This is a genomic window from Longimicrobiaceae bacterium, from assembly GCA_036375715.1.
Classification (GTDB): Bacteria; Gemmatimonadota; Gemmatimonadetes; order Longimicrobiales; family Longimicrobiaceae; genus DASVBS01.
On sequence record DASVBS010000026.1, the window covers coordinates 1 to 55040 of the forward strand.

Below are 55040 nucleotides of genomic sequence, written 5' to 3' on the forward strand. Positions count from 1 at the left end.
CGCGAGCCGCTTTCACTCGTTCACGGGCGCGACATTCTCCGCGCGGGGCCCCTTGGGATCCTGGACCAGGTCGAATTCCACCCTCTGCCCCTTCGAGAGCGACTTGAAGCCCGTTCCCTGAATTGCCGAGTGGTGGACGAAGACGTCCTTCCCGCCGCTGTCGGGTTTGATGAAGCCAAACCCCTTGTCGTCCATGAACCGCTCTACGGTGCCGGTCTCGCGTGCCATGCTGCGCCTCGCCTGTTCGTCGGAAAGAATGAAGCCTACCGGGCAAAGCCTGCGAGCGCGCAAGGATCGTGCGAATGCTGAAGACCCCCAACCCCTGACCCGACATGCTCAACCGACGCTCCTTCCTCCGTTCCGCGGTTCTACAATTTTGGGTCGTTATAGTCACGGTCGCTCCGATTTCGGTCGTCGACCTCGGTGCGCAGGTGCCCACGGAAGTGGGGCACTGGGTGGCAACGTGGGGAACGGCGCAGGAGCTGTATCGGCATGAGGACGCCAATCAGCCTCGGCGAGACGGGCGGCCGCAGCTCACGATCTCGAACCAGACGGTCCGGATGGTCGTGAAAACGAGCATCGGAGGAGATCGTGTCCGTTTACGAGTCGCCAACGCCTTCGGTGCTCCCACCGTGGTGATCGGTGCCGCCACGGTCGCGCGCCGCGCCTCCGGCTCCGCCATCGTCCCGGGAAGCGCGAAGGAGGTGACCTTCGGCGGCGAGCGATCGCTGGTCCTGCACCCGGGGGTGGTCGCGTACAGTGATCCGGTGGATTTCGAGGCCGCTCCGCTGGAGGACCTGGTGGTCAGCCTCTACCTCCAGGGAGACGCTGGGCGGCCCACCACGCATCCGCTCGGGCTCCACACCACCTATATCTCGGGTCCGGGTGATTTCACCGCCGCGACCGACTTCCCGGCCGACACCACCACCCAGTCCTACTACTGGCTGGCGGGTATCGACGTGTTTGCGCCCGAGGATGCCTTCGCGATCGTCGCGCTCGGCAACTCGATCACAGACGGAGCCCTTTCCACCCCCGATGCCGACCGATCCTGGCCGTCGCGGCTCGCCGCCCGGTTGGCGGCCAACGAGGACACCCGCAACATCGGCGTTGTCAACGCGGGGATCTCCGGGAACCGCGTTCTCAGCGACGGTGCGGGCGTGAGCGTGCTGGCCCGCCTCGAGAACGACGCTCTCAGCTACTCCGGGGTGAAATGGATCGTGTTGTTGGAGGGGATCAACGACATCGGAGCGATCGCCCGGGGCCCCACGAACCCGGCCGTCACCGCGGAGCGGTTGATCTGGGCGTATCGCCAGGTCATCGAACGGGCGCACGCGCGGGGAGTGCGCGTGGCCGGCGCGACGCTGACGCCGTACGAGGGCGCGGGGTACTTCTCCAAAGAGGGCGAAGAGATCCGGGCCGCCGTGAACGACTGGATCCGCAATTCCGGCGAGTTTGACGCGGTCATCGACTTCGACGCGGCCACGCGCAACCCCGAGAGCCCGACCTGGTTCCTGCCGGCCTACGACCCCGGCGACCACCTACACCCCAACGATGCCGGATACCAGCGCATGGCGGATGAGGTGGATATTTCCATCTTTGCGCCTGCCGGCGTGGGGCAGTGAGGTAGGGCGCTGCGCGGGCCTACGACCCGGCTGTTCAGCCCGCCGCAGGCATGGTCAGCCCACCGCGGGTGTCACCCCCCGGAAATCGCCCCGATCACGATAAACGGCTCCCTCCCGGCGACGATCGCCTCCGGGAGGGGCTGGTCGGGGTCGTCGTGGGAAATGTCCTCTCCGTCGGCGAAGTAGCGCAGGTACGCTCGGCGCCGTCGCAAGCCGTGTTCGCGAATGGTCCCCTGCAACATCGGGTAGATTCCCTCCAGAGCATCCAGCACCGAATTCGGAGTGGGCCTCCCCTCCACCTGCACGGTGACCTCTTCGCCGACGCCGGCGAGGCGGCGAAGGTGCGGCGGGAGCGACACGCGGATCGCGGTCACGGCAGCGTCTGCACTTCGACCGAGAGGACCGGGGGCAGGTGTTCGGCGATCGCCTGCCAGCTGTCGCCCGCGTCGGCGGAGGCGTACACCTGTCCCCCGGTCGTGCCGAAGTAGATCCCGCACTGCTCGAGCGAGTCGACGTCCATAGCGTCGCGCAGGATGTTCACGTACACGTCCTTCTGAGGGAGCCCACGCGTGAGCGGCTCCCATTCGTTCCCGCCCGTCCGGCTGCGGTAGACCCGAAGCTTTCCCTCCGGCGGGTAGTGCTCGTAGTCGCTCTTGATGGGCACCACGTAGATCGTCTCCGGCTCGTGGGCGTGTACCGCGATGGGGAAGCCGAAGTCGCTGGGCAGATTGCCGCTCACCTCCCGCCAGCTTTCCCCCGCATCGTCGCTGCGGCACACGTCCCAGTGTTTCTGCATGAACAGCGTTTCCGGTCGCGACGGATGCATTGCCAGCCGATGGACGCAGTGGCCGATCTCCGCCTCGGGATTCGGCAGGAAATCCGAGCGCAGCCCACTGGTGGCGATCTTCCAGCTCTTTCCGCCATCATCGGTGCGGAAGGCGCCCGCCGCGGAGATCGCCACGTACATCCGTTGGTCGTTCGCCGGATCGATGAGGATCGTGTGCAGGCACATCCCGCCCGCGCCCGGCGCCCAGTCGTTGCCGCGCGCATGCGTCCGCAACGCCGGAAGCTCCGCCCAGGTGCGTCCGCCGTCGGCGGAGCGGAAGAGGCCGGCGTCCTCCACACCGGCGTAGACCACCTCCGCATCGGTCGGCGAGGGCTCGAAATGCCAGACCCGCTTGAAATCCCACGGGTGCGGAGTGCCGTCGTACCACTGGTGGGTGCCCGGGTCGCCCTGGTAGGCGAAGGCGTTGCCGACCGCCTCCCAGGTTTTTCCGCCATCGTCGGAGCGCTGGACGACCTGCCCATGCCAGTCCGTCCACTGCGAGGCATAGATCCGGTCGGGGTTGAGCGGAGAGCCCTTGACGTGCATCACCTCCCACCCGCCGAAATGCGGTCCATCCACCTTCCAGTCGCGCCGGGTGCCGTCCGCGCTGATCACGAACGCACCCTTTCGCGTACCCACCAGCACACGCACACTCGCCATTCGTCACCTCGCCTTCACCAGGAGAAATCCCTGTCAAGCGGACTCCCGCCAACCTACCGGCGGCTCGTGCGCCGTCAAGGTTCTTGTAATTACAGCTTTCTTCCCGGAGGCCCGATTGCAGTTCTCCGCCTCGCGCCCGGTGGTCGTGAAACCGTGCCCGGCTCGCCGCGTAGTCCGGAGGAGCCACCTGAAGATGGCCAGGTGGGCCGGCCCAGCATACTATGCGTGAGGAGCAGGACCGATGATGAGGAAGGCGGCACTCAGATGGGCGGTCCCAGGCAAGGCAGGCCCGCCCTTCCCAAGCACGTGGGGCGACGTGCCAGGCGCGGACGGACGGAGGCAATCACGTGAGCACACGCCGCTTCTTGACGCAGCAGCAGGTTCGGGATCTGGCGCTGTCGCTGCCGGAGGCCTATGCGGATTCACACATGGGGCGACCGGACCTGAGGGTGCGGAAGAAGATCTTCGCCACCCTGCCGGAGGACGGCCTGACCGTGAACCTGAAAACGACTCCGATTGCCTTGGACATGCTGCTGCGTGACGACCCGGAGGCATTCCGCGATGTCTGGGGTGGCCGATGGGTCGGCGTGACTCTGGCTCGCGTTCCATCCGACGAGGTCGAAGCGCTGCTGATCGAAGCATACTGTCTGGCTGCGTCCCGCTCACTAGCTGCGCTGGCGCGGGAGAGGATCCCTTCGCCCTCTGAAGGATCCTGAGCCATCCTCGGCGCACGCCACACCCGCCCCCGGAGGTTGCACCATGGAGCCGAGGCTCACCGGGATGGTTCCTCTGCTGCTCGTACGCGACATGAAGGTGTCGGTCGACTTCTACAATCGCGCGCTCGGCTTCACCGTTGTGTCCGCCTCGGGTCCCGAGTACGCGCCTGGCTGGGCGCTGCTCGCGCGGGGAGGCATCGAGCTGATGCTGAACGGAGCATACGATCAGAGGAGCATTCCGCCCAGGCAGTCTGCCCGGACCGCCGGCCACGCCGACACCGCTCTCTACTTCGGCTGCTCCGACCTGGACTCCGCCTTTATCCATCTGCAAAATCAAGGGTTCGAACTCGCCCCGCCGGCGGTTACCGGTTACGGGTTCCGCAGCCTGGAGCTGCGTGATCCCGACGGCTATAGCCTGGTACTGCACTGGCCGGAGACGGAGGAGGCGAAGCGCGATTGGAGGGCCCGCTACGGCGTGCCGTTTCCGGAGCTCCCGGCCTGAGGGACACCCCACGAGAAAGCCGGTCGCGTCCGCGTTGCTCGGCACCGGCTGGCATTGTTCGTGTGACACACCGCACGTACTTTCCTCCTGCTCTGCGTCGATAGCGGCGTCCCACCCCTGATGTGACTTCCATGTCCACTTCGACTGCGCGCAGATCCAGCGCGAACCACCTCCGCTTGGCTCCGCTCGTGGTGTCGCTCTCTGCCGTCATGCTGGTCCCGGGTGCTTCCGCGCAGACGGGGGTCGAGCGGCAGCGGCTGATCGACGATGCGGCGAGGGCAAGGATCGACAGCACGCTCTCCCGGTTCGTGGACGAGGGGCTGGTGGCAGGTGTTTCCGCGCTGGTCTACGAGAGGGGCGAGGAGGTGTACTTCGGCGCGTTCGGAATGGCGGACCGGGAGGCCGGCGTGCCGATGGAGCGGAACACCATCGTGCAGATCTTCTCCATGACAAAGCCGGTCACCGGCGTGGCGCTCATGCAGTTGCACGAGGGCGGTCTGTTCGACCTGGACGATCCGCTCTCGCGCTACGCTCCTGAGTTCGCGAACGTACGCGTCTACGCCGGGCGCGACAGTGCCGGCCAGCCGGTTCTGGAGCCGCCGCGCCGCGAGATCACCATCCGCGACCTCACGCGACATACGGCCGGGTTCGCCGGCGGGGCAGATACTTCCTACGTCGGGAGACTCTACGCGCAGGCTGATCCCTTCGACCGCGAAAACACGCTGGCGGACATGGCTCGGGCCCTCGCCAGCGTCCCGCTCGTTTTCCATCCTGGCGAGCAATGGGGCTACGGTCCCTCGGTAGACGTGCAGGCCTATCTGGTTGAGAAGATGGCGGGGATCCCGTTCGCCGAGTACCTGCGGGAGCGAATCTTCCAACCGCTGGGAATGAACGAGACCCGGTACTTCGTGCCCGCGACGGATAGCGCGCGCTTCGCGGCCATGTATCGGAGAGGGCCGGACGGAGAGCTGACAAAGGCGCCGCGTGAGGAATCCCATGCCTTCAACACGCGTGAGTGGCCGCTGACGCCGGGAGGGTGGGGCCTGACCTCGACCATCGACGACTACATGCGCTTTGCGCTGATGCTTCAGAACGAGGGAGAACTGGACGGCGCGCGCATCCTGCAGCCGGAGACGGTCAGGCTGATGACCACCAATCAGCTCTCCGACTCGGTGACGGAGCGTTCCTTTCTGCCGAGCAAGGGCCAGGTAGGCTTCGGCATTGACTTCGCCGTCCGGACCCGGCCCCCGGCTTCCCCCGACGAGAATCCGGGCGAGGTCGGCGAGTTCTTCTGGGATGGCCTCGCCAGTACCCTCTTCTGGGTCGATCCCCGTAACGACCTCACCGCCGTCCTCTTCGTCCAGTTGGTACCTTTCGACCCCATCGGTCTGCACCGCAGCTTCCGCCGCGCGGTGTACGGGCCGTGATGCGCCGCCGGACGTCCCGCGGTGGACGGTCCGCTAACCTGGCCGGTCTTTGACATGTAAGAAGGCCACCCTCTCCCCGCGCGGAGAGGGTGGCCCATTCGTGATAGCTGAGCGGAGTACGGTCCTGCGTCAGTCCTGCGTCACCTTGAAATCGGTGACGATGGCGTCGGTGTTGTGGGCGAAGCGGATGCCGTACACACCGTCGGTCGACTTCAGGCGCCCAGCGGTCACCACGTCGGATTTCGGGTAGCTTCCCACGACCGTGCCGTTGATCGCACATTCCACCCTGTCGTCCTTCACGGACAGGGCGATCTGCTGCGCGACCGGCTGTCCCGGCCCGGCTGCCCGGTTCACCGCGTCGTGCGCCTCGCCGCGGCGGCCGTTCAGCTGGAAGGGCTCGGGACCGAAGCCGCGAACGATGAAGTTACCGTTTCCGTAAGCCGCGCAGTACAGGTAGCTCTGCTGGTCCGTCCCCATGTCGTTCCCGCCGATGAAGATGCCGTAGGGGTGCGGATGATCGTTGAGCGACATGTACTCGGGCTCGGTGAAGGTGGCGCTCACCGTGTAGTTCCCGCTGGCCACGTTCTCCGGGTTCCAGTATGCCACGGCCGGGCCCGTGGTGACGCGCATCCCGTCACCCTCGGGGGCCAGTTTGGCGTTCTCGAGGACCTGCCCCTGGGCCGCTTCCCTGGCGTCGATGCGGCCGGTCCAGCCGGGGACCGAGATTCCACCGTCGGTAACCGCCCGGGCAACTTCGTCCTGGCCCCGAGCGGTCCCGACCCCGGCCACGACCAGCGCGGCGACAGTGGTGACCGCGGTTCGGAATGCATGGCGCATGGTGTGTCCTCCACTGGGAAGAGTGTCTGCCCCTTGGTGATCTGCGCGCGAGCGGGCGACCTGGCTCGATCGCTCCCGCTGGCGCGCGCCGACTCTGCGTGATCCCACGTTATCCGTCACACCCAGGCCGAGCAATGATACTGATCGCGCCCGCGCTGAGGCTTAGCTCGCCGGTTTAACGCCCGTCGACGGGGCGTACTTCGACCCGCGGAGGGTCTGCAAAGTCGACCCAGAGCCGTTCCGCCCGTTCGGGTGTGATCTCGCCGTCGTAGACGAACAGCCGGTACTTCAGGTTGTACGTCTGTCCGGGCTCGAGCAGCCAGTCCTGTTCCTGGGCCGGGTTGAAGTTGATGAAGACGTTCTCGACGCCCCTGTTCTGGCCGGTCGGCCAGATGCGTAGCTGCTCAGGGTGGTTGTAGTTGCTGGGACTGGAGAGGAAAAGCACTCCGGATCGGCCTGCGGGGACGTCGGTCGCCCCGTTCACGTCGATCCAGCGCGCGCGCGTGGCGTTGCCGTTGCTCTTGTCCTTGCCCTCCGAAGTGAGCAGGCGCGAGTTGGCGTCGCCCCATTTCTCCGTGGCCCTCATGGAGAACCCCTGGTAGCGATAGGCGAGGATCTTCAGTGGCGAATTCGAAGCCGGGCTCAGGGTGGAGCTGAAATCGACGATCCACGCCTCCTGGTCGGGGCCTGGGTTCCACACCGTGACCTCCCAGATCTCCTTCAGCGCGACCTTTTCACCCTTTTCCTGGTTCCCCGCGACGTGGTCGTGCAGAGAGCGAAAGCTTCCGAAGACGTCGCCGGACTGGCGCGTCAGGACGCCGGCCGAGCGCACGCGTCCCTGGCGGCTCCCCAGGTTCCAGAAGTCCACCGTGTCTCCCTCGAACTCGGTGTGAGTCCAGGGATTCCAGATCCCGTAGTGGTGCCAGTGATCGGGCGCCTGAATACGCGTGAGCACCTCTCCCTGCGGGGAGTAGAGCGGGTGAATGAAGCCGCTGAGACTGAAGACCGGCCGTACGCCCTCCGGCACCGGCATCGGCGTGTACCGATAGGAGAGGACGGGTTTGCCACCCACCTCGATGTTCAGGTTGTTCCCGTCGTCGGCCACTGTCACCGCCGCGGACCTGTCGCTGCCGGCCGGCAGAGTGGTACGCAGCTCGAAAGTGCGGGAGGTGCCCGGCGCGGTGGTACCCGATAGAATCCAGGCAAGCTGGTCCGGGTTGCCCGGGCGGACCTGCGAGGGGACTTCGACCTCGCGGCCGCCGGTCGTTTCCACCAGGCGCAGGTCGCTGGTCGCCAGGTGCAGGGGGATGCCGGTGAGCGGGGCCGTGATCGGGGTGTTGACCCGCTCATGGTCTCCGGCGTGAACGGTGATTTCAGCCACCGTCGTGGACTGGGCTACGAGCAGCGCGGGCGCGAGCAGTGTCACGCAGGTCGCGAGCGCGGACAGAAGCCGGGAGCGTGGTTGCATGGGTGACCGAACAGGGAGAGAAGAGTTGCGAGCAGAGGGAGTACATTCGTCGCCCCTGTCGCGTTTGGCCTGAGGCGCGGACCCGAGGCCGGCACGGCGCGGGCTGCGGCTGGCACGATAGAGCCCGAGCCCGAGCCGATCAAGCCAGAGCACGTCCTCACTGCTTGCTGGGCTTCGCTGTGCCGACCGTACTCATGCCCCCACTTGCCGCCCGGCGCCGTTGACGGCAAGCTACGGGGCGATCGCGGGATCGCCGGCGCCTTACCGACGTCTGTGTCATCCGCCAGATAAATACGCCGCAGTACTGTCTCCCCTTCACCCCCTTTATGCTCGTGAGCCGATCTTACATCCTCGCCGAAACGACCTGGGGCGCCGTTCGGGAGTCCTCCTTCGACGTCGCCATTCTGCCCTGGGGAGCAACCGAGGCACACAACTACCACCTGCCCTACGCAACCGACACGATCCAGTGCGACTACATCGCGGCGGAGTCGGCTCGGAAGGCGACCGCGGCAGGCGCCCGCGTGATCGTGCTGCCCACCATCCCGTATGGGGTCCAGACGGGCCAGCTGGACATCCCCCTGTGTCTGAACATGGGGCCGAGCACCCAGGCTGCGGTGCTACGCGACCTCGCGGAATCGCTGGAGGTGCAGGGAATCCCCAAGCTGGTCGTACTGAACGGCCACGGAGGCAACGACTTCAGGCAGATGATCCGCGAGCTGCAAATGCGGCTGCGCATCTATCTGTGCCAGGTGAACTGGTACCGGATCGTGGACGGCTCGGACTACTTCACCGAGCCTGGTGACCATGCGGGGGAGATGGAAACGAGCCTGATGATGCACGCGGCTCCTGAGCTGGTACGCCCGCTCAGCGAAGCAGGGGATGGAGCGGAGCGGAAGCCTCGCCTGGCCGGCATGCGGGAGGGGTGGGCCTGGGCCCCGCGACCGTGGACGCGCATCTCGGCCGACACCGGCGTGGGTGACCCTCGTCGCGCGAGCGCCGAAGCGGGCGCGCGCTACGCTGATGCGGTCACCGACCGCATCGCCGAGTTTCTCGTCGAGCTCGCCCGCATCGATCCGGCAGAGATCTACGGAGAAGCAAACGGGTGACGTCGGCAGTGCCGGCGTTCCCGGCGACCCTCCTGCGCTCCGCAATCGAGGAAGTGTGGACATTACGTGGAGGGTGGGCGCGCGGCCCGGTGGCGGCCGCCCAGCTCGCGTGCAGGAGCGCCACGGGAGTGATGACGACAGGCGAGGAACGATCATGACCTCACCGGGGAGGGGCGATACCTTTGATGAACCGATTACGCCAGGCATTCCTACTACCGCTCGCCCTCCTGCTCGCCGCCTGTGCGGGAAGCGCCCCGCGCGGACCCATCGTGCCCGAACGCTGGGAGGCAGACCGCACCGAGATCCTCATGCGTCTCAGGGCCTCCTCCGACGCCTGGAACCAGGGTGACCTGGACGGCCACCTGGCGATCTATGTAGATACGGTGACGTTCATGACCGAAGAAGGGCCGCGGCCCGGTGTGGCGGGCGTACGCGAGGCGTTCTCCCGCACCTACTGGCGCGACGGCCGTCCGCTGCAGCGGCTCGACTTCGAGCAGATCGCGATTCGCCCGCTGGGCCCCGGCGCCGCCTTGCAGACGGGTCGGTTCATCCTATCCGGCGGCAATCGGCCGGAACAATCCGGATGGTTCACCCTGGTCTGGGTGCGTACGCAGGACGGTTGGCGCGCCGTGCACGACCACAGCGGCTGAGGAGAGCGGTCAGCGGCGGCCGGCCCTGGCGGCCTTGCCGCCCGAGTGCGACCAGAGCGCGCGCTCCACCCGCACCGCGTTCCAGTCGCCTCCCAACTCTTCCGCCCGGCGGCGGATGGCCTCCGCGTAGCGCAGGTAGTAAGGAAGCGTGAAGCCTACCTCCCCGAATCCCGGAATCTGCTCGGCGACCAGCTCGTCGAAGAAGGGGTAGGTCTCAGGCGCGGCGGCCGCGGCGACGGCGGAGGCGGTCGCCGGCCCCACCCCTTTCAGGCGCGCCAGCAGGTCAATGGGGCGGCGAGGGTCGGGGATGGCGGCCAACGCCTCCCGGCTGACCGCTACCACGACCTCCGGGTCGTTCCCTTCCACCAGCGTCAGGTTCCGGGCCCGCCACACGCCCCGAGCCATCTTCCAGCGAGTGACCCGCGCCAGCTCCTCCAGCGTGACGTGCGGCTCGGGACGGGAAGTGATCCGCGCGGGAAGCTCGAGCCGGACCCAGCGGTCGAGCTCCCCCAGCGCGGCCACACCCTGCCGATCGACCACCGCCTCGTAGCTGTCGAGCGCTTCTCTCCAGCGTGTCTCGGAGTCAGAGCGCCACAGCGGCAATCCGGAGTCGGTGTCGGTCGTCAATGATCAATCCCGCACGTAGAAGGGCGGTGGCTCGATCCCCAGGGCGCGGAGGTACACGTATCCCTGCCCCCGGTGATGGATCTCGTTGTCGATCACATACCACAGCAGGTCCCAGACCTGCGACGTGAACTGCCCGAAGATCGTCCGGGTTTCCTGGAAGACCTCGGCGGGGAGACGCGGCCACAACTCGTCGATGCGCCGGGAGTGCTCGTCCCAGAGACGGAGCAGCTCTGCTTTGTCCTGCACCTTGGGAGTTTCGTACTGCCGCGGCTGCTCGGAGGTGAGCTCCTCCAGCGTGGGCACGTCCATCGCGAGGAATTCCAGGACCAGCTCGCCGAAGGTACGCATGGGTGCCACGGCGTAAGAGAAGAGCTGATCCTCCGGGAAAGCCTCGATGACCCGGCGGGTGACCCGGCGGTGACCCTGCCAGTGGGCCAGCAGCTGCTCTGGCGTGATCACCGGTGCGGCATTGACGGCTGAATTCGACATCTTTGCCTCCCTGTCGAAGGTGATCCCCGATCTTCGGGATTTGTTCGGGGGAGGCGCAAGATAGGGGGTGGCCGGACCGGCATCAAGGGTCACGTTGGCGGTGCCACACATCTGTTTCGATCCCGGCGCGGCCGGGCTTCTGTGACGGGTTTTTTGGGGTTGGCCGGGGGGCAGGTTCGTCCACCAACGGCTCCGCCTCTGAACCGGTAGAACCGGTGGGATCCGACAGGTCAGTCGCGCGTGCTCGCCTCGTGCACTAACTTGCCCGTTGGAGGCTTCCGCCATGAGAGCAGCGGCGCTCGGTGCAATCGCGGTTTCCCTCGTCGCCAGCGGGGGACTCGCCCTGAAGTCGGCTTCGCAGTCCGGCCCCGCGGTGGATGGCAGGGCGATGGATGGGGTGTGGCTGTCTCCGGTCTCGGTGAGCGCTCCGGCGCCGGATCCGGATCCCTTCGCCGATTGGACGCGGCCGCCGGGGCCCGTGCGCATCGCACTGCAGGCGGGACACTGGCGAGCTTCGGAGGCGCCGCCCGAACAGGCGGGCCTGCGGGACAACGGCGCAAGGGTCAAGGGGATTGCGGAGTGGGAGGTGAATCTCGAGATCGCGCGCCGCACTGCGGCCCTGCTGCGCGACTCCGGGTACACCGTCGACATCCTTCCAACCACCATCCCGCCCGGATACTGGGCCGACCTGTTCATTGCGATCCACGCCGACGGTCATAACAGCTCGCGCATCTCGGGCTATCGGGCGGCCGCGCCGCGCCGCGACCGGACGGGTCAGGCGGCGACCTTCGCATCTCTGCTGGACCGCATCTACGGAGAGGAGACCGGGCTCGACTACTACGGGAGCGTGACCCGGCGGATGCGCGGCTATTATGCCTTCAACTCCCGGCGTTACCAGCACGCCCTCCATCCCATGACGGTGGGAGTGATTCTCGAGACCGGTTTCCTCACCAGCCCTCGGGACCGTAAGGTGCTGGTCGAGGCGCCGGATCGCGCGGCGCGGGGAATTGCCCGAGCAGTGATGGAGTTCGTCAGCCCGATTCCCCCCGTTCCATCTCCCACTGTGACCCGCTCGCTGAACGTCGGCCTTCAGAGTCTCGATTCCACTCGCTATGCCCACGAAACTCGATAAGACATTGAAGCGGGAGCTGGAGATCGACGGAGAGAGCTACACTCTCACGATCGATCCGCAGGGGCTGAAGCTCACGCGCAAGGGGAGGCGCAAGGGGCACGAGCTCACCTGGCGGGCGCTGGTCTCCGGAGAAGCCGCGCTCGCCACGGCGCTGAACGCGTCGCTGGAGGCCAATCGGTGAGGTCCGGCCAGCTGCGCGTACGGGAGCCGGTGCGCACCCTCGCACTCGTGCTGGTTGCCACGACTCTCTCCGCATGCGCGCCGGATCCGGAGCCCGAAGCCGAGCCTCGCGCAGCCGAGCCGGTGGTCGGTGCCCTACCTTCGCGCACGGAATTCGTCGACAATGGCCTGCTGTTCGTGCCAGAGGACCGGGCTTCGCTCCAGGTGCGGTTGGGTCCCCCGGACAGCGTCTCACAGAAGGTCATTGCGAACCGCCACGTGCCCGGCGTGAGGGATACCATCTTCATCTATCACTATCCGCAGATGACTGTCGGCTTCCATCACCCGGGCGGTGGTCGGGACTTGTTGTCGAGCGTGGAAGTGCGTTCGAACGATCACCTGCGCTATCCGTTGCTCGGGCTCACCAGGGACGCCATCGACGGTGCTTTTGGCGCCCCCGACGAGGCCTCGGACAGTTCGCTCACCTATTACTGTACGTCGTGTATCGCCGGCGACGATCCGGTAGAGATCGTCTTCGTGAACGGCGAGGCGCGGCGAGTGAGGTTCTCCTATTATGTAGACTGACGAACCCGCCGGGAGACGGCCCCGCGCGGCACTTCGCAGATGACCCGCGGCGAGCGGTCGTCCTGCCCGGCGTCGTCGATCCCGTATGCTTCCCGGCTCCGCCGCACCTGCCCGCGGATCGCATCCTTCGACCTCGACCAACCCAGCACGGAGGGGAGATGAAGCTCTTCGGCATCGTATTCATCGCGCTCGGGCTCACCGCCTGTGCCGCCACCGGTCAGGAAGCACGCAGCCTCTTCGACGGCGAGAGCCTGGAGGGGTGGGAGCGAAAGGCAGTCCATGGCGGCAGGGGCGGCCTCTGGACCGTCGAGGACGGCGTCATTGTAGCCAACCAGGAGCCGGACCATACCGGCGGCCTTCTCGGGACCCTCGAGAGCTTCTCCGACGTGGAGGTCGAGCTCGAGTTCATGGCCGATGATCCCGTCGACACCGGTCTCTTCCTCCGCACGCGCGAGGATGGGATGGGCTACCAGGTGACGATCGATGTGCGTAGCGACGGCTACGTCGGGAGCCTGTACGCCCCCGCGGAGGGCGGCTTCCTGGTGCAGTACGAGAACTGGCGCGACCACTATCGGCCGGGAGAATGGAACCACCTCCGCGCCCGTATCGTCGGCCAGCCGGCGCACATCACCGCCTGGCTGAACGGGGTGCAGACCTTCGATTACCAGGACAGCGAGGAGCGCTATCCGCCAGAGGGGTACATCGGCTTGCAGGTCCACGGCGGAGAGGGCTCATGGGGTGCGGAGAATCGCGCCCGCTTCCGCAACATCCGGGTCCGGCCTGTCGAGGCTCCGTGACCGCATCCATTTCACCCATCCCCATCGAACCAGCATCATGAGCGACAAGAGAACGTCCCGGCGGCAGTTCATCCGGCGAGGTGGATCGCTCCTAGCCGGCGGTGCCGTCAGCAGCATGCTGGCGAGCGAAGCGGCGGCCGCCGGACGCGTCATCCCGATCGAGGTGCCGGAGCGAGAGGTGCGGCGTTACTCGAAGCAGGACACGATCCGGCTGGCGACCATCGGCGTGGGGATTCAGGGATCGGGGGACACCAACACCGCCCTGCGCGTCCCCGGCGTCGAGCTGGTGGCGGTCGCGGACGTCTACGACGGCCGCCTCGTGCGGGCGAAGGAGGTCTGGGGAAACCACCTGTTCACCACGCGGGACTACCGGGAGATCCTGGCGCGGGAGGACGTGGACGCGGTCATCATCGCCGTACCCGACCACTGGCATGCCCGCATAGCGATCGACGCCATGAACGCGGGCAAGGACGTCTACCTCGAGAAGCCTATGGTCCAGAAGGTGACGGAGGGCCATGAGGTAATCGAGGTCCAGAAGAAAACCGGTCGCGTGCTGCAGGTCGGCAGTCAGCGGGTCAGCTCCATCGTCTACGCCAAAGCAAAGGAGCTGCTCGCCAGCGGCGCGATCGGGCCGGTCAACTTCATCGAGGCGCGGTACGACCGGAACTCCGCAATTGGAGCGTGGCAGTACTCGATTCCGCCCGACGCCAGCCCGCAGACGGTGGACTGGGATCGCTTTCTCGGCAACGCGCCGAAGCGCCCCTTCGAGCCGATCCGCCTCTTCCGCTGGCGGAACTATCAGGACTACGGCACCGGCGTCCCGGGCGACCTGTTCGTGCACCTCTTCTCGGGCATCCACTTCGTGCTGGACAGCAACGGGCCGACGCGCGTGATGTCCACCGGGGGGTTGCGCTACTGGCTCGACGGCCGCGACGTTCCGGACGTGATGGTGGGGATCTACGATTATCCCGAGACTGCCAAGCACCCCGCGTTCAACATCAACATGCGGGTGAACTTCGCCTCCGGCGACGGCGGAGGGCAGTCCTTCCGCTTCATCGGACCTGACGGGGTGCTCACCATCGACAATCGCGTCACGCTCCAGCGGGCGGCCAAGGAGACCGAGCCCGGACACACCGCATACACCTTCTCACGCGAGATCGAGGAGGCAGTGATCCGCGAGTACCGTGAGCGCTACCCCGAGAAGGAGCCGGTGGTACGGCCGGAGTATACCGAGGTCTACGCTCCGCCCTCGGGCTACAGCGACTCTCTCGACCACTTCGAGGTCTTCTTCGACGCCGTGCGCAACCGCAAGCCAGTAGTCGAGGACGCGGTATTCGGCTTCCGCGCCGCGGCCCCCTCGCTGCTCACGAACATGAGCTACTTCGAGAAGAAGGCCGTCAACTGGGACTCGGAGGCAATGAAGGTCGTCTAATGGGAAGAATACTTTTGATCCTCCTCGGTATAATGCTCCTTCACCCGCCTGGCGCGGCGTCCGGACAGCAAGAGTGGCGCTCGCTGTTCAACGGCACCGACCTGACCGGCTGGGGCGGTGACGTGGACGGCTACACGGTGGAGAACGGGGCCATCGTCTGCCTCCCGGACGGGGGTGGCAACCTCTACGTGGACGGTGAGTTCGACGATTTCGTCCTGCGGTTCTCCTTCCGGATGGAGCCAGGCGGGAACAACGGGGTGGGGATCCGTGCGGAGCGCGGCAAGGATGCGGCGTATTATGGGATGGAGATCCAGATCCTGGACGACTACGCCGAACAGTATAATGAGCTGAAGCCGTGGCAGTTCCACGGGTCCATCTACGGGGTGGTGCCGGCGCGCCGGGGGGCGCTGAAACCCGCGGGGGAATGGAACGAGGAGGAGATCCGGGCTGAGGGCTCCCGCATCACCGTCACGCTGAACGGCACCGTGATCGTCGACGCCGATATCCGCGAAGCGGCCCGGAACGGGACGATAGATGGTCGCGAGCACCCGGGCCTCTTCAACCGCAGCGGGGCCATCGGCTTCCTCGGCCACGGCAGTCGCGTCGAGTTCAAGGACATCCGCATCCGCGAGCTGTAGCGGACCTGACCGCAATCAACTCAGAACGGAGCCGCACGATGGTTGATCAGACCAGCAGGACTCCTCCGTTTTCCCGGATCCGGAAGATCCGGAAGGCACTCTCCTTCCGGTGCATCCCCTTGGCAACTGCCCTCGTCATGGGGGGGTGCGTGGGAGCCGACGCTGCCGGGGGCGACCTCGAGATCGACCCGGATGACATCGGTGGCACGGTCACCGGACCGAACGGACCGGAGGCGGGTGTGTGGGTCATTGCTCACACGACGGACCTACCCACTCCCTTCACCCGGATCGTCGTGACCGACGACGATGGGCGGTATGTGATTCCGGACCTGCCGGACGCAGAGTACGAAGTCTGGGTGCGGGGCTACGGGTTGGTGGATTCCGAGAAGACGCAGGCACGTCCGGGGGCAATGCTCGACCTTACGGCCACTCCAGCCCCGACTCCCCAGGCAGCAGCGGAGTACTATCCCGCCGGGTACTGGTTCTCCCTTATCGAAGTGCCGTCGGCCGACGAGTTTCCTGGCACCGGGCCTTCGGGGAACGGGATCAACGCCGACATCGAACAGCAGGCGGATTACATCCGCACCATTAAGTCGGGCGCGTGCACGTCGTGCCACGCGCTGGGCTCGCCGGGGACGCGACGTATCCCGGAAGCGCTTGGCACCTTCGCGTCCTCGGAGGAGGCATGGGAGCGGCGCTTGATGTCCGGGCAGGCCGGCGGATCGATGATCGGCACACTCAACCGCCTCGGTCGCGAGCGCACTCTGCGGATGTTCGCCGACTGGACGGACACCATCGCCGCCGGGGCAGTGCCTCCGGCGCCACCTCGGCCCGAGGGGGTCGAGCGCAACGTGGTCATCACCATCTGGGACTGGGCCGATCCCAAGGCGTATCTCCACGATCTCGTCTCTACCGACCGCCGGAACCCCACGGTCAACGCGAACGGGCCGCTGTACGGTGCACTGGAAGCGAGCGCCGACTACGTCCCCGTGCTCGATCCGAGCACGCACACTGCGAGCAAGATTCCGCTCGCGCCGCGTGACCCGAACACCCCGGTTGCGTCCGGTCCACCGATGGCCCCGTCGCCGTACTGGGGGGAAGAGGCGATCTGGACCAGCCGTACGAACGTACACAACCCGATGCTCGACGAGCGGGGCCGCCTCTGGTTGACCGCCGCCGTGCGGCCGCCGGAGAATCCCGACTATTGTCGCGAGGGATCGGATCACCCCTCGGCAGCCCTGTTCCCGCTCGAGCGTTCGTACCGGCACCTGGCCATGTACGACCCGGCGACGGGCAAGACGACGCACATCTCCACCTGCTTCAGTACGCACCACCTGATGTTCGCCGAGGATGAGAACAACACGCTGTGGACCAGCGGCGGCGGTCAGGTCGTGGGGTGGCTGGATGTCAAGAAGTTCGAGGAGACGGGCGATGAGGCGGCTTCCCAGGGGTGGACGGCGCTGATCATGGACACCAACGGCAACGGCCGCCGCGACGAGTATGTGGAGCCGGACGAGCCGGTGGACCCGACCAAGGACAAACGCTACGGAGGGGCCTTCTACGCGGTGGCTCCGGCACCGGATGGATCGGTATGGGGAACTCAGCTGGGCTTCCCGGGCGCGGTGATCCGCCTGGACCCCGGCGACAACCCGCCCCACACCGCGCTCGCGGAGGTTTACGAGCTGCCGATGCGCGACGGCATCCCGATGGAGGGCTTCTCTCCCCGCGGCGGCGACGTGGACCGCAACGGCGTTTACTGGGTAGCGCTCGCTAGCGGCCACCTGGCGAGCTTCGACCGGCGCAAGTGCAAGGGTCCACTCAACGGCCCGCAGGCTACCGGGCAGCACTGCCCAGAAGGCTGGACCTTCTACACCGAGCCGCTGCCGCAACTGGGCGGTGTGGAAACGCCAGGCAGCGCGGAGGCGAGCTATTACACCTGGGTGGACCAGCACAATACATTGGGGCTTGGCGCCAACGTGCCGATCAACACGGGCAACGCTTCGGAGGCGCTACTGGCTCTCGTGGACGGGGAATGGGTGGTGTTGCGTGTGCCCTACCCCACCGGCTTCTACACCAAGTGGATGGACGGGCGGATCGACGATCCCGATGCCGGATGGAAGGGTCGCGGCGTGTGGGCGACGATCAGCACTCGCGCTCCGTTCCACATGGAAACCGGCAAGGGAACGACGAGCAAAGTGCTGAAATTCCAGATACGCCCGAACCCGCTGGCCAATTAGCTGCATGAGCGAAGGGGCGCGCCGTGAGGCGTGCCCCTTCGCCGCGGTGGCGTCGGGAACGGAACCCGCTCCCTACGTGCCTGAATCGATGGAGAGAGTTTCTGCTTCGCGATCCTCTTCCTCGCGCCCCGTCTGGCGAAGCCGAACGGCTCGAGCCGCCCTCTTCTGCATTTCACTGCTGGCCTTTTCGAGTGCCGCCACCGCCCTCCCGCAAGGCGGAGATTCCGACCCCGACCCGCTGCTGCGGGCGCACGCGCACAACGACTACCTGCATGCCCGTCCGCTTCACGACGCGCTCGAGCACGGCTTCAACAGCGTCGAGGTAGACGTGCACCTCGTGGGAGACGAACTGCTCGTCGCCCACGACCGCGAAGAGGTGGATCCTACCCGCACGCTCGAGTCGCTCTACCTGGCGCCGTTGCGCGCCCGCGTGGCCGGTCGTGACGGTGCGGTCTATCCCGGGGCACCGCCCCTCCTCCTCCTGATCGACATCAAGAGCGGGGCGGAGGATACCTACGCCCGCCTCCATCCTCTGCTGCGCAGCTATGCCGACATCCTGACCTTCACAGTGGGGGACATCGTGGTGGAAGGCCCGGTGCAGGCGGTCATCTCCGGCAACCGGCCGAAAACTGCGCTGCTGGCGGCGCCGGTGCGCTTCGCCGCCTACGATGGCCGCCTCTCGGATCTGGAGGAAAACGCTTCGCTTCCCCCATCGTTCATGCCGTTGATCAGCGACTCCTGGGACCAGGTCACCGACTGGAACGGCGAGGGACCCCCACCGTCGGAGCTGCGCGCCCGCCTCGAAGAGCTGGCGGCTCTGGCGCACTCCCAGGGGCGGCGCATCCGCTTCTGGGGTGCCCCGGATCGGCCAGAGGTCTGGGAATTGCTTCACGAAACCGGCGTCGACCTCATCAACAGCGACGATCTGGAGGGGCTGAGCCAGTTCCTCTCGGAGCGCGAGGATCGCGAGGACGAGGGGTGAGCCCGCGTTCCAGAATGCCATCGGGTGTCGGGCGCCGCCTTCAGGGGCTGCTCGTGCTCGCCGCCGGAACCGCACTCGTCAGCGGGTGTGGGGACCGTCGACCATCTCAGGGTGCGCATACTGAAAACGCCGATACGACGGTCGCCGTGCCGGACGGCTTCGATCCGGTTCCCGATTCGCTGCCTGAGCCGCAGATCGCACTGGTCGATACTTCCATAGAGCCGGCAGTAGCGGGACAGGACGGGTGGATGTACAGCCGCTCGGCTGAGGCTGACCTGGACAGTGACGGAGAGCTGGAAAGGGTCGTGCTCATGGCGCGAGCCGAGGTAAGGGATGGGCGACCGCTATGGGATGACGGGCAGCCGTGGCAGGTGTACGTGGAGGAGTCGGATGGGAGGCGCACCTATCTCTACTCGCGGTACGTTCAGCTTGGCAGCCCCACCCTGCGCATCGGGTTGGAGCAACAGGGTAGACCGCCGAGCCTGATCCTGCTGGAGCATGTACCCGATCGTGTGTCTTTTTACGAGATAGTGTACGAGGGGCCGGGATCGGCGCGGGCCATCGCCCACCTGGAACGGATGGTGGATCCCACGGGGGAGCTGGCCAGCCCTGACCTGCCGTGACCGGAGGAGTCGGTCCTGCACTCTCGGACCGTGCCGCCCCCGCGATACGAGGATGATCGCGTCCGCGGATCACCCACACCCCATCCGACCCGTAGTCGATCGCAGATCAGGCATTGAAACGCACGATTTCCCCGCGGGTGGCACTGCGGTCGGAGGATCCGACCACCCTCGAGCTTCTGCGCCGACCGGAGGTCCTCTATTCGGCCGCCCTTTTTCTCGCCGCAGTTTTCTCGCTGTCGCTGGCATTCGACTGGACGGGCGAGTCGGCGTCCGAGCGCACAGGCGCGTCCGTCTTCTTTCTGCTCTACGGACTGCTGACGATCACCACGGGCTACCACCACCCGAAGATCGGTCACGTCTCCTTCGACCGCGTCTCCCAGGTGGCGAGTATCCTGGTCCTCGGACCGGTGCAGGCCGCTCTCGTGAATGGCCTCGCTTCGTTGATCTATCCCTGGCACCGTCTCTGGAAGGGGTTCAGCCTCGCGCAGGTGATTACTGCCTCGCTGAACAATTCGGGGCTGATGACCCTGATGATCCTGAGTTGCGGGCTGATCTACGAAAAGCTGGGTGGGCAGGTGCCGTTGACCACGCTCGACTGGACGGCCGCGCTGCTCCTGCCGCTGCTGATCCTTTCCATGCAGGTGGTCAACGAGGTCGGCATGGGACTGCACCTCCTGCTCAGGGACGGGTACTGGGACCGCTACCTCAACCGCTTCGTGCTTTGCCTGGAGTCAGGGGCGGGGATGGCCGCGGTGATGGTGGCGATCATCTTCAACCGCATGGAGCTGCCCGTCATCGTGCTGATGCTGGCCGTGGTCACCACCGTCATGGGGGTGGTCACACAGTTCGCGCGCATGCGGCTCGAGCTGGAGACCATCATCGCCGATCGAACGCGCGTCCTGCGCGAGAAGACGGCGGAGCTCGAGCAGCTCGCCATTCGCGACCAGCTCACCGGGCTCTTCAACCGGCGGTATGTTGACGAGTATCTGGACGGGCGCATCGAGGAGTTCGTGCGTTACGGGAGGCGCTTCGCGGTGGCGCTTATCGACCTTGACCATTTCAAGCGCATCAACGACCAGCATGCGCACGAGGTGGGTGATGAGGTGCTCAGGCGCGTGGCGAAAATCTTCGCCGATCGCTGTCGCGATACCGATGTGGTCGCCCGTTATGGCGGCGAGGAGTTCCTGCTCTGTTTCCCCGAGGCTTCCGCGGAGGAGGTGGCGGAGATCTGTGAGCAGCTGCGCATGGCCATCGCGTCACACGACTGGGACAGTCTGGCACCCGGCATTACCGTCTCGTTGAGCGCCGGCGTGGCCGAGATGCGCGCCGGGCTCGGCCGCAGCGCGCTGGTCAACGCCGCCGACCGCAAGCTGTACGAGGCCAAGCGCGGAGGGCGGAACCTGGTGAAGTTCTGATCTCAAGGAGTGCCGATCAGCCTGTAACCACAGAAGCCACCGAGGATTACGCGGAGGGAGCAGAGGGCAAAAAGCCTCGATGCAGGATTTCGGATTTTGGTAATTCGTAATTGTCCGACCTCCCGTCCTCCGCGCCCTCCGCGGTTTCCTCTCCGGGATGCCTGTGGTTGCGCGGCCATTGGCCAGCTCACAGCATCTTCAAGGCGTTCGCCCCCTCCTTCTCCACCTGATCCATCAGGCACTGGGTCGGTGCTTTGTCCGGGCGCCAGCGTACGAAGCGGGTGCCGTGACGAAATCGGCCCTGGTTGAAGTGATCGTACTCCACCTCCACGACCAGCTCGGGGCGCAGCGGCTCCCACGCCCCCGTCCCCTCCTTTCGCCAGCGCGACTTGCCCACAGGGGCACGACCTCCGAAGCCCTCTCCTCCGCGTAGAGGCTCGAGCTTCTCGCGCGCCTCCTTCTTCTTCTCGGCACTCAGTGCCGAACAGAACCCCACGTGGTGTAGCCGGCCGTCCGCGCCGTAGAGGCCGAGCAGGAGCGACCCGATCTCGTTCCCGCTCTTGCTCCACCGGAACCCGCCCACTACGCAGTCGGCCGTCCTCGTCCGCTTCACCTTCACCATCGCGCTGCGATCCCCGGAGGCGTACGCCGCATCAGCACGTTTGGCGATGACCCCATCGAGACCACCAGCCCCTTCCTCGAGCCACTTGCTGGCGATCGCGAAGTCGTCGGTAGAAGGGGAGAGATGCAGGCGTGGCGACTTCTTCAGCGCGCTGCGGGCGAAGCGCTCCAGGGCCTGCTTACGCGCGCGGAGCGGCTCACCGGTGAGGTCCTCTGCCTTTGCATCGACCAGCAGGTCGAAGCAGATCAGGTCCGCGGGTGTCTCGGTCGCCAGGAGCTTCACCCGAGAGGCAGCCGGATGGATCCGCAGGAGCAGGTCATCGAAGGAAATCGCCCCGTCGACGGCAATGACGATCTCTCCATCGAGGACGAATCTGGGCGCCCGCGTCGCCTGGATCGCCTCCACCACGTCGGGGAAATAGCGCCCGAGGGGCTTTCCCGCCTTGGAGCGAAGCTCCACCCGGTCTCCGTCACGAAAGGCGAGGCAGCGGAATCCGTCCCACTTCGGCTCGTACAGCCAGTCGTCGCCGCGCGGCAGCCGGGAGGCCGTCTCGGCCTCCATCGGCGCGTAGTCGAACGGGATGGGGAGCGTCACGCCCGCCTCCTCCTGGATCAGAGTTGCCCGGCGGGGCCGCAGCGGCCGCTCAACAATCTCCTCGCGGCGGGGCGACCCCCGCCCCCCTGCGCCGTGCCCGGCTCAGCATCGCCCCGAGGACCGGCCTGTACTCGAGCTCCACTCCCTCCGCGGCGGCGCGCAGCAGCAACGATCCGCGCTGCATGTCGCCCATCCCCGCGAAGAGGGGCGGAAAGACGAGGCGCTCGCCGAAGACGCGCGTCAGGGGCGCGATGTACTTGTCGCTGGCGACGCTCCCCAGCAGAACGAAGTGGGCGCCCTCCGGGGCCGAGGCACGGAGGCGCTCCGCGTCCTCGAGCAGCGGCAGGTGATAGCGCGGATTGCGCAGGTCGATCGGAATCTCCGCGAATTCCCTCAGCAGCTCCGGCCCCGCGGGCGTGTGGGGCGAAAGCAGCCCGCGGCAGGGAGTGATCACCAGGGTGCCCGGCACACTCCCGCCAGGATTCTCGAAGCGCTGTGAGTAAGCCATCTTTCCGCGGAAATACAACCCGCTGAGGAAAGCGAAGATCTCACCGAGCGGCGCACCTGCCGGGGAGCGTAGACGCACCGCGAGGTCGAACGCGGCGTCAGGCCGGGTGAGCAGCGACGCGCGCTTGCCGCCGCAGTGGGCCGGCGAGAGAAGGAAGATCCGGGGTCTCGACATGCTCGCCGCCGGGCGCAAGGTTCCGGCCAGGGCCCGGCTCCGGCCTGTCTCTTGCTTCGGCCGCGCCGCGCTGGCACCTGACGAAATCGAACGCTGGAGAGGTCATGTCTCACTCGGTCCTTTTTGCCCGCGCTCTTGTCGCTCTTCCGCTCGCGTTGATCGTCGCGGGGTGTGCCGATTCCCCTGAATCGGGAGGGGCATCGACCGATAGCGGCGATTCGGCGGTAGCCGTTGCTCCCAGCCCCGATTCGCTGGCCGACACCGCCAGTCATCCGTCGGCAGCGGGACCGGTCGAGCGTTGGGCCTCGCGCCTTCCGGAGGACGCGCTCGTGAGGGGAAGTGCCTGTCCTTTCGAGTGCTGCATGTACGGCGAGTGGGAAGCAGAGAGCGACATCGCCCTCGTTAGCGAGCCGCGGGAGGGGGCGCCGGCGAGCGGGCGTCTCGCCGCGGGGACCGCGTTCCAGGCCGATACCGGCTTCGTGCGCATCGCTGAGGTAGCCCTGATTGCGGTCACCGACACCGTTACCCCCATGGTCGACCGATCGCTGGCGCCCGGGGACACGCTGGTCCTGCTCGATTACATCGGGGAAGGCAGCTACAACGCCTGGCTGGACGGAGAGTTCGTGGAGGTCTCGGATTTCTGGAGTAGCGCGACCGACCGACCGCGCGGAGAGATGATCGGCGAGCATCGCACCGAATGGTGGGCGCACGCTGTGGCGCCCGACGGAACCGAGGGGTGGTTCCGCGCGGACGCCCCGGGAGTGGAGCTGGGAGGGGTGGACGCCTGCGGCTGACCTGAGCGCCCCACCGGAATCAGGCGGGGCAGGCAGGCCGTCGGGTGTCGACCACGTGCAGGATCTTCCAGCCGTCGGGGGTTCTGACGAGTTGCATGGCGTTCACCCCGCAGTGGGAAAACTGTTCGCCCAGATGGAAGCGGTAGTCCATCCAGGCGGTAGCCAGCGGATCGTCGACGCGGACCTCCAGGTTCTCGATCCGTTCATCCCACATCGCGTCGTGCGGGGCCCCCACCGCGCGAACGAAATCATCGACGCTTCCTTCCTGCAGACGCGGCTGACCCGACTGGATTCCTGAAGTCAAGAGCCGCGCGGTCGGATGAAAGGTCGATCGCACCATCGTGCTGTCGCCCAGACGCATCCCATCGAAAAGCCGCTGGATGACGGCGCGCACCTCATCCTCGGCCGCATCCTGCGCTTGCGCCTGGCCGGGTAAGGTCAATCCGAGGAGCGCCAGGGCGACGAGAACGCCGCGCCTGACGCCGGGCAAGGCACCCGCGCGGGAGCGGGAGCGCGTGCTCATAGTGCCAGGGGAGAGAGCAACACGGCCACCACCACCATCGCGAGCCAACCGAGTACTGCGGTCAGGATCGCTTTTCCGGTGCTGAAATCGAGAGCCTGGCGGAGCGCGATGATCCCTGCGATGAGGATCCAGATCGCCACCGCGAAGCGGACGAACACGCCCAGGAAGGGGATGATCCCCAGGACGTACAGTACACCCGGCGACTGCGCGAAACCGATCGTCCGCAACAGCTCGCCCCAGGTCGCGGTGCCACCCAGCAGCTTGTCGCCGATGAGGTAAGTGATACCCGCCCAGAGGAGCCACCCCACGATCGCGGCCAGGAGCCCTCCGATGATTCCCGGCCCGCCCTCGCCTGCGCCTCCGATCGCACTGGCGATTGCCACGATCGCCACAACGATTGCGGCCTGGGTGGTCGCGGTGGAGTCCGCCTCCACCTCCTCGTAGGTATTGACGTCCAGCATCGCCGCGCCCTTCATGCGGCTCAACACGCTCCCATCCGAAACCGTGGCCATAGCAACACTCCTTTCTCGAGAGTGAGCCGGCGGTGCGCCCCGCTGCCGCACCTACCAAGCTTAGGGACAGCGTCTATCGAACACAATCAATCTGTGACCCGGGCCCGCAACCGCCGGATGCAGGGGGGCTCAGGGTGTCTCCTCGCTGAGCTGCCGGATCGGCGTGAGTCGGACTTTGCGGAACTCCACCTCGGAGCCCTCGGACTGCAGCGCGATCCGTCCACGCTCGGCGGTGGCATCGAAGCCGTAGTTCACGAGGTCACCGTTCACCCACACCTTGATCTCGCGGTCAACGGCCTCGATCACCATACGGTTCCATTCACCCACTGGGTGCTCGGAGCCGTCAGTCAGGTTGGGCGTGCGGCGCTGCTTGTCCCCGGTTGATCCCCAGGTCTCCGGTGGTCCGCGGCGTCTCTCCATGTCCGGCACCTTGATGTCCTCGACGATGCTCCAGAAATCGCCGGCGTTGGTGTGCATCATCTGGACTTCGATCGATTGCGGGAACATGTCGTACAGCGCGCGGGGAGTGGAGGCGTGGATCAGTACCCCCGCGTTGCCCGGCTCTCCGGCGAATCGGTACTCCACCTCCAGTCGGTAGTCTTCGAACACCTCGTCGGTCAGCAGGTGACCGCCCGGCTTACCGAGGCTGACCAGCAGGCCGTTGCGAACCAGGAAAGGACTCCTGGCGGAAGGATCGTCGTCCATCGCGGGAACGTCGGCGTGCCAGCCGCTGAGGTCCCGCCCGTTGAACAGGTCGCGCGGCTGCCCCTCCTGCGCGTGGAGGGCTGCCGAGGTGATCAGGGCCAGGATGACTTGAACGGCGAATCGTGGCACCGCACACCTCCGGGTAGGGGTGGAGTTCGGATCACCCGATCAGCATCCGGGCGTATTGCGGGATCAGAGCCACCACCGCGAAGTGGACCAGCCGACCGGCCAGGCCGATTACGAAGAAGGTCACGACGCTCATTCCGATGGTTCCGCAGGCGACGGAGACCACGTAGAGCGGGGGAAGTCCCACGAGGGCGCTGCTGAGTAGCAGGGCGCGGGCAAAGATCGGTCGTTCATCAAGGCTTTGCCGCAGGGACTCGACCGGCCTCCGCACCCGCTCCATCCCCATGTGGAGCACGCCTCGCCCTGCGTAAAACATCGCCACCTTGCCCACCATCTGTCCGACCGATGCGGCGACCACGAGCGGCCCGACGAACGCGTGCGGGCTGATCGCCGAAACCGACACCAGGTAGATCTCGGTGTTGATGAACGGAACGATGGCGCCGGCCACGCAGACGCCGAAGGTCGTGATCCAGAGAGCGAGCAGGCTCATGCCGCCGGAGTCCGGGGATGGATAGCCGCTGTGCGTCTCATCAGTAGAGCTTCTCGCCGCGCTCGAGCATCGCCACGAGTTTCTCGATTCGTCTTGCGCGGGTCTCGGGCTTCACCGCGGTCTGGATGCGATGGAGGATGGCGTATCGGTTAATGGAGTTGAGCGAAGCAAAGAACTCCTTCGCCCGCGGGCTCTGCTCCAGGGCAGCCTCGAGATCCGGGGGAATGCTGGCGGTGGCCGGGGAGTCGTAGGCACGATCCCATCGCCCGTCCGCTCGGGCGGCTTCGACCTCCCTCATTCCCGCCGGTCGCATCAGCCCGGCGGCGATGAGGCGCTCTACCTTCTCCCGATTGCGCTTCGACCAGGTGCTGCGCTTCCCTCGCGGGGTGAATTTCTGCAGCCACGAGGTCTCTCCCTCACTGCGCGCCTGCCCGTCGATCCAGCCATAGCAGAGCGCCGCATCCAGCGCCTCTTCGCGTGTCGGAGAGCTGAGGTCGGCTCCTTTCCGGGCGATTCGCAGCCACACCCCGCTGGAGGTGGCGTGGTTGGCCTCCAGCCACTCTCGCCAGGCTTCACCGGAGTCCAGATGGAGTATGGGGTATTCCGCGTCCTTTCCCATGGCCGCCGAGTCTACACTGCCTGGTGCCGCTCAGCGGCGCTGGCGTCCCCGCATCCGTCGGATGCCGGCGAGCAAAAGGTCACCCAGTATGAGCATGCTAAGGAATGCCAGGACCCAGGTCATTGTCTTGATCAGCCCCGGGGCGACGGTAACCGCAACGACGATCAGGAGCAAGACCAGCAGTAGGAGGCGAAGCATGGTCGGGATCGCAAACTGAGGGTGAGACGGCAATGTCGATCCAGTAGAGGTTGGTTCGACGCTCCTGCGAAGGGGTTGTGCGCGGCCCCCTTGGCAAGTCCGCGCGAGTAACTCGAGCTGGAGGATCGTCAAATGCCCACCGCCCGTCCCGGCGCCCTTGTGAGCCGCGCGCCGACCTCGCGGACCGCCCTCGTCCTGCTGACGGCAGCGACACTGTCCGGCAGCGCAGCCTTCGTCAGTCCATTGATGGGACAGCAGGTGCGCAGCGGGCGAGTAGCCGTGAACGGTGTGAGTTACTACTACGAGATTCACGGTGCCGGGGAGCCACTACTCCTGCTACACGGCGGTCTCGGCTCGATCGACATGTTCAGGCCCATCCTTCCCGCCCTGGCCGCCGAGCGCGAGGTGATCGCGGTCGACCTTCACGGTCATGGACGGACGCCGCTAGGTGAGCGAGAGATCAGCCTGGTAGACATGGGCGATGATCTGGCTGTGCTTCTCGAAGAGCTCGGCTACCAGCAGGTGGACGTCCTCGGCTATTCCATGGGTGGCGGAGTCGCCTTCCGCCTCAGCGTGCAGCATCCCGAACGCGTGCGGCACTTGGTCCTCGTGTCGGCCGGCTTCTCCCGCGACGGATTCTTCCCCGAGATGATCCCTCAGCAGGAGCAGGTGGGAGCGGAGATGGTCGAGGCGATGAAGGGCACACCGATGTACCAGTCGTATGTTTCGGTGGCCCCGAAGCCGGACGAGTTTCCGCGCCTCCTCGATAACATGGGGGCGCTGATGCGACAGCCCTACGATTGGTCCGCAGAGGTGAAGTCGCTTCGCATGCCGGTGATGCTGGTGTTCGGAGACAGCGACATGTACAGGCCCGAGCACATGGTCGAGTTCTACAAGCTGCTGGGCGGCGGGCACCGTGATGCCGGCTGGCAGCGGGAGAACATGTCGCAGAACCGTCTCGCCATCCTGCCCGGGCTGACCCACTACGAGATCTTCATGGCCCCACAGCTGGTCACCACCGTGCTCCCCTTTCTGAACGGGGAAACCGGTGCCCTCACCTGGACCGGCCAGGGAAACGCCGCGAACTGAGACTATCTCGGGGCTTCAGGTAGATCGTGGCCGACGCAGCTCAAGCGGGCGGGACGGGTTCGCCATCGACGCTCAGGAGGGCGTCGAGACGAACCGTCCGCCCGTTATCGAGCCGAAGGTATTCGGCCCGCTGGTAGGAATACACGTCCTCGATGACGCCGCGGACGGTCTCGACTGTGCCCCCGAAGGATTCCAGCTCGAGGGTGCACTCCCGGTGCAATGTGGCCAGTGCGAGCAAGCGATCGTGCACCTGGCAGGAGATGGGCGTATAGGGCCGCTCCCGCACTCCCATTCCCAGCCGCACGTCGGCCGGCACGTCGAGCTCGTCGAGGAGCCGGTCCGTATCCCGCAGGCCGATCGCCTCGCGCTGCACCACGTAGTGAAAGAGCGCCTCGGAAGCCGAGCGCACCAGGGCCTCTCGCTCGGCGGAGTGGCCACCACCCCGCTCCTTCTCGAACTCTCTCAGCGCCGCGAGTGACTCCTCGAGCTTCTCGCCCGCTCGTCGCAGGGTGGTGATCTTCTCCTGGAGAATTTCCGCCTCGACCCCATCCGCGCGGGAGAGGATGGAGGGGTCGAGGCGTTCCTGCTCGCGCATGATCAGCGCTCCTTCTGCACCTCGTACCGGAGCTCCACGAAGCCCTCCCCCTGAGCCCGGGCGGAAATGAGCTTCAGGGGCGGGGATACGATCGCACGCGGCAACAGGGGGGCGCCCCCGCCCAGAGTGACGGAGGCGATGGTCACGATCAGCTCATCGAGCAGGCCGTGGTCGTGAAACTGCCCCACCAGCTCCCCGCCGCCGATCAGCCAGATGTTCTTGCCGTTCGCTGCCTCGGCCATCGCCTGGTGGACGGGGCGAACGTCCCCCCGCACGAAGCGGATGTCGGCACCCGGCACCGCGGACAGGGAGCCGGTGGTGAAGACCCAGGCCGACTGATCGTACGGCCACGGCTTCTGATCGGGCTGGTCGAGGTGGATGTAGTTGTCGAGGAGCCACTGGTACGTCGTCGAGCCCATGGCGACCGCACCGACTTCGCGAATGAACTCCTCGTAGCCACCCTCCGGCGGATCGCCGAACTGCAACAACCATTCGAGCGAGTTGTCCGCGTCGGCGATGAAGCCGTCCAGGCTCGAGGCCGTGTAGTACTGGGTCTTCATGGTGCAGCGCTACGGCTGGTGAACCCCGATCACGCGGCCGGTTGCGCGCCGAACTGCACGTTGCCGGTATACGAGACCATCCACTGAACTCCGAAGCGATCGCGGAGCGAGCCATACTGCTCCGCCCATTCGGTGCGCGCAAGGTCCATTTCCACCGCGCCGCCGTTGCTCAGGCCGTCGAAGAGGCGCCGCGCTTCGTCCGCCGAGTCGGTCTCCACATAGATGTAGAAGTTGTTCCCTTGCGTCAGCTTCTGACCTGTCGACTCGAGCACGTCGGTGGCCATGAGGAGGGTACCGTCGGGAAGCGGGAGGGCGATGTGCATGATCTTGTCGAGATCGCTCCCCGAGAGGCCCATCTGTTCTCCTCCCATGTCCCGGTAGCGGAAGACCCCCATGTAATCGCCACCGAAGACCTGTCGATAGAATTCGAAAGCCTCCTCCGAATTGCCTGCGAAGTTGACGTATATGTGGGCGCGCTGCATGGTCTCCTCCGGGAGAGGGTGAACGAGACTGCCTTCTCACCGACGTCGAACCGACCGGACCGCAATCGACATATCGGGAAGGGCGTGGAAGACGAGGCCACTCGGCTCGGAAGGCGGAACGGTGAATGGCGTCGCCGGAACTGCCCTTGGGGGCTCTCTGCGAGCGGACGCCTCTCCCGGCCAGCCCGGCTAGTCCTCGGGCACGGCGATCACCGCGTGGAAGGCGGGTTTGGGTTGTCGCTCGCGGTCGAACAGCGTGGCGTAGTTGGTCCGCCGCGGGATCGGGTAGTTGTTCTTCCAGTTCGCCCCATCGTGCACCCCCCACAACGTGACCCGGTCGATCTTGTCCCGCTTGCGGTAGAAGATCTCGAAGAGCTCGGCGTAGCGTTCGGCGAGCTGCTGCTGCACCTCCTCCGGCAGTCCCTCCTTGTACGGATCGAGATAGGCCTCGAACTCCTCGAGCTGGAACTGCGGATCGCTCATCCCCCGACCGATGATCTGCCCCTCCCGCGTCAGCGGGAGAACGTCCACGTCCAGCTCCGTGATCATCACCTTCACGCCCAGGGCGGCGAAGGAATCGATTGCGGCTTCGATGTACTCGGTCTTCGGGTAGTTGAGGCCCCAGTGCCCCTGCATGCCGATCCCATCGATGCGGATGCCCTCACGCTGAAGCATCCGGACCATGCGGACGATGCCGTCGCGCTTGGCAGGCCTCCAGGCGTTGAAATCGTTGTAGTAGAGCTCGGCATCGGGGGCGTACTGCGCGGCGAATCGGAAGGCGTTCTTCACCAGCTCGTCGCCGTCCCCCACGGCGCGTACCCAGCTGGTCTGCCGGTAGGAGCCGTCGTTGTCGATTACCTCGTTGACCACATCCCAGGCATGGACGCGGCCGGCGTACCGCCCGGCCACCGCCTCGATGTGGCGGCGCATCCGCTCGATCTGTTGTTCGGGAGTGTTCGGATTCCCGTTCTCGTCCTGAAAGAACCAGTCCGGCGTCTGATTGTGCCAGACCAGGGTGTGGCCGACGATGAACATCCCGTGTGCCTCGCCGAACGCCACGATCGAGTCCGCCGGACCCCAGTTGTAGACTCCCGGGCGCGGGTTGATGGGCCCGGCCTTCATCGCGTTTTCGGCGGTGATCGAGTTGAAGTGCTCGAGCACGAGCCGCCGACCGCTGCTGTCGGCTCCGCTGACCACGCCTCGGCCCACCGAGACGCCGATCTTGAACGCTCCCTGGTAAGCTTCCTTGAGCGTGATGCCTCGCTGTGCGATGGCGGGGTTGCTGGAGAGGACCAGGGTTGCGCAGGCGAAGGCGGTAGCGAGCTCGAGGTGCTTTCTCATGACGTCGACGTGAACGGTGATCGATGGGCCTCTGAAAGAATCTGAAGAAGAGGATGAAAGGAGGCTCCAGACGGATCGGGCCGCCCGGAGCCGCCGCGCTGGCATCCACTGGCGCTACTCCTTCAGGCGAGCTCTTCCGGGTAGCTCGCCAGTAGCTGCTCGTACTGTTGCCCCACCTCCTCCGGCGTGAGCGTCGAGAGCTGCAGCGCCAGCTCCAGAGAGCGGAGGCGAGCGACGCAGGTCAGTGCACGGGCCATGGCTTCGGGGACCTTGAAGCGCTGCTGAATTCCGGTCGTGAGCGCCGTTCCGGCGGTCGCTACCGCCACGATGCCGCAGGTCCATCGCCAGGCGGCCGAGCCCTCTCCGATCAGGGGTCCGGTGGCGGCTGTGAGCCCCGCCAGCAGCGTGGCCAGGCTCGAGAAGAGCAGGTTCAGCGCGATGACGCGTATGTTCACCCGCTTCAGTTGAGCGGCTCGGCGCTCGACCTTTTCCCGGTGCTCGGTAATGCGGGCGGCAAGGACCGACCGGGGATCCGTCGCTGTGGGCTGCATGACGACCTCGACCGGGATTGGCTGTATCGGCGCGGCTATGCCTCTACATTGCGTGCCGTCCTGACCTCCATCAAGGCGGTCGATGGGGGTCTCAGGGCGGGCTTTCCCGCTCGTAGACCTCTCCTTCGATGTCCGTCAGCTTGTCCTGGACGAAGGCGGCCGCGTCGCGCACGCCCTGGTTGTAAACCGGCGGGCCGAGCTCCTTCACGAAGAAGTCGAGCAGCCCGTTCGCCCTGAAGTCGCTGATCTCCTCGTCGAACTCGTCCAGGTAGTGCTGCTTGATCGAGCGGAGGATGCTGGCGCGGCGATCGCCGGAGAGCTTGATGCGCATGCGTGTTTGGGGCGCCGGAATGGAGGTCTGCGGTGAACCCGGAAGCTACCGCGTGGCGGCTCCAGGCCGCCAGGCGTCGTCCGGGTTGAAGTGGCGATAGACGGCGCGGGAGATATTCCGCAGAAGCTCGGCTCCTTCGTTCACGGGGCCCCAGCGGGTATCCGCCTGATCGCGCGTGGCAACCGCCAGCACGTAATCACCGCCCGGTGCGTCGACCAGAAGGACCTCCGAGCGGGACGAGCTCACGAATCCCTGCTTCGAGGCGACCTGGACGGTGGGAGGGATCTGGGAGACGGCTACGTCTCGCCAGTAGCTGCTCGTCAACATCCTGTACATTGTCTCCGAGGCGGCCGGGCTGACCGCTCTGCCTTCACGGATCATCACCAGCAACTCGCCGATCTCACGCGGGGTCATCTGGCCCCACCCGTAGGCCTCGCGTGCCGCTTCCCGACCCGGGGTTCGCGAGTTCACCCGGGTCTGGCGGAAGCCGTGTCCGGCCAGCCATTCATTGACCGTCGATCCCCCACCCACCAGCGCTTGGATCCAGAGGCTGGCGTGGTTGTCGCTTACCGAGAGCATCAGGAAGGCCACTTCTGAGAGCGGCAGAGTATCTCCCGGCTCCATGTAGCCCACTACATCGGTCGCCTCGGTGTAATGGTAGGTGAGAGTGTCCGGGTAGGCGACCGTTCCTTCCAGAGAGAGGTCGCCCCGTTCGATCCGATCGAACAAGGTCACCAACAGCGGCACCTTGATCAGGCTGGCGGTAGGGAAGAGTGAGTCCGCGTGGATCTCCACTCCCCGGTCGCTGTCGAGATGGCGGACATAAACACCCACCTTCCCGTCGAAACCCTGGACGATTCCCTGCAGCTCGCGCAGGAGGACCGAGTCGGTCTCGACGACGGGGAAGTCAGGGTTTTGCTGGGCGGGAGCATGCCCGGCTCGGACGAGAGCGAACGCTACCCAGCCAAGCGCGGCGATGGTGTGCCGTAGCATGGAGGCCACGCTGTGGTATGTGGACGGCAGGCGGCCGGCCCGGGCGGGGCCGGCCGCGGTGTGCAGGGTGGCTTCAGGCGCGCGCCGGTGCGCTCTCGCCCGCGAAGCCGATGTATGCCAGGCCTACGGCAAGAATAGCGTGGAGCCAGATGTCGTGCGATCCGATGGGCACGAGTCCGAAGGTCGTGGGATCGATGAACGCGAGCACGACCAGCAAGGCGTAGATCACGGCCCCTACGCGGCCGAAGGTGCGTGCGCCACCGAAGCTCCGGGCCGCCACGATGCCCCAGACGCCGAAGGCGATGTGAACCAGATTGTGGAGGAGATTCACGGGGAACAAGCCGAAGAGCCGGGCGCTGGTGTCCATATCGGCATTCATCGACATGCCGCTCGGAATGAACAGTCCCAGCACGCCCACCAGCAGGAACACCACACCAAAGATCAGAGCCCCGCGTTGTGCCGTGCTCCGCATGAGCCGCCTCCTTCCGGTAAAGGAAAGCAGAAACCTGTGGCGTAGCCAGGACCTGCAAAAAGCAGGCGGCGACGCCGGTCCTTCTCTCCCTCAGCCGCCCTGCGGCCTGAACCGCATCGCGCTCCACACCTCGTCGATGGAGATCTGACGGTTGGGCTCGATCCCGTGTGGCTGCATCGTCTGCCAGAGGATGTCCCGATTCAGGTCCGTCCCGAGCTGCTTCGCTTTTGGATATGCCATCCAGGTGACTTTGCCGGCCTTCGCGGCCTCCCGAACGACAGAGGCGAGTTTATCCGCTTCCTTCTGGTCACGAAGGAAGACGAGCACGCCGTCCGCCCCGGGGTCGTCGACGACGCGAAGTCCGTCCAGCTCGACCTCGGCCGGCTTCCCCACCACGCGCACGGCCATTCCGCTCTTCAGGTTCAACTTCTTCGCGAGCTCGCTATCGTAGGTGGCCATTTCCTCTTCCCAATTGTTGATCCCTCATCCCGCCTTGACCTTCACCCCGTCTTCTACGTCGGCCGGGGGGAAGACGATCACTGTGTCGCCCTCCTGCAGGCCCTCGATCACCTCTGCCGCCTCCGTGCTGCGCTGACCCAGTTTCAGGGGGCGCAGCCGGGCGCGGCCGCCTTCGACCACGAAGACGCACCACTCACCGTTTCGCTGGAAGAGTGCGCTGGTGGGCACGGTGAGCACATCCTGCCCCTCCCACACCACGATCCGCGCTTCAACCCGATATCCCGCCCCCAACTCGGGAGGCGCCGCCAGAAGGTCCACGATCACATTCACCCGCTGCTCTTCGACGCCCAAGGCGGAGACCTCGGTGAACGCCGCGGGCTCCACGCGGCGCACCTTCCCCTCGAGCGGGCGATCGCCGCCCCACTCCTCCACCAGTACGCGATCGCCGGGGGAGATGCGAACCGCGTCGGTCGACAGGACGTCGACGACGACTTCCAGCCCGTCCGCGTCGCCGATCTCCAGCAGGGGGGTGCCGGGGGGCACCACCCGCTCGCTCTCCTCCAGCACGCGCAGGACCCGGCCGGAGGCCGGTGATACCACGTCCACGGTTGGAGCTCCCGAGCCGGTGGCACCGAGCAGGGAGGCTCGCATCGCCTCGACTTCAGCGTCGGCCGCCAGCAGCGCGGCGCGCGCGGCCTCGGCCTGGCGGGCGGCGGTGCTCGCCTGGAGCTCCGCCTGTTCCATTGCCTCGCGACTCAGTGCTCCCGCCTCCGCCAGCACGCGCCGGCGCTCCGCCTCGAGCCGGGCCTGTCTCGCTCGCTCTTCCGCCTGCTCCGCTTCTGCCGCCACCTGATTGCGACGGGCTTCGGCCGCGTCGACCTGGGCTTGGGTCACGCGTCGGGTCCGGGCGTCCTCCGGGGCCGGTGCGAGTCGGGCGACGATCTCGCCGGCCGCCACCCGATCGCCCTCCTCGAGGTGGATCCGATGGAGCTGTCCACCTACCGGGGCAGCGATCACGAACTCATCCCGGACCCGCGTCATCCCCTCTTCCTCCACCCGGACACGGAGCGTCTGACGGCCGACGACCGCCACCTCCACCTGGACCGCGGAGCCGCACATCCCCAGCATCGCCACCAGGATCAGCGCGGTCACGACGCCAACGATGACCCACCGTTTCTTCGTCATCTGCTCCGGAGTTCAGGGTCGGTCGGGGTCATTCCCGGGTCTTCAGCACCTCGACGAGATCGATCCGGTCGAGCCGTCGACGTACGATGAGCCCGCTCAGCGCGGCGGCCGCGAGGGTCGCCAGAGCCGAGTACAGGTACGTCTGCGTGCTCACCACCAGGGGAATCCGGTAGCTCTCGGTGGCCAGTCCCGCGACCATCGCCGCGGCCAGGAGATACCCGATGATCCATCCCAGCGGGATGGCGGCGACCGTGATCGCGCCCTGCTCTCCCAGCAGTAGCACCGCCACCTCGCGGCGCGAGAAGCCGAGCACCCGCAGGCTGGCCAGCTCCCGTCCCCGCTCCGAAAGGGCCACCCGCGCTCCGTTGTACACGACCGCCACCGCGATCACACCCGAGAAGGCGAGCATGAAAAAGACGGAGATCAGCAGCGATTCTTCGAGCTGCGTCTGGAAGTTGACCAGCATGTCGGCGGGCGAGGCGACGCTCGCAACCACGGGAAGCTCCTTCAGCCGCGCCCCCAGCTCCCTGCGGGCGTCGGGTTCCACCGCCAGGTAGGCGCCCGAGACCACCCGAGGCCCGCGCACCAGGCGATCCAGCGCGTCGAGTCGCATGTAAGCGGAGAGACCGACGAAGTCGTCGACGATGCCGGTTACCCGAACTTCGTCGGTGCGGCGTTCGCCCTCGAGTATCTCCACCGTCAGCAGATCACCGGGCTCGACCCGCAGATTGTTTGCGAGCATCCGGCTGAGCACCAGCCCCTCCGCCGGCACCGGTTGAACTGCCCCGCTGGCGGAGACGACACGGCGAAGCTGCGGTTCGGGCTCGATCCCGGTGATGGCCGCCTCCTTCTCGCGGTGGCCGGCCTTCAGGCGCGCACCGACCGCTCGGAAAGGTTCCACTCGCGTGACACCGGGCAGGTGGGCCAGCTCGAACCGGACCGAACGCGGCAGAGGGTTGTTGAAGGTGACCGAGAGGTCTTCCCGCTGCACCTTGCCGAACTGAAGGTCCATCATGTAGCCGACGCCATCGAACGTGAACATGCCCGTGACGAGGATGGCCACCGCCATGGCCACCCCAGTCGCCGAGAGCAGCGTCCGGATCGGCTGCCGCTCGATATTGCGCAGGATCATCCGGCCCGACGGTGGGAGCAACTCGCCGAGCCCCGCCCGTTCCGCCCAGCCGGGTCGGAAGTGCGCGGGCGCTGGCGGGCGCATCGCCTCGGCAGGTGGCAGGCGCACCGCTCGGCGCACCGCCCCCAGCGCTCCCAGCGCCGCCCCCGCCACGCTCACCATCACCCCAATCAGCAGCAGCGACGGGCGCAGCGAATAGCGCAGCTCCGGAAAGCGAAAGTACTCGGTGTAGAGGTTCACCATCGAGTGCCCCAGCCACACCCCGAGGCCGCAGCCCATCACCGCACCGACCACCACCGCGGCGAGCGCATACCCGAGGAAGTGCTTCCCGACCTCGACGTCGTCGTAGCCGAAGGCCTTCAGGACCGCAATCTCGGTCCGTTGGGTGGCCACCATGCGGCCCAGCACCACGTTCAGGAGAAAGGCCGCAACGCCGAGGAAGATGGCCGGCACTACGGTCCCCAGCGAGCGGTTCTGATCTAGCTCGCCTTGCAGGATCAAGTGCGACGGTTGGTCCTCCCGCCCATAGGCGCCCAATCCCCCGTACGGCTCCAGCAGACGATCGAGCTCCTCGATCACGGCGTTGCGGCTGGCGCCGGGGGCGAGCGTCAGCACCACCTCATTGAAGGCGCGATCCATGTCGTACGCCGGTCCCAGGGCCTCCCGGCTCATCCAGATCACGCCATACCGCTCATCGTCGGGAAAGAGGGCGCCGGGGGGCACGGCGTAGGTGTGCTCCGGCGAGATCGCCACGCCGACGATGTCCAGTCGACGCAGGCGACCATTGAGCACGGCCCGGAGCGTGTCGCCGGGCACGAAGCCGTTGGCCTCGGCGAAGTTCTCGCTGATGATCGCCCCGTTGCGCGCGCCGGGCGAGAGGTAGCGCCCCTTGGTCAGATGAATGTCGCCGACGTCTGGACGTCGCCGCTCCGGCACCGACACGAAAAGCCCCAGCGCCGGCGCCTCGACGCCGGGAACGTCCAGGGCCGCGGCGAAGGTCACCCGGGTCGTGACTGATGCCACGCCCGGAATTTCCTGAATGCGGGCCACCAGCGATTCGGGTGCTCGCTCCAGGTTGGACCAGACGTCCGGGAAGCGCGCTTGGCGGTAGTACCGGTCGCGCGCGTCGACCAACGCCTCGTAGGTTCCGCGTAGGGTGAGAACCGTCATCACCCCGACCGCCACCAGAGCGGCAATCGAGGCCATCTGTCCGCGCTGCGCCCAAAGCTCGCGGAGCAGCTTACGGTTCAACGTCCTCACCCCTGCCTCACCATTCGATCTCGTCCGGTGATGCGCGGCGCTCATTGCGCCGCTCCTCGACGATCTGGCCGCTGCTCATGCGCAACACCCGGTCGCCCAGGGCAGCGATGGAGGCATTGTGCGTGATGATGGCGGTCGTGGTGCCGGTCTCCTCGTTGACCCGCGCGAGGACCTCCAGAACCCGCTTCCCCGTCTGGAAGTCCAGCGCCCCGGTGGGCTCGTCGCAGAGCAGCACGTCCGGCCGCTTGGCGATCGCACGCGCGATGGCCACCCGCTGCTGCTCGCCGCCGGAAAGCTGGGCGGGAAAGTGGTCCTTCCGCTCGCTCAGTCCTACCAGCTCGAGCGCCGCTTCCGCGTCCATCGGATCCGATGCGATGTCGGTCACCAGCGCGACATTCTCGCGGGCGGTGAGGCTGGGGATCAGATTGTAGAACTGAAAGACGAAACCGACGTGCTCCCGCCGATAGCGTGTCAGCTCCCGCTCGTCGGCTTCGCTCAGGTTGTGATCGAGGTACCAGACAGTCCCGCTCGTCGGCACGTCCAGGCCACCGAGAATATTCAGGAGGGTGCTCTTCCCGCTCCCCGACGCACCCAGCAGGATCATCAGCTCCCCCGCATAAAGATCCAGGTCCACCTGTCGGAGGGCGTGTACTTCCACCTCCCCCATCCGGTAGATCTTGGAGACCTTGCGAGCACGGAAAACCGCCTCGGGCGCGGTGGGATCGAGGGGAGGCGGAGGTCGGGTCGAGGAGAGTTGCGCGTCCACGGTATGTGTGGAAATGCGGGGGCGGCCGGGCAGGCGGTCCGGCCGCGTTCGCCCCGCATACGGTAATCCCGCTGGTCCCCGTAGTACAGTGACGTTTGCCCGCGTGCCGCGGATTGCTTCCTGCATATCGAGCTTCCGGAACGAAGTTCGATCGAAACCCACCCAGATCAGGCCAACCCGGGAGGTCAGATGAACCGCTCGTTGGGCACCGTTGTGGTGGGGGTCGGCCAGCTCGAGAAGCCCGACCCTCTGCTGCAGGCGGCCGTTCGCCTCGTCGGCGACCGCGCCGCCACCATCATCGCGGTGCACACTTACCGGCTCCCCGATCCGTTCATCGCCTCCTATCCGGACATAGTCACTATGGATCCGGAACTGGCAACGGCCGCGGAGCAGGCGCTGCTCCGGCAGCTCGAGGAGCAGATCAACTCTCTCGGCGCCAGCACGGTCCAGGCGCGCGTGCTCCCGGGTCCCCCCGATCTCGCCATTCTGAATGTGGCGGAGGAGACCGGGGCCGATCTCATCATGGTGGGCGTCACCGAGCGGGGGGCCATCTCGCGCGCAGTTCTCGGGACCACGGCCGGTCGTATCGTCCGGACTTCGGCGGTTCCGGTGATGATCCAGCGCAGCCTGGCGCCATCCCGCCCGCGAAAGATCCTGCTGACCACCGATCTGTCTGAGCTAAGCGGGTCACTGTACCGCAACGGGCTGGAAATCGCGCGGCGGTTGGCGGACCCACAGGCAGACTTCCGCGCGCTGTTCGTGGTGGGTCAGAGTCTCCCGGTCGTCCCGGACGTCCAGCCGTCATTCCTGCAATCCGTTCGAGAGCGCGACCTCGATCCCTTCCTCGAGCGCTGGACGCCGGAGGGCGTGTCGTGCGAGGGCAGAGTTCGACTCGGCGACCCTTCGGCCGAGATCCGGGCGGAGGCGGAAGAATGGGGGGCCGATCTGCTGGTGGTGGGCACGCACGGCAGGAGCGGGTTCTCGCGGCTGCTCATCGGCAGCGTGGCGGAGTCGATCTCGCGCCGCGCCGCGTGCGACGTTCTGGTAGTCCCGGCGAGGGGCATCGGCGAGGAGACGACGGAGGACGATCAACCGAACAGCTGACCATGGAAAAGATAACCAGCATCCTCGTTGCCTCCGATCTGTCGGAAGAGTCCGACGAAGTGGTCCGCGCCGCTGGAGAGATTGCCCGCGCGACGGGAGCGACGGTGCACCTGCTCAACGCTTTCGATCTTCCTCCCGAAGCCAGCGTCCGAAAGTCGACCGCGCCCGTCACCTTCGCGCAACGGATCGAAGAGGCGGAGCAGCGACTCGATGAACAGATCCGGCGAGGAATTCCCGAGGGGGTGTCGGTGGGAAGCCGTCGCGTGGAGGTCTACGTCGCGCACAAGGCGATCCTCGACGGGGCGGTGGCGGTCGCCGCGGACCTGATCGTGGTGGGGCCCCACGGCCGCCGCCGTTTCGGCGACGATGTCCTGGGGGGGACGGCGGATCGGGTGATCCGATCCGCCGAGGTACCGTGTCTGGTGGCACGCGGGACCCTTTCGCTGCCGCTACGCCGGATCGTCGCGCCAGTGGACCGTTCCGCCGCCGCCACCGCTGCGCTGGAGGTGGCGATTGGATGGGGAGTCCTGCTCGGGGGCGGCGACGCTACCGAGCTCGATGTCGAGCACATCCTCCCCGAGGCCATGAACATCCCCGAGCTGGGAATTGATCCGGACCGGATCGTCGAGCGGCTCGGCCAGGAGGTGCAGGAGGTCGTTTCGCGTGTCCCCGGCGCGGAGTCGTTGAACGTCGTGACCCGCGTACGTTGGGGGCAGTCGGCGGTCGAGGAGATCACGCGGCTGGCGGGGGAGAATCACGCGGACCTGGTGGTGATCGGAACGCACGGCCATGGGCCCCTGCGACGCTTCCTGATCGGCAGCGTGGCCTCCGGGGTCGCTCGCCGCGCGCCCTGCTCGGTGTTGCTGGTGCCTCCAGCGATGTGGCGCCAGGAGCGCCAGCGGTTGAGTGGGGCGGATGCGCGTTGACGCATAGCGGAGATGTCGACCTCCGCCAGGTCGCGCGCGGCTCCCGGGAGCATGTCGGCGCATACGGGTGAGACGGAGCCGAGCAACGCCTGGCACGCTCTGACGACGGAGGAGGCGCTCCAGCGCCTGGGGTCGGCCCCCGCCGGTCTCACGTCGGCGGAGGCGGAGGCTCGCCGCGCCCGCTACGGACCCAATCGCCTGCGTCCTCCCGAGAGGGCTTCCGCCTGGAAGATCCTGGCCGACCAATTCCGCAGCGTGGTGATGGCGCTGCTGGTCGTCGGCGCGGGGGTGGCCCTGGTGCTCGGTGATCCGGTGGATGCCGCGGCGATCGCGGCGGTGCTCGTGATCAACGCGGTGGTCGGGTTCTCCACCGAGTACCGCGCGCGAGTCGCCGTCGCCGCGCTGATGCGCCTGGAAGTGCCGCAAGCCGTGGTCGTGCGGGACGGGCAGCCGCGGGAGCTACCGGCGGAGACGCTCGTCCCCGGCGATGTGATCCAGCTGGAGGCCGGCCAGTCCGTGCCTGCGGACGCGCGACTCCTGAGCGGCACGGAGATTCGGGTCAACGAAGCCCCGCTGACCGGGGAGTCGGTGCCCGTCAACAAGAACCCGACCCGTGCGCTCGAGCCCGACACACCGCTGGCCGAGCGGGTGAACATGGTCTACATGGGCACGGCGTTGGTGGCGGGAAGCGGACGCGCGCTGGTCGTGCGGACGGGGATGGAGACGGAGGTGGGGAGGATCGGAGGGCTGGTCGGCGGGATTCATGAGGAGCGGACACCCCTCGAACACCGTCTCGATGCCCTGGGGCAGCGCCTCGTTTGGGTCGCGCTCGCGGTCACCGCGGTCGTGGTGGCGGTCGGGCTGCTACGGGGTGAGCCGCTCGGCCGCATGATCGAGACGGGGCTGGCGCTGGCGATCGCCGCCGTTCCCGAAGGCCTCCCCGCCGTCTCCACCATCGCTCTCGCGGTGGGCGTTTCGCGCATGGCCCGGCGCAAAGCGCTCGTGCGGCGCCTTCCGGCCGTGGAGGCGCTCGGCTCCGCGACGGTCGTCTGCACCGACAAGACCGGAACGCTCACCGCGGGCGAGATGACCGTCGCGGAGCTCTGGGCCGGCGGTCACGAGTACCGCTTCACCGGCGCCGGCTATGCTCCCGACGGTGTCGTCACCCGCGACGGAGAGTCGGTGGACGCAGGGGCCGACCCGGTGCTGCGCTCAGCACTCAGGATCGGCGCGCTGAACAACCGCGCCGGCCTGGATCGAACCGACGGAGGCTGGACCGCTCGGGGAGACCCGACCGAAGCCGCTCTGCTCGTGGCGGCACGCAAGGCCGGGCTCGATCCCACGGCCCTTCAGCGCGAATGGCCGGAGGTGGCGGAGCTCCCCTTCTCCAGCGAGCGCATGCTGATGGCCACCTTCCACGAGACTCCCGAGGGACGCCGGGTGGTGGTGAAGGGGGCGCCAGCGCGGATCCTCGAGCGGAGCTCCCGGGTGGCCACCGACGAGGGAGTGGAACCGCTGGACGATCCATCCCGCGAGCGCATTCTCACCCGCAACCGGGAGATGGCCTCGCGCGGCCTGCGCGTGCTCGCCCTCGCCGAAGCGGCCGCCGACTCCACCGACGAAGAAGCGGTGCGCGATCTGACCTTCGTTGGGCTGGTGGGGATGAGTGATCCACCCGCGCCTGGCGTGCGGGAGACGATCGACACCTTCAACACGGCCGGAATCCGCACCGTGATGATCACCGGCGACCAGGCGCTCACCGCGGAGGCGATCGCGAAGGAGCTGGGAATCGTGCGGGAGGGGCAGGGGGTGATGGAAGGTAGGCGCCTCAGGTCGCTTTCCGATGCGGAGCTCGCGGAGGAGCTGCCGAACATCGCCGCGCTGAGCCGCGTCCCGCCCGAGGACAAGCTACGCATCGTCAACGCTTTCCAGCGCCGTGGCGAAATCGTCGCCATGCTGGGCGACGGCGTGAACGATGCGGCGGCCCTGAAGAAGGCGGACATCGGTGTGGCGATGGGTGGCCGGGGAACCGACGTGGCCAAGGAGGCGGCCGCCGTCGTACTGCAGGACGACCGCTTTCAGACCATCGGCGCGGCGGTGGAAGAGGGGAGGGTGATCTTCGACAACATCCGGAAGTTCGTCTTCTATCTCTTCAGCTGTAATCTCGCCGAGGTTTTCGTCCTGCTGTTCGCCAGCCTTGCCGGTCTGCCGCAACCGCTCCTGCCTCTGCAGATCCTCTGGCTGAACCTTGTCACGGATACTTTCCCGGCCCTCTCCCTCGCGGTGGAGCCGGGGGAGAGCGACGTGATGCAACGCCCGCCCAAGCACCCGCAGGAAGCCATCCTATCGGGCGGCTTCCTCGCCAGGATCTCCATCTACGGCTTGTTCATCACCGGCGCGACCCTCGGCGCTTTCGTCCTCGCACTGGCGGGCGACGGAGACAGGGGCCGGGGCACTTCGGTCGCCTTCATGACGCTCGCGCTCGCGCAGATCTTCCATCTCGGAAACGCGCGCGACGATAAGCCCGTAGTCGGTTGGGAGGCGGCGACGCGCAATCCCTGGGCGCTGGGGGCGATTGCGGTCACCGTGTTCCTGCAGTTGCTGGCCGTCTATTTCGCGCCCCTCACCTCCATTCTCGGTCTCGTGAGACTCACGGCAGCGGACTGGTCCCTCATCGTGCCCTTCGCGCTCGCGCCGGCGGTGATCGGGCAGGCTACGGCCTGGATCCGAAGCCGCCGCAGCTTGCCGCGCGCGGGCGCGGTTCCATGAACGGGCGCGTGGGCGCCGGCTGGGTGATCGTCGGCCTCGGGCTGGTGATCCTCTTCCTCATCCTCCCCTTCACGGTGGGGTTGATGGGTGCCGGGGTGCTGTACGTGGTGTGCGCGCCGGTGCACCGCCGCCTCGCTCTGCGAATCGGGCTGCGGTGGGCAGCCGCCGTCGTGCTGTTGGGGGCGTTGCTGCTTATCCTGATCCCCGGCGCTCTGCTGGTTACCGTGGCGATGGACCAAGGTCCGGAGATCCTGCGAGGGCTTCCTCAAAGTCCTGTCTTCGACCGCATCGCCGCCCTGCGCGTGGGGGGAGTGGAAATCGGCGCCCACCTCACTTCCGCGAGCGGGAGCCTGCTGAGCTGGCTCTCGCAACAGGCGCTCAGCGTTTTTGGCAGCATCACCCGAACGGTCCTCAACCTCGTCATCACCTTCTTCGGGCTCTATTACCTGCTGGTCGCGCGGCCGGGTGCGTGGGAGACGGTGCGCAGCTACCTGCCCTTTTCGCCGGAGAACGCCGACCTGCTGCGCGCACGCTTCCACAGCGTGACCGAGGCCGCGCTGCTGGGGATCGCCCTCACCGCGGTGGTACAAGGGACGATGATCGGGCTGGGCTTCTGGCTGGTGGGGCTGCCGAATTCTCTCTTCTGGGGGATGGTGACGGGGATCGTATCGGTCTTGCCGGTTCTCGGCAGCGCCATCGTCTGGTTCCCGGCCGTGGTGGTCCTGCTCCTTACCGAACGATTCGGCGGCGCGATCGCGCTCGCCCTGATCGGGGGGCTGGGAGCCGCGAACATCGACAACATCGTGCGGCTCATCGTCTTCAAGCGGGTTTCCAACATCCACCCGATGGTGACGCTGGTCGGAGCCTTTGCTGGCGTCCGGTACATGGGGCTGATCGGCGTGCTGCTCGGCCCTCTGGCCATCACCTACTTCTTCGAGCTGCTACGGGTCTACCACGCCGAGCACAGGCGGGTCGAGGAAGGTGAGAAAGACGCCGCCAGGCCGTCGTGGAAGACGGCCTAGCGGCTTCCGCCGGGACAAAGGATCAGAAGGCGGCCATGAACCCCGCCGTGAGGCGAGCGCTCTCCACCTCGAAGTCCCAGCCGGTCTCCACCAGCAGCCGGATATTACGCTGCAGGAGGTAGTTCGCTGCGACCGCGGCAGTGTGATAGCGGTCGAGATAGCCCGGTTCGTCCAGCTGTTCACCGAGTCGCAGCGAGATCACCGCATCGTCCGAAGAGACGTAGTTGTAGAGCCCGGTCAGTGCCCACCTGCCCGTACGGCCGCGGGGCCAGTAGACGATCTCCGCCAGACCGGCGTCGACAGTGGTTTCCTCCGCCCCGGTGTCCAGGAAGAACGGGTTGTCGTCGAGCCGTCGCAGGTACTGGAGGTTGAGCTCGCCGTTGTCTCCCAGCGGCAGGGTCGCGTCGGGACCGAAGATGAGAAGGCGGTTGTCCTCGCCGTCTCGGGAACTGGAGCCGTAGTATCCGAAGAGCCCGGCTCGAAGCGGTCCCACGTCCTGTGATAAGCGTACCCCGAAGCTCTTCCCGCTGTCGCGATCGAAGTTGCGCCGCTCGTCGGACGGCGTGAGCCCCTCTCCGTTGAGCAGCATGATGGTGAGATCGGTGCCGCTCCGCGGGGAGTAGCTCGCCATCACGCCCCGGTCATAGGTGAGATCCGTGTTGACCTCGCCGACCCGCACGCGGTACGGCTGGTAATCCTCGTACTCGAGGCGAAGCTCGCGCTTCATCAGCGGGTCGGAGGCTTGGAACTGCCCCACCATGACGCTCACCCCGCTCCCGCCGATGTCGGTGAACTGCAAGTAGGCATCCTCGAGTCCCGCCACCTCGCCCCGCTCGCTCATGAAGAAGTACATGTAGTAGCTCACCCGGTTGGCGATCGGGCCGCCGGTGAGCAGCTTGATGCCGTACGGGAACTGCATGTCGACTGAGGGACCGCCAGCGCGGCGTGCGCTGCGCGAGTTGACGTATGAATCGACCCGGAAGGCGAAGTTGATCCGCTCGAGGAGCCGCAGCAGCTCGTCGCCCGTGGCGATGGTGTCCTGCGGAGTCTCCCCGGGCATGAACTCGAACCCGTTGCTAGCGAACCGCTCGCCGAAGTCGTTCAGCGAGGGCACGGTGGTGTGGCACACCGAACAGGTAACTCTGTACTTGCGGGCAAAGGCGGGGATGGCATGCGACCGTGTTGCGACAGCGCCCAAAAGAAGTGCCGTCATCAGGATGGTCGCGATGCCACGAGAACGGAGCATGGTTCCTCCTCTCGAGCGGAAGGCTCGACCGGGTGGATGGTGATCGTCCGCCGTCCTTAACCCGCGCATTGACGAACGGAATTCGTTCCGGCCTGCTGTCACCGACTCCTCCCTCGGCGCGGCTGGGCTAAACCTCATTAACCGCGCTCGAGGTGAGTGATCCCCTGTCCGGCGCATACAGCTACCTCACCCCTGCCGTCGCCAGTTCGTGATGACGATCCTCGGCTGCACCATGGAGGAGACGCCACACAGCTAGGGCGGCCTGAGCGTCGATACGCGTGGCGGGGGCGCCGCCTCCCTGCGATGCCGCTGATGGTGGCTGGTGGGAACGGTGGGCGGATGAGGATCGCCTCGCAGAAGCCGCAACCCGTTGGCGGCTACCAGCAGAGTGCTGCCCTCGTGACCCACCACGGCGAGCGGTAGGGGGAGCCCGACGGTCACGGTCACCACCACGAGGAAGAGCATCCAGCCGACGCTGAAGTACACGTTCTGGCGGACGATTCGGCGCGTCCGTTTGCCGAGGTGGATCAGGTAGTCGACCTTGCCGACGTCGTCGCTGATCAGCACCACGTCCGCCGTCTCGATCGCGACGTCGGTGCCGATAGCGCCCATCGCGACCCCCAGCGTGGCCGCCGCCATGGCCGGTGCGTCGTTGATGCCATCGCCGACCATGGCAACCCCCTTCGAGCTCTCTACCAGGGTCCGGACCGCATCCACCTTTTCGTGGGGTAGCAGGTCCGCCAGCACCTCGTCCGCGCCCACCTCGGCAGCGACGGCGCGAACCGCGTCCGGGTGGTCGCCGGAAAGGATGGCGATCCAGCGGATCCCCTCATACTTCAGGTGCCGTATTGCCGCCGCGACTCCTGGCTTGAGCTGGTCGCCGAACGACATCGCGCCACCCAGTTCGTCGCCCGTGCCGACGTACACCACCGAACGCCCGCGCGAGGTCTGCTCCGCCGTCCAGCCCTGGGCGACGGGCGGCAGGCGGACGCCCTGACGTCGCAGCATGTTGTGGTTGCCCACCCAGGCGCGAACCCCGTCGACCAGCGCGACGACTCCTTCTCCCGGAAAGGACTCGAACTCCTCGGCGAGAGCGGGAACGATGCCCCTCGCTTCGGCGGCCTCGACGATGGCGCGCGCCAGGTGGTGTTCGGATGTGCGCTCCGCAGCGGCGGCCAGACGCAGCAGCTCGTCGGCGTCATGGCTGCCTGACGAGAAGTGGCCGGTAGGATCGAGCTCAGCGCCGGTAGCGATATCCACCAGCTCGGGATGCCCCACCGTGAGCGTTCCCGTCTTGTCGAAAGCTACCGTGTCGATGGTTCCAGCCAGGTCCAGGTAGGCGCCTCCTTTGAACAGAACGCCGTGCCTGGCGCCATTCGCGATCCCGGAGAGGATCGCGGAGGGAGTGGAGATGACCAGAGCACATGGGCTCGCCACCACCAGCAGGGTCATCGCCCGGTAGAAGGCCTGGTCCCACTGGACGCCCCACAACATCGGAGGGGCGACCGCTGCGACGATCGTCACCAGCACGACGGCGAGCGTATACGGGTGGGCGAAGCGGTCGATGAAGTGCTGGGCGGGCGCCCGCTCCTCGCGGGCCTCCTCGACGAGGCGCACGATGCGGGCGAGCATCGTCTCGCCGGCGCGCGTGGTCACCTCCACGACCAGCGAGCCGGACTGATTGATTGTACCGGCGTAGACTTCGTCGCCCGGCTCCTTCCGAACCGGCACCGATTCGCCAGTGATCGCGGCCTGATCCACCTCCGCGCGGCCGTCGCGAACCCGTCCGTCGGCAGGGATGCGCTCCCCCGGACGTACCAGGATCGCCTGGCCGGGGATCAGCGCCTCGACCGGCGCCCGGCCGATTTCTCTTCCCTCGCCATCCGCAAGCGTCGCCTCGGCCGGACGCAGGTCCATGAGCCGGGCGATCGCGTGGCGGGTGCGGCCCATTGCATGGGCCTCCAGGGCCTTGGACAGGGAGAAGAGAAAGATCAGGACGACCCCCTCCAGCGCGCTGCCGACGATCGCCGCCCCGACAGCCGCCGCCCCCATCAGGAAATCTATGGAGAGGCGCCCGCGACGAAGCTCTTCCCAGCTATCGAGCGCGATGCGATACCCACCCGCCAGGTAGGCGAGCAGGAAAAGGACGTAGCGGAAGGGATGGGGCTGCGCGGGGAACCACGAGAGCGCCGCACCCAGGATGAGAGACAACCCCACCACCAGCGTTACGCGAAGATAGTAGACGGCCTCGCGGTCCTCTGCCGTGGTGGCCCCGCGGCCCTGCAGCCGACGTAACATGGAGCGAGCGTTCATCACCACTCCTTTCGGTTCCCCCCGAATGTATTGACTACATTCGCGAGTGCATGTCGGGAGCCGCCTGGCAGACTCGTGGGGGAACTCTTGATGGCTTGCTGCCTTCGGGACCGGCGGGTAACTTCGGTCGCCTTCCGACGGTTGTGCCGTAGATGGGAGCGTGCGCACCGGTCCGCATACCCGTATGTCCTTCACCGTGTTTGCTGAGCCCGGACGATGCCTCTCCCTCCAGCCCCGCTTCTCGCCCCGACTGTGATTCCCCCACCGGCCATGGCGGGCGCGCAACTGGGGGATACCGGCCAGTTGCCGCAGCGCTCAGCCGATCTCTCCGCATGAGAGCGGCTTCGGCTCCCGTGAGCGATCTGGCGAGGCTGCGACTCCAGATCCAGGGTATCGTTCCTCCTCGCTTCGAGCGACCGGAGCAGCCGGTGGGTTGGCTCGGTGCCGTGCAGTCGCAGGAGTACTGGTATGCCAAGTGGTCGGTCGGCCAACGTGTGGCGGGATGCGACGAGGTAGCGATGGACCGCGCGCTCGCCGAAGGAACAATCCTCCGCACCCACGTCCTGCGCCCCACCTGGCACCACGTGCTGCCCGAAGACATCCTCTGGATGCAGCATGCCACCGCCCACCGGGTGCGCAGGATGATGGCCGCCTACGATCGCGCGCTGGAGCTGGACGAAGGGGAGTATGTGCGGGCGAAGGAGGTGATCGCCGCCGCCGTGGCCGGAGGCAGGCACCACACCCGCAGCGAGCTGGCGGAGAAGCTGGCGGAGGTCGGCATCGAGGCGAAAGGACAACGCCTCGCGCACCTGGTGATGCGGGCGGAGCTCGACGGGGTCATCTGCAGCGGGGTTCCACGGGGGAAGCAGATCACCTACGCGCTGGTTGAGGAGCGCGCCCCGCGTGCCCGTGAGCTCGACGCCGAAGAGGCGTTGGCGGAGCTCACGCTCCGGTACTTCAGCGGCCACGGGCCGGCCACCGAGAAGGATTTCCGCTGGTGGGCGAGCCTGACGGCGGGGGAGGCACGGCGCGGCATGGAGATGGTGGCAGGACAGCTTGAACGCTGGCAGCAGGGTGAGCGAACCTACTGGTGGATTCCGACTCACTCGGCCCGCACCTCCACACCCGAAGCCGGAACCGCCCACCTCCTTCAGGCTTACGACGAGTACGTCGTTGGCTATTCCGAAAGCCGCGGCACCATGGACGTTGCCGGAATCGCAGGAGCCGCGCCGGGGCCGCTCCTACACGTGCTCGTTTTCGATGGACAGGTGATCGCTCGCTGGCGTCGGCGGCCGGGCAGAGGCGACCCGGTCATCGAGATCGCCTTCGTGCGGGCCGTCGGCTCGGAAGAGCGGAAGGCCGTGCACGAAGCCGTCGGACGGTTCAGCACCTTCTACGGGAATGAGCCGATCGTAGCGGAACTATGACAGGCAGCAGCAGGCAGAAGAACGGGTCGCCCCCGGAGACCATCGGCCTCCGGGGGCGTTTTGCTTACGCATGCATGCGCGCTCGATCAGGCCGCTTCGACCGTCCTCAGTCCGAGCATGCGCTTGATGTGGTCCGGTAGGGGATCGCGATCCGAGAGATAGCGCAGATACGCATCCAGCTCGGGAGACGGCTTCGGCTCACGGTGCGCAGGGGTGAGCAGGAGCGCGAGGAAGCCTGCGTACGCATCCGGACTCATCGGAACTCTCTTGACCGGCGGCTTCCTCTTCATTTTTCGTCTCGCGGATTCCTGGTATTCCCCTCTTCGCCACTGAGTAGCGACCTGCTTTACGCCCATTCTTAAGCAACCCCCGTGCCGGCCGCCCGCGGAGTCGCGCCGGGTGCTGCCAAATGGACTACAAGTATCTCGGGATGAATAGCTTGCGGGTTGTCCCGGCCGTCCAGGGGCGCCTCCGCGATGTCCGCTCACGGTGACAGGGCGACGGTGGATTATGCCACTCAGGCGGGCAGATATTGCCGCCGCGCTGTGACCCCCGTGATGGACAGTCAGTCCTCAGCGGGGTTGGGCGAGAGGTGCTGGACCTCCACCGGAGTTTGCTTCCCCACCTCCTCGGCCACGATGCTACGATGGCAGTGACGTGGGTCGGCTTCGTAGCAGAGCAGGCAGGCGCGTTTGCCGCCTTTGACCACTTGCACCAGGGTGGCGAGCTGATCCTGAGCTTCCTCGGTCTCGAGGTGCTTCAGGTAGATGCGGCGCATTTCCTCATGGCGGCCGGCTCGCGCGGCGGCGCGCCCGTCTGCTGGCGTGCCCAGGCCGCGAAGCTGGAGATAGTCGATCCCGGCTTCAGCAAGGCTTGCCGCCAGCGCATTCTTCGAGAATCCGGGTCGGCGGGAGCTCGCGATCGCCCGGATGTCGACGAGGATCTGTACGCGGGCGCGCTTCAGCGCCTCGACGAAGTTGCGAACGGAGGTGCCCTCGTAGCCGATGGTCGCCAGGGTAGCTTTCATGGCGCGCGTCCTTTCCCCCGCCTTCGGCGGGTAGTTAGGTTGCGGAGTCTGAAACATGATTGGGCGGCGCAGGTCGCCGCGGCGCAAGGGTAAAAGGAAAATGACGATGGCGGAAAAGCGAGCCGAAGTGTGGCTGCGCGGCCCCGTTGAAGGGGTCCCCGATCAGTTGCAGCCGGTCGCACACGCTCTTCTTCAGGCGCTCGAGGAGGTACGCGAGCTGATGGCGGACGTGCCCGACTCCCTGCTATGGAGCCGGCCGGGGGGTGTAGCCTCAGCTGGATTCCACCTGCGCCATATGGCCGGGGTGATCGACCGGCTGTTCACCTATGCTCGCGGTGAGCAGCTGGACGAGCACCAGCTGAGGGCATTGCGCTCCGAGTCGCAGCCTCCGGAGGTGCCGGTCACTGCTGCCGAGCTCGTGGACGCGTTGCAGCTCCAGATCGAGGGCGCGGTGGAAGTGCTCCGCCACACCGATGAGGCCACGCTGTCGCAGCCGCGCGCCGTGGGGCGGAAGGCTCTCCCCTCCACCGTCCGAGGGCTCTTCTTCCACGCCGCGGAGCACGTGCAACGCCATCTTGGGCAACTTCTGGTCACCGTACGCGTGCAGACTGCTACGTCTCGCGAATAGGCGGCTTTTCGATGTATGTGATACCGGTCTGGCTCGGCATCTTCTTCGGCGCGCTGATCCTGGTCGCCGGAATCCGGCGCTATCGCCAGCGCCGGGCCGTGGCGCGGCAGCCTGCGCTGGTAGTCGACGAGGCGGCGATCCGGCAGATCATCGAGCGGGGGAGCCTGTCTACCGATGAGGAAGAACCGCTCGACGAGGTGGCGATCCGTCGGGCGGAAGAGGAGTTCTGGGCGCAGAGCGAAAAGAAGCTCTGGGACCAGAGTTGGGAAGAGCCGGAACGCTACGGCGGGTGAGGCAGCTGTAGGGGATCGTCCTGACTGGACGGCTACGTTCCTCGATCACATACTGAGACCGATTGATGCGGAACCCGCAGGTCTCCACTTTTTCCCTGAACAACCCCTGGACCATGCTCCGGAAAGGATTCAAGTCCTTTTCCTGGCGTATCGGCCTCGCCTCGATCGCCGCTTCCTCTTCCCTGCTGGCATCCCCGCTCTTCGCCCAGGTGGCCGATGCCCCACCGGACACGGTCGCGGACATCCCTGTCAACTACACCGAGGCGCTGGTCGGCAGCTACACACTGCCCGACCCGTTGACGATGGAAGATGGGAGGCCCGTACAGACCAGGGAGATGTGGTGGTCCCAGCGCCGACCGGAGCTGGTGCGGCTGTTCGAGGAGTACCAGTACGGGCGCAGCCCGGGGAGACCGAATGACATGGTCTTCCACGTGTTCGAGAGCGCGGGCTCCGCTTTCGGAGGAAGGGCGATCCGCCGGCAGGTGACGCTGTACTTCAACCGCGATCGAACCGGTCCGGATCTCGACCTGCTGATCTATCTGCCGGCGCGTGCCACCGGGCCGGTGCCGATCTTCCTCAACGTCAGCTTCTCACCGAACTCGAACGCTGTCGCGGACTCGGCCATTCGGCCCTCCGAAGTGTGGGACCGCGAGACGCGCAAGCGCGTGCCGGCCCGTCCGGGCCGAGGCTTTGGAAGGATCGATGTGCTGCCTTTCCTGGAGGCGGGCATCGGGGTGGCGACGGTCTACTACGCCGATCTGGACCCCGACTTCCCCGGCGGCGCCACACTCGGGATTCGTGGCGTCTACATGGACGAGGGGCAGGAAGAGCCCGCTCCGGACGAGTGGGGTGCCATCGCCGCCTGGTCGTGGGGACTGCGACGGGTCATGGATTACTTCGAAACCGATCCGGACATTGATCATGAGCGCGTGGCGCTCTTCGGCGCCTCGAGGGTCGGGAAAACCGTTCTCTGGACCGCCGCAAAAGATCCGCGCTTCGCGCTGGTGATCGCCAGCGCCTCCGGTGAGGGTGGCGCAGCACTCAGCCGGCGAAACTATGGCGAGACGGTTGCCCATCTGACCGCGCCTTCGCGCTATCGCTACCAGTTCGCTGGCAACTATGCGAAATATGCCGACCGCGTGAACGAGCTGCCGGTCGACGCGCACCTCCTGCTTGCGCTGATCGCCCCGCGGCCGGTGTTGCTGCAAACGGGCACGGAGGACCGCTGGTCCGACCCCAAGGGCGAGTTCCTCGCTGCCCTGGCCGCCGAGCCGGTGTTCGAGATGCTGGGGGCGAAGGGGCTCGACACCACCACGATACCGCCCCCTGGTCAACCCATCCTCAACACCCTGGGATTCCTCATTCACGAAGGCGGACACGGACCGGCCCCTGCCGACTGGCCGATCTTCCTCGAGTTCGTGAAGAAGCACTTCTTCGCCTCGGATTCTTCTCCGAATGAGGGGGCCGCGAGCCAGTAGGGTTTCGGGCGGTCGACGGTGGGGCGGCCTCGTGGCTTACGGGGTGGGGCGCGGTGGCGGGAGGCCAACCGAGCAATCGTAGATGCAAGCACTCTTCATCGGCGGTACCGGGATTATCAGCTCCGCCTGCTCGGCGCTCGCCGTAGAGCGCGGGATCGACCTCACCTTGCTGAATCGCGGGACTTCGATTCGCCCCGCACCTGCCGGTGCCCGCGTGGCGCGGGCGGACATTCGCGACCGTCAGGCGGTGCGGGAAGCGCTGGGGAGCAAGGAGTTCGACGTCGTAGTCCAATGGGTGGCGTACACCGCTGACGAAGTCGAGCGCGACTTGGAGCTGTTCAGGGGACGGACCGGTCAATACGTCTTCATCAGCTCGGCCTCTGTGTACCAGACCCCGCCGGAGCGACTGCCTGTCACCGAATCCACGCCGCTCGACAACCCCTACTGGCAGTATTCCCGCGACAAGATCGCCTGCGAGGAGAGGCTCGTCCGTGCACATCGGGAAGAGGGCTTTCCCGTGACCATCGTGCGGCCGTCGCACACCTACGATCGCACCAAGCCTCCCATCCGCGGCGGCTACACCATGATCGACCGGATGCGTCGCGGGATGCCGGTGGTGATCGCCGGAGACGGGACGTCCATCTGGCCGGTTTTGCACCACGCCGATTTCGCCAGAGGGTTCGTGGGGCTGATGGGGCGTTCGGAGGCGATCGGGGAGGCATTTCACATCACCTCCGAGGAGCTGATCACCTGGAACCAGATCTACGCCGCGATCGCTCGAGCGGCCGGGGTCGAGCTGGACGCGGTTCACGTCCCCTCCGAGTGGATCGCCCGCTTCGATCCCGAGTGGGGTGCGAGCCTGCTTGGTGACAAGGCCCACAGCATGATCTTCGACAACTCCAAGATCCGCTCGCTGGTGTCAGACTTTTCGCCTTCAATACCGTTCTCTCACGGGGCCGAGGAGATCATCGCCTGGTTCGACGGGGACCCGGCCCGGCGGCAGGTGGATGCCGCCTTCGATGCTCGCCTCGACGCCATCATCGCCACCTGTGCAGTGCCATCCGGACGGGCTGGCGACGCGACCACCATCTCGACCGCATGAGCATCTCGCTCGCCATCGCTCGCGAGGCACGACGCCGCGCAAGCGAAGTGCTAAGCCAGGCGGGTGTCGTTCTTTCCCCCGCCGAGCGCGAGGCGATCGAGGTCGCCGATTTCGGCCTCGATGAGCTGGAGGTTACCGGCCTGCAGCTTGTTACCTACGTCAACAACCAGCGCTACTGTGCCAAGGAGCTGGTGCTGTTTCCGGGCCAGACGTGCCCTGAGCACCGGCACCCCCCGTCGAATGGCGACCCGGGAAAGATGGAGACGTTTCGATGCCGGTGGGGGAGCGTCTGGCTGTACGTCGAGGGCCCCTCGACCGGGGAGTTGCGCGGCCCGGGGCCGCCGCCTGGATCGCGGGAACATTACACCGTCTTCCATGAGATCGAGCTGAAGCCCGGCGAGCAGTACACCATTCCGCCGAACACACTGCACTGGTTTCGTGCCGGGCCCGAGGGCGCCGTGGTGTCGGAGTTCTCCAGCACCAGCCGCGATGTGCTGGACGTATTCACCGACCCGCGCATTGTGCGTCAGCCGAGGATCGTACAGGAGGGATGAGTGGTGCGCCTGTTGGCCCCGCTTGCTGTCATGGCGCTGATGGCGTGCAATGGGACCCGACCGCTCGGCCCGACGGTCGAAGTGCCGCTCGGGGAGAGTTTCTCTCTCCAAATCGGACAGACGGCGCGGGTAACCGAGAGCGACCTGCGGATCCGGTTCGAACAGGTCGCAGAGGATTCGCGCTGCCCCACCGACGTTCAGTGCGTGTGGGCAGGGAACGCCCGGGTCGCGCTGGTCGTTGCCCTGGGAGCGGACCGGCGTGAGCTGGAGGTCAACACGGGCGTCGATCCTCGGGCCGTGGAGGTGGACGGCTACTCGCTCAGGCTGGAGGACCTGCGGCCGCACCCCTCTACCCGCCGGGGGATTCCGCGAGGGGGCTACACTGCCACGCTGGTGGTGAGCCAAGCCCTTCCCGACGCCCGTTGAACGTCGGACGGTTCACGCCATCGAGGTCGCTTCAGGGTGCGATCTCGTGGAAGGTGACTCCTTCCCCTTTCTCGACCGCGGTGCGTAGCGACCACTCGCTCTCGAAGAGGAGCAGCGGCCGCTCCCGTGAGTCGTAGACCAGCGTCCGGCCAATCCCGGCGGCCAACTGATCGATGACGGCTCGCGGCCCCTCCACCCAGCGGGCGTACCGGTAGGGTAGAAACTCCAGCTTTCCGGTCACGCCGTACTCGTGCTCCAGCCGGTGGAGGAGCACGTCGAACTGCAGCATCCCCACCGCTCCCACGATCGGCGCCGGGCCCGCGATGGACTCCTGGTAGAACACCTGCGCCGCCCCTTCCTCCGAAAGTTGCTGCAGGCCGGTATCCAGCTGCTTCCTCCGCAGCGGATCCCCGATGCGTATGCGCGCGAAGTGCTCCGGGCTGAAGCGAGGGATGTCGCTGTACTCCAGGTCCCCATCAGCGGAGAGGGTGTCGCCGATCCTCAGCGTGCCGCGATCGTGGATCCCGACGACGTCCCCCGGCCACGCCTCCTCGATCAGCGTCCGATCGCGCGCGAGGAATTGGGTCGGTGCCGCCAGGCGAATCGTCTTCCCGCTGCGGACGTGCCGCACCTGCATGCCGGCTTCGAAGCGCCCCGAGCACACGCGCACGAAGGCGATCCGGTCGCGGTGCTTCGGGTCCATGTTCGCCTGGA

61 protein-coding genes (1 of these 61 running past the window's edge) are annotated in these 55040 nt (G+C 66.6%); 29 read left to right on the top strand and 32 right to left on the bottom strand.

Features of this window, described 5'->3' with window-relative positions; genetic code table 11:
• Positions 1 to 12 precede the first annotated feature (12 nt).
• Positions 13 to 228, bottom strand: coding sequence for a cold-shock protein (locus tag VF167_04430; GenBank protein ID HEX6924647.1), 216 nt, complete (start codon positions 226 to 228; stop codon positions 13 to 15).
• 104 nt (positions 229 to 332) lie between these two features.
• Here VF167_04430 and VF167_04435 point away from each other — a divergent pair, with 104 nt between their 5' ends.
• Entirely contained in the window at positions 333 to 1622 is a 1290-nt protein-coding gene (locus tag VF167_04435; GenBank protein ID HEX6924648.1) for an SGNH/GDSL hydrolase family protein, read from the top strand.
• A 71-nt stretch (positions 1623 to 1693) separates the two neighbouring features.
• Here the strand turns inward: VF167_04435 and VF167_04440 are convergent, their stop codons facing one another.
• Entirely contained in the window at positions 1694 to 1996 is a 303-nt protein-coding gene (locus tag VF167_04440; protein HEX6924649.1) for a MoaD/ThiS family protein, read from the bottom strand.
• Positions 1993 to 3108 carry a sialidase family protein gene (locus VF167_04445; protein HEX6924650.1) on the bottom strand — a complete coding sequence of 372 codons (1116 nt, stop codon included), beginning with the start codon at positions 3106 to 3108 and terminating at the stop codon, positions 1993 to 1995. The genes VF167_04440 and VF167_04445 overlap by 4 nt, the downstream gene beginning before the upstream one ends.
• Positions 3109 to 3455: 347 nt before the next feature.
• Here VF167_04445 and VF167_04450 point away from each other — a divergent pair, with 347 nt between their 5' ends.
• The 3 genes from VF167_04450 (at position 3456) to VF167_04460 (ending at position 5753) form a co-directional block, all read left to right on the top strand.
• On the top strand, positions 3456 to 3824 hold the full coding sequence (locus VF167_04450) for an MmcQ/YjbR family DNA-binding protein (GenBank protein HEX6924651.1): 369 nt from the start codon (positions 3456 to 3458) through the stop codon (positions 3822 to 3824).
• Positions 3825 to 3867: 43 nt separating this feature from the next.
• Positions 3868 to 4326, top strand: a complete 459-nt coding sequence (locus VF167_04455; protein ID HEX6924652.1) for a VOC family protein — start codon at positions 3868 to 3870, stop codon at positions 4324 to 4326.
• 131 nt (positions 4327 to 4457) lie between these two features.
• Positions 4458 to 5753, top strand: a complete 1296-nt coding sequence (locus tag VF167_04460) for a serine hydrolase domain-containing protein (protein HEX6924653.1) — start codon at positions 4458 to 4460, stop codon at positions 5751 to 5753.
• Positions 5754 to 5882: 129 nt separating this feature from the next.
• Here VF167_04460 and VF167_04465 read toward each other — a convergent pair whose 3' ends face one another.
• Entirely contained in the window at positions 5883 to 6590 is a 708-nt protein-coding gene (locus tag VF167_04465; protein ID HEX6924654.1) for a hypothetical protein, read from the bottom strand.
• A gap of 175 nt (positions 6591 to 6765) precedes the next feature.
• Positions 6766 to 8058, bottom strand: a complete 1293-nt coding sequence (locus tag VF167_04470; protein ID HEX6924655.1) for a PmoA family protein — start codon at positions 8056 to 8058, stop codon at positions 6766 to 6768.
• 332 nt (positions 8059 to 8390) lie between these two features.
• Here VF167_04470 and VF167_04475 point away from each other — a divergent pair, with 332 nt between their 5' ends.
• The gene (locus VF167_04475) at positions 8391 to 9164 is read left to right on the top strand and encodes a creatininase family protein (protein ID HEX6924656.1); all 774 of its coding nucleotides are present in this window, start codon (positions 8391 to 8393) and stop codon (positions 9162 to 9164) included.
• Between the two features lie 185 nt (positions 9165 to 9349).
• Positions 9350 to 9814: a nuclear transport factor 2 family protein gene (locus VF167_04480; GenBank protein HEX6924657.1), complete on the top strand. Its 465-nt coding sequence runs from the start codon at positions 9350 to 9352 to the stop codon at positions 9812 to 9814.
• Between the two features lie 9 nt (positions 9815 to 9823).
• On the opposite strand, the gene VF167_04485 is transcribed toward VF167_04480, so the two are convergent.
• Positions 9824 to 10441 carry a hypothetical protein gene (locus tag VF167_04485; GenBank protein ID HEX6924658.1) on the bottom strand — a complete coding sequence of 206 codons (618 nt, stop codon included), beginning with the start codon at positions 10439 to 10441 and terminating at the stop codon, positions 9824 to 9826.
• A 3-nt stretch (positions 10442 to 10444) separates the two neighbouring features.
• Positions 10445 to 10930 (bottom strand): DinB family protein, encoded by a 486-nt coding sequence (locus VF167_04490; protein HEX6924659.1) that lies wholly within the window; start codon positions 10928 to 10930, stop codon positions 10445 to 10447.
• 283 nt (positions 10931 to 11213) lie between these two features.
• Between VF167_04490 and VF167_04495 the strand changes: the two genes are divergently transcribed.
• The 10 genes from VF167_04495 to VF167_04540 all read left to right on the top strand — a co-directional run bounded on the left by VF167_04495 (position 11214) and on the right by VF167_04540 (position 20930).
• On the top strand, positions 11214 to 12062 hold the full coding sequence (locus VF167_04495; GenBank protein ID HEX6924660.1) for an N-acetylmuramoyl-L-alanine amidase: 849 nt from the start codon (positions 11214 to 11216) through the stop codon (positions 12060 to 12062).
• Entirely contained in the window at positions 12043 to 12243 is a 201-nt protein-coding gene (locus VF167_04500; protein HEX6924661.1) for a hypothetical protein, read from the top strand. The genes VF167_04495 and VF167_04500 overlap by 20 nt, the downstream gene beginning before the upstream one ends.
• Complete coding sequence (locus tag VF167_04505; protein HEX6924662.1) at positions 12240 to 12806, top strand: hypothetical protein; 567 nt, start codon at positions 12240 to 12242, stop codon at positions 12804 to 12806. The genes VF167_04500 and VF167_04505 overlap by 4 nt, the downstream gene beginning before the upstream one ends.
• Before the next feature lie 158 nt (positions 12807 to 12964).
• Positions 12965 to 13603 carry a DUF1080 domain-containing protein gene (locus tag VF167_04510; protein ID HEX6924663.1) on the top strand — a complete coding sequence of 213 codons (639 nt, stop codon included), beginning with the start codon at positions 12965 to 12967 and terminating at the stop codon, positions 13601 to 13603.
• 37 nt (positions 13604 to 13640) lie between these two features.
• Positions 13641 to 15035 carry a Gfo/Idh/MocA family oxidoreductase gene (locus VF167_04515; protein HEX6924664.1) on the top strand — a complete coding sequence of 465 codons (1395 nt, stop codon included), beginning with the start codon at positions 13641 to 13643 and terminating at the stop codon, positions 15033 to 15035.
• A 32-nt stretch (positions 15036 to 15067) separates the two neighbouring features.
• Positions 15068 to 15673 carry a DUF1080 domain-containing protein gene (locus VF167_04520; GenBank protein ID HEX6924665.1) on the top strand — a complete coding sequence of 202 codons (606 nt, stop codon included), beginning with the start codon at positions 15068 to 15070 and terminating at the stop codon, positions 15671 to 15673.
• A 38-nt stretch (positions 15674 to 15711) separates the two neighbouring features.
• Positions 15712 to 17910 carry a hypothetical protein gene (locus tag VF167_04525; GenBank protein HEX6924666.1) on the top strand — a complete coding sequence of 733 codons (2199 nt, stop codon included), beginning with the start codon at positions 15712 to 15714 and terminating at the stop codon, positions 17908 to 17910.
• 88 nt (positions 17911 to 17998) lie between these two features.
• A complete protein-coding gene (locus VF167_04530; protein HEX6924667.1) occupies positions 17999 to 18892 on the top strand; it encodes a phosphatidylinositol-specific phospholipase C/glycerophosphodiester phosphodiesterase family protein in 894 nt (297 codons plus the stop codon).
• A gap of 14 nt (positions 18893 to 18906) precedes the next feature.
• Positions 18907 to 19515, top strand: a complete 609-nt coding sequence (locus tag VF167_04535; GenBank protein ID HEX6924668.1) for a hypothetical protein — start codon at positions 18907 to 18909, stop codon at positions 19513 to 19515.
• Between the two features lie 113 nt (positions 19516 to 19628).
• Positions 19629 to 20930 carry a GGDEF domain-containing protein gene (locus VF167_04540; GenBank protein ID HEX6924669.1) on the top strand — a complete coding sequence of 434 codons (1302 nt, stop codon included), beginning with the start codon at positions 19629 to 19631 and terminating at the stop codon, positions 20928 to 20930.
• A 187-nt stretch (positions 20931 to 21117) separates the two neighbouring features.
• Here VF167_04540 and VF167_04545 read toward each other — a convergent pair whose 3' ends face one another.
• Positions 21118 to 22146, bottom strand: coding sequence for an ATP-dependent DNA ligase (locus VF167_04545; protein HEX6924670.1), 1029 nt, complete (start codon positions 22144 to 22146; stop codon positions 21118 to 21120).
• Between the two features lie 49 nt (positions 22147 to 22195).
• Positions 22196 to 22828, bottom strand: a complete 633-nt coding sequence (locus VF167_04550) for a hypothetical protein (GenBank protein ID HEX6924671.1) — start codon at positions 22826 to 22828, stop codon at positions 22196 to 22198.
• A 104-nt stretch (positions 22829 to 22932) separates the two neighbouring features.
• On the opposite strand from VF167_04550, the gene VF167_04555 reads away from it, so the two are divergent.
• Positions 22933 to 23622, top strand: coding sequence for a hypothetical protein (locus VF167_04555; GenBank protein HEX6924672.1), 690 nt, complete (start codon positions 22933 to 22935; stop codon positions 23620 to 23622).
• Between the two features lie 19 nt (positions 23623 to 23641).
• On the opposite strand, the gene VF167_04560 is transcribed toward VF167_04555, so the two are convergent.
• The 6 genes from VF167_04560 to VF167_04585 all read right to left on the bottom strand — a co-directional run bounded on the left by VF167_04560 (position 23642) and on the right by VF167_04585 (position 26795).
• A complete protein-coding gene (locus VF167_04560; GenBank protein ID HEX6924673.1) occupies positions 23642 to 24145 on the bottom strand; it encodes a nuclear transport factor 2 family protein in 504 nt (167 codons plus the stop codon).
• A complete protein-coding gene (locus tag VF167_04565) occupies positions 24142 to 24657 on the bottom strand; it encodes a YIP1 family protein (protein HEX6924674.1) in 516 nt (171 codons plus the stop codon). The genes VF167_04560 and VF167_04565 overlap by 4 nt, the downstream gene beginning before the upstream one ends.
• A 129-nt stretch (positions 24658 to 24786) precedes the next feature.
• On the bottom strand, positions 24787 to 25491 hold the full coding sequence (locus VF167_04570; GenBank protein ID HEX6924675.1) for a DUF1080 domain-containing protein: 705 nt from the start codon (positions 25489 to 25491) through the stop codon (positions 24787 to 24789).
• A 31-nt stretch (positions 25492 to 25522) separates the two neighbouring features.
• On the bottom strand, positions 25523 to 25978 hold the full coding sequence (locus tag VF167_04575) for a VTT domain-containing protein (GenBank protein ID HEX6924676.1): 456 nt from the start codon (positions 25976 to 25978) through the stop codon (positions 25523 to 25525).
• 40 nt (positions 25979 to 26018) lie between these two features.
• Positions 26019 to 26597 carry a YdeI/OmpD-associated family protein gene (locus VF167_04580; protein HEX6924677.1) on the bottom strand — a complete coding sequence of 193 codons (579 nt, stop codon included), beginning with the start codon at positions 26595 to 26597 and terminating at the stop codon, positions 26019 to 26021.
• Positions 26598 to 26627: 30 nt separating this feature from the next.
• A complete protein-coding gene (locus VF167_04585) occupies positions 26628 to 26795 on the bottom strand; it encodes a hypothetical protein (protein ID HEX6924678.1) in 168 nt (55 codons plus the stop codon).
• A gap of 132 nt (positions 26796 to 26927) precedes the next feature.
• On the opposite strand from VF167_04585, the gene VF167_04590 reads away from it, so the two are divergent.
• Positions 26928 to 27884, top strand: coding sequence for an alpha/beta hydrolase (locus VF167_04590; GenBank protein ID HEX6924679.1), 957 nt, complete (start codon positions 26928 to 26930; stop codon positions 27882 to 27884).
• Positions 27885 to 27924: 40 nt separating this feature from the next.
• Here the strand turns inward: VF167_04590 and VF167_04595 are convergent, their stop codons facing one another.
• From VF167_04595 to VF167_04650, 12 genes are all read right to left on the bottom strand, one after another.
• Positions 27925 to 28479: a DUF6665 family protein gene (locus tag VF167_04595; protein ID HEX6924680.1), complete on the bottom strand. Its 555-nt coding sequence runs from the start codon at positions 28477 to 28479 to the stop codon at positions 27925 to 27927.
• Positions 28480 to 28481: 2 nt separating this feature from the next.
• Complete coding sequence (locus VF167_04600; GenBank protein ID HEX6924681.1) at positions 28482 to 29039, bottom strand: dihydrofolate reductase family protein; 558 nt, start codon at positions 29037 to 29039, stop codon at positions 28482 to 28484.
• Positions 29040 to 29068: 29 nt separating this feature from the next.
• The gene (locus tag VF167_04605; GenBank protein ID HEX6924682.1) at positions 29069 to 29521 is read right to left on the bottom strand and encodes a VOC family protein; all 453 of its coding nucleotides are present in this window, start codon (positions 29519 to 29521) and stop codon (positions 29069 to 29071) included.
• Positions 29522 to 29710: 189 nt separating this feature from the next.
• Complete coding sequence (locus VF167_04610) at positions 29711 to 30862, bottom strand: endo-1,4-beta-xylanase (protein HEX6924683.1); 1152 nt, start codon at positions 30860 to 30862, stop codon at positions 29711 to 29713.
• Between the two features lie 122 nt (positions 30863 to 30984).
• Complete coding sequence (locus tag VF167_04615; protein HEX6924684.1) at positions 30985 to 31413, bottom strand: hypothetical protein; 429 nt, start codon at positions 31411 to 31413, stop codon at positions 30985 to 30987.
• 91 nt (positions 31414 to 31504) lie between these two features.
• Positions 31505 to 31744, bottom strand: a complete 240-nt coding sequence (locus tag VF167_04620; GenBank protein HEX6924685.1) for a DUF2164 domain-containing protein — start codon at positions 31742 to 31744, stop codon at positions 31505 to 31507.
• A 45-nt stretch (positions 31745 to 31789) separates the two neighbouring features.
• The gene (locus VF167_04625; protein HEX6924686.1) at positions 31790 to 32737 is read right to left on the bottom strand and encodes a serine hydrolase; all 948 of its coding nucleotides are present in this window, start codon (positions 32735 to 32737) and stop codon (positions 31790 to 31792) included.
• A 73-nt stretch (positions 32738 to 32810) separates the two neighbouring features.
• On the bottom strand, positions 32811 to 33209 hold the full coding sequence (locus tag VF167_04630; protein HEX6924687.1) for a DUF4383 domain-containing protein: 399 nt from the start codon (positions 33207 to 33209) through the stop codon (positions 32811 to 32813).
• A 90-nt stretch (positions 33210 to 33299) separates the two neighbouring features.
• On the bottom strand, positions 33300 to 33668 hold the full coding sequence (locus VF167_04635; GenBank protein HEX6924688.1) for a hypothetical protein: 369 nt from the start codon (positions 33666 to 33668) through the stop codon (positions 33300 to 33302).
• A gap of 24 nt (positions 33669 to 33692) precedes the next feature.
• Positions 33693 to 34853 (bottom strand): efflux RND transporter periplasmic adaptor subunit, encoded by a 1161-nt coding sequence (locus VF167_04640; protein ID HEX6924689.1) that lies wholly within the window; start codon positions 34851 to 34853, stop codon positions 33693 to 33695.
• 28 nt (positions 34854 to 34881) lie between these two features.
• Positions 34882 to 37290 carry an FtsX-like permease family protein gene (locus VF167_04645; protein ID HEX6924690.1) on the bottom strand — a complete coding sequence of 803 codons (2409 nt, stop codon included), beginning with the start codon at positions 37288 to 37290 and terminating at the stop codon, positions 34882 to 34884.
• Positions 37253 to 38011 (bottom strand): ABC transporter ATP-binding protein, encoded by a 759-nt coding sequence (locus VF167_04650; protein HEX6924691.1) that lies wholly within the window; start codon positions 38009 to 38011, stop codon positions 37253 to 37255. The genes VF167_04645 and VF167_04650 overlap by 38 nt, the downstream gene beginning before the upstream one ends.
• 189 nt (positions 38012 to 38200) lie before the next feature.
• Here VF167_04650 and VF167_04655 point away from each other — a divergent pair, with 189 nt between their 5' ends.
• From VF167_04655 to VF167_04670, 4 genes are read left to right on the top strand one after another with little or no spacing between them, the layout of a single operon-like run.
• Positions 38201 to 39115, top strand: a complete 915-nt coding sequence (locus tag VF167_04655; protein ID HEX6924692.1) for a universal stress protein — start codon at positions 38201 to 38203, stop codon at positions 39113 to 39115.
• A 2-nt stretch (positions 39116 to 39117) separates the two neighbouring features.
• A complete protein-coding gene (locus tag VF167_04660; GenBank protein ID HEX6924693.1) occupies positions 39118 to 40041 on the top strand; it encodes a universal stress protein in 924 nt (307 codons plus the stop codon).
• A gap of 12 nt (positions 40042 to 40053) precedes the next feature.
• Positions 40054 to 42810 (top strand): cation-transporting P-type ATPase, encoded by a 2757-nt coding sequence (locus VF167_04665; protein ID HEX6924694.1) that lies wholly within the window; start codon positions 40054 to 40056, stop codon positions 42808 to 42810.
• Entirely contained in the window at positions 42807 to 43832 is a 1026-nt protein-coding gene (locus VF167_04670) for an AI-2E family transporter (GenBank protein ID HEX6924695.1), read from the top strand. The genes VF167_04665 and VF167_04670 overlap by 4 nt, the downstream gene beginning before the upstream one ends.
• 22 nt (positions 43833 to 43854) lie before the next feature.
• On the opposite strand, the gene VF167_04675 is transcribed toward VF167_04670, so the two are convergent.
• Positions 43855 to 45078, bottom strand: coding sequence for a hypothetical protein (locus tag VF167_04675; protein ID HEX6924696.1), 1224 nt, complete (start codon positions 45076 to 45078; stop codon positions 43855 to 43857).
• A 252-nt stretch (positions 45079 to 45330) separates the two neighbouring features.
• Positions 45331 to 47391, bottom strand: a complete 2061-nt coding sequence (locus VF167_04680) for a cation-translocating P-type ATPase (protein HEX6924697.1) — start codon at positions 47389 to 47391, stop codon at positions 45331 to 45333.
• A 332-nt stretch (positions 47392 to 47723) separates the two neighbouring features.
• On the opposite strand from VF167_04680, the gene VF167_04685 reads away from it, so the two are divergent.
• Positions 47724 to 48818: a winged helix DNA-binding domain-containing protein gene (locus tag VF167_04685; GenBank protein ID HEX6924698.1), complete on the top strand. Its 1095-nt coding sequence runs from the start codon at positions 47724 to 47726 to the stop codon at positions 48816 to 48818.
• A gap of 86 nt (positions 48819 to 48904) precedes the next feature.
• Here VF167_04685 and VF167_04690 read toward each other — a convergent pair whose 3' ends face one another.
• Both VF167_04690 and VF167_04695 read right to left on the bottom strand, forming a co-directional pair.
• Positions 48905 to 49075: a hypothetical protein gene (locus VF167_04690; protein HEX6924699.1), complete on the bottom strand. Its 171-nt coding sequence runs from the start codon at positions 49073 to 49075 to the stop codon at positions 48905 to 48907.
• Positions 49076 to 49383: 308 nt separating this feature from the next.
• Positions 49384 to 49845 (bottom strand): DUF488 domain-containing protein, encoded by a 462-nt coding sequence (locus VF167_04695; GenBank protein HEX6924700.1) that lies wholly within the window; start codon positions 49843 to 49845, stop codon positions 49384 to 49386.
• A gap of 106 nt (positions 49846 to 49951) precedes the next feature.
• Here VF167_04695 and VF167_04700 point away from each other — a divergent pair, with 106 nt between their 5' ends.
• The 6 genes from VF167_04700 (at position 49952) to VF167_04725 (ending at position 54326) form a co-directional block, all read left to right on the top strand.
• Entirely contained in the window at positions 49952 to 50473 is a 522-nt protein-coding gene (locus tag VF167_04700; GenBank protein ID HEX6924701.1) for a DinB family protein, read from the top strand.
• 11 nt (positions 50474 to 50484) lie between these two features.
• The gene (locus VF167_04705) at positions 50485 to 50766 is read left to right on the top strand and encodes a hypothetical protein (GenBank protein HEX6924702.1); all 282 of its coding nucleotides are present in this window, start codon (positions 50485 to 50487) and stop codon (positions 50764 to 50766) included.
• A gap of 65 nt (positions 50767 to 50831) precedes the next feature.
• Positions 50832 to 52244 (top strand): hypothetical protein, encoded by a 1413-nt coding sequence (locus tag VF167_04710; GenBank protein HEX6924703.1) that lies wholly within the window; start codon positions 50832 to 50834, stop codon positions 52242 to 52244.
• 82 nt (positions 52245 to 52326) lie between these two features.
• Positions 52327 to 53346, top strand: a complete 1020-nt coding sequence (locus tag VF167_04715; protein HEX6924704.1) for an SDR family oxidoreductase — start codon at positions 52327 to 52329, stop codon at positions 53344 to 53346.
• Positions 53343 to 53900: a D-lyxose/D-mannose family sugar isomerase gene (locus VF167_04720; protein ID HEX6924705.1), complete on the top strand. Its 558-nt coding sequence runs from the start codon at positions 53343 to 53345 to the stop codon at positions 53898 to 53900. Before VF167_04715 ends, VF167_04720 begins: the two co-directional genes overlap by 4 nt.
• 3 nt (positions 53901 to 53903) lie before the next feature.
• The gene (locus VF167_04725; protein ID HEX6924706.1) at positions 53904 to 54326 is read left to right on the top strand and encodes a hypothetical protein; all 423 of its coding nucleotides are present in this window, start codon (positions 53904 to 53906) and stop codon (positions 54324 to 54326) included.
• Between the two features lie 31 nt (positions 54327 to 54357).
• Here VF167_04725 and VF167_04730 read toward each other — a convergent pair whose 3' ends face one another.
• On the bottom strand, positions 54358 to 55040 hold the final stretch of the coding sequence (locus VF167_04730; protein HEX6924707.1) for a peptide chain release factor 3. 904 nt of this gene lie beyond the right edge of the window; only the last 683 of its 1587 coding nucleotides appear in the window; the start codon falls outside the window, past its right edge — the gene reads right to left on this strand; its stop codon occupies positions 54358 to 54360.

Excerpts from the sequence above, each read along its gene's own strand:
- VF167_04435 (HEX6924648.1), top strand. The coding sequence starts at position 333 with ATGCTCAACCGACGCTCCTTCCTCCGTTCCGCGGTTCTACAATTTTGG.
- VF167_04720 (HEX6924705.1), top strand. The coding sequence starts at position 53,343 with ATGAGCATCTCGCTCGCCATCGCTCGCGAGGCACGACGCCGCGCAAGC.
- VF167_04625 (HEX6924686.1), bottom strand. The coding sequence starts at position 32,737 with ATGCTACGGCACACCATCGCCGCGCTTGGCTGGGTAGCGTTCGCTCTC.
- VF167_04680 (HEX6924697.1), bottom strand. The coding sequence starts at position 47,391 with ATGAACGCTCGCTCCATGTTACGTCGGCTGCAGGGCCGCGGGGCCACC.
- VF167_04480 (HEX6924657.1), top strand. The coding sequence starts at position 9,350 with ATGAACCGATTACGCCAGGCATTCCTACTACCGCTCGCCCTCCTGCTC.
- VF167_04635 (HEX6924688.1), bottom strand. The coding sequence starts at position 33,668 with ATGGCCACCTACGATAGCGAGCTCGCGAAGAAGTTGAACCTGAAGAGC.
- VF167_04555 (HEX6924672.1), top strand. The coding sequence starts at position 22,933 with ATGTCTCACTCGGTCCTTTTTGCCCGCGCTCTTGTCGCTCTTCCGCTC.
- VF167_04535 (HEX6924668.1), top strand. The coding sequence starts at position 18,907 with ATGCCATCGGGTGTCGGGCGCCGCCTTCAGGGGCTGCTCGTGCTCGCC.
- VF167_04490 (HEX6924659.1), bottom strand. The coding sequence starts at position 10,930 with ATGTCGAATTCAGCCGTCAATGCCGCACCGGTGATCACGCCAGAGCAG.
- VF167_04495 (HEX6924660.1), top strand. The coding sequence starts at position 11,214 with ATGAGAGCAGCGGCGCTCGGTGCAATCGCGGTTTCCCTCGTCGCCAGC.
- VF167_04610 (HEX6924683.1), bottom strand. The coding sequence starts at position 30,862 with ATGAGAAAGCACCTCGAGCTCGCTACCGCCTTCGCCTGCGCAACCCTG.
- VF167_04525 (HEX6924666.1), top strand. The coding sequence starts at position 15,712 with ATGGTTGATCAGACCAGCAGGACTCCTCCGTTTTCCCGGATCCGGAAG.
- VF167_04700 (HEX6924701.1), top strand. The coding sequence starts at position 49,952 with ATGGCGGAAAAGCGAGCCGAAGTGTGGCTGCGCGGCCCCGTTGAAGGG.
- VF167_04710 (HEX6924703.1), top strand. The coding sequence starts at position 50,832 with ATGCGGAACCCGCAGGTCTCCACTTTTTCCCTGAACAACCCCTGGACC.
- VF167_04455 (HEX6924652.1), top strand. The coding sequence starts at position 3,868 with ATGGAGCCGAGGCTCACCGGGATGGTTCCTCTGCTGCTCGTACGCGAC.
- VF167_04590 (HEX6924679.1), top strand. The coding sequence starts at position 26,928 with ATGCCCACCGCCCGTCCCGGCGCCCTTGTGAGCCGCGCGCCGACCTCG.
- VF167_04690 (HEX6924699.1), bottom strand. The coding sequence starts at position 49,075 with ATGAGTCCGGATGCGTACGCAGGCTTCCTCGCGCTCCTGCTCACCCCT.
- VF167_04685 (HEX6924698.1), top strand. The coding sequence starts at position 47,724 with ATGAGAGCGGCTTCGGCTCCCGTGAGCGATCTGGCGAGGCTGCGACTC.
- VF167_04630 (HEX6924687.1), bottom strand. The coding sequence starts at position 33,209 with ATGCGGAGCACGGCACAACGCGGGGCTCTGATCTTTGGTGTGGTGTTC.
- VF167_04620 (HEX6924685.1), bottom strand. The coding sequence starts at position 31,744 with ATGCGCATCAAGCTCTCCGGCGATCGCCGCGCCAGCATCCTCCGCTCG.
- VF167_04675 (HEX6924696.1), bottom strand. The coding sequence starts at position 45,078 with ATGCTCCGTTCTCGTGGCATCGCGACCATCCTGATGACGGCACTTCTT.
- VF167_04715 (HEX6924704.1), top strand. The coding sequence starts at position 52,327 with ATGCAAGCACTCTTCATCGGCGGTACCGGGATTATCAGCTCCGCCTGC.
- VF167_04500 (HEX6924661.1), top strand. The coding sequence starts at position 12,043 with ATGCCCACGAAACTCGATAAGACATTGAAGCGGGAGCTGGAGATCGAC.
- VF167_04460 (HEX6924653.1), top strand. The coding sequence starts at position 4,458 with ATGTCCACTTCGACTGCGCGCAGATCCAGCGCGAACCACCTCCGCTTG.
- VF167_04595 (HEX6924680.1), bottom strand. The coding sequence starts at position 28,479 with ATGCGCGAGCAGGAACGCCTCGACCCCTCCATCCTCTCCCGCGCGGAT.
- VF167_04430 (HEX6924647.1), bottom strand. The coding sequence starts at position 228 with ATGGCACGCGAGACCGGCACCGTAGAGCGGTTCATGGACGACAAGGGG.
- VF167_04470 (HEX6924655.1), bottom strand. The coding sequence starts at position 8,058 with ATGCAACCACGCTCCCGGCTTCTGTCCGCGCTCGCGACCTGCGTGACA.
- VF167_04585 (HEX6924678.1), bottom strand. The coding sequence starts at position 26,795 with ATGCTTCGCCTCCTACTGCTGGTCTTGCTCCTGATCGTCGTTGCGGTT.
- VF167_04615 (HEX6924684.1), bottom strand. The coding sequence starts at position 31,413 with ATGCAGCCCACAGCGACGGATCCCCGGTCGGTCCTTGCCGCCCGCATT.
- VF167_04565 (HEX6924674.1), bottom strand. The coding sequence starts at position 24,657 with ATGGCCACGGTTTCGGATGGGAGCGTGTTGAGCCGCATGAAGGGCGCG.
- VF167_04705 (HEX6924702.1), top strand. The coding sequence starts at position 50,485 with ATGTATGTGATACCGGTCTGGCTCGGCATCTTCTTCGGCGCGCTGATC.
- VF167_04660 (HEX6924693.1), top strand. The coding sequence starts at position 39,118 with ATGGAAAAGATAACCAGCATCCTCGTTGCCTCCGATCTGTCGGAAGAG.
- VF167_04575 (HEX6924676.1), bottom strand. The coding sequence starts at position 25,978 with ATGAGCCTGCTCGCTCTCTGGATCACGACCTTCGGCGTCTGCGTGGCC.
- VF167_04655 (HEX6924692.1), top strand. The coding sequence starts at position 38,201 with ATGAACCGCTCGTTGGGCACCGTTGTGGTGGGGGTCGGCCAGCTCGAG.
- VF167_04465 (HEX6924654.1), bottom strand. The coding sequence starts at position 6,590 with ATGCGCCATGCATTCCGAACCGCGGTCACCACTGTCGCCGCGCTGGTC.
- VF167_04515 (HEX6924664.1), top strand. The coding sequence starts at position 13,641 with ATGAGCGACAAGAGAACGTCCCGGCGGCAGTTCATCCGGCGAGGTGGA.
- VF167_04605 (HEX6924682.1), bottom strand. The coding sequence starts at position 29,521 with ATGCAGCGCGCCCACATATACGTCAACTTCGCAGGCAATTCGGAGGAG.
- VF167_04530 (HEX6924667.1), top strand. The coding sequence starts at position 17,999 with ATGGAGAGAGTTTCTGCTTCGCGATCCTCTTCCTCGCGCCCCGTCTGG.
- VF167_04640 (HEX6924689.1), bottom strand. The coding sequence starts at position 34,853 with ATGACGAAGAAACGGTGGGTCATCGTTGGCGTCGTGACCGCGCTGATC.
- VF167_04600 (HEX6924681.1), bottom strand. The coding sequence starts at position 29,039 with ATGAAGACCCAGTACTACACGGCCTCGAGCCTGGACGGCTTCATCGCC.
- VF167_04550 (HEX6924671.1), bottom strand. The coding sequence starts at position 22,828 with ATGTCGAGACCCCGGATCTTCCTTCTCTCGCCGGCCCACTGCGGCGGC.
- VF167_04445 (HEX6924650.1), bottom strand. The coding sequence starts at position 3,108 with ATGGCGAGTGTGCGTGTGCTGGTGGGTACGCGAAAGGGTGCGTTCGTG.
- VF167_04645 (HEX6924690.1), bottom strand. The coding sequence starts at position 37,290 with ATGAGCGCCGCGCATCACCGGACGAGATCGAATGGTGAGGCAGGGGTG.
- VF167_04510 (HEX6924663.1), top strand. The coding sequence starts at position 12,965 with ATGAAGCTCTTCGGCATCGTATTCATCGCGCTCGGGCTCACCGCCTGT.
- VF167_04695 (HEX6924700.1), bottom strand. The coding sequence starts at position 49,845 with ATGAAAGCTACCCTGGCGACCATCGGCTACGAGGGCACCTCCGTTCGC.
- VF167_04670 (HEX6924695.1), top strand. The coding sequence starts at position 42,807 with ATGAACGGGCGCGTGGGCGCCGGCTGGGTGATCGTCGGCCTCGGGCTG.
- VF167_04520 (HEX6924665.1), top strand. The coding sequence starts at position 15,068 with ATGCTCCTTCACCCGCCTGGCGCGGCGTCCGGACAGCAAGAGTGGCGC.
- VF167_04665 (HEX6924694.1), top strand. The coding sequence starts at position 40,054 with ATGTCGACCTCCGCCAGGTCGCGCGCGGCTCCCGGGAGCATGTCGGCG.
- VF167_04560 (HEX6924673.1), bottom strand. The coding sequence starts at position 24,145 with ATGAGCACGCGCTCCCGCTCCCGCGCGGGTGCCTTGCCCGGCGTCAGG.
- VF167_04580 (HEX6924677.1), bottom strand. The coding sequence starts at position 26,597 with ATGGGAAAGGACGCGGAATACCCCATACTCCATCTGGACTCCGGTGAA.